General features: G+C 74.3%; 46 protein-coding genes and 4 pseudogenes (1 of these 50 running past the window's edge). 21 read left to right on the top strand and 29 right to left on the bottom strand.

From position 1 onward, the window contains the following. Positions 1-190: the 3' portion of an antibiotic biosynthesis monooxygenase family protein gene (locus ACYVMZ_RS26750; RefSeq protein WP_461083961.1), read on the top strand. The gene continues 140 nt to the left of window position 1, outside the view; only the last 190 of its 330 coding nucleotides appear in the window; its start codon lies off the left edge, out of view; its stop codon occupies positions 188-190. A gap of 116 nt (positions 191-306) precedes the next feature. On the opposite strand, the gene ACYVMZ_RS26745 is transcribed toward ACYVMZ_RS26750, so the two are convergent. After that, the gene (locus ACYVMZ_RS26745) at positions 307-3123 is read right to left on the bottom strand and encodes a hypothetical protein (RefSeq protein WP_461083959.1); all 2817 of its coding nucleotides are present in this window, start codon (positions 3121-3123) and stop codon (positions 307-309) included. A gap of 312 nt (positions 3124-3435) precedes the next feature. On the opposite strand from ACYVMZ_RS26745, the pseudogene ACYVMZ_RS26740 reads away from it, so the two are divergent. Continuing rightward, positions 3436-3813, top strand: a pseudogene (locus tag ACYVMZ_RS26740) (LbetaH domain-containing protein); the annotation flags it as partial. 189 nt (positions 3814-4002) lie between these two features. On the opposite strand, the gene ACYVMZ_RS26735 reads toward ACYVMZ_RS26740, so the two are convergent. Then, complete coding sequence (locus ACYVMZ_RS26735) at positions 4003-4506, bottom strand: SRPBCC family protein (RefSeq protein WP_461083957.1); 504 nt, start codon at positions 4504-4506, stop codon at positions 4003-4005. A 186-nt stretch (positions 4507-4692) separates the two neighbouring features. On the opposite strand from ACYVMZ_RS26735, the gene ACYVMZ_RS26730 reads away from it, so the two are divergent. After that, positions 4693-5433 carry a class I SAM-dependent DNA methyltransferase gene (locus tag ACYVMZ_RS26730; RefSeq protein ID WP_461083955.1) on the top strand — a complete coding sequence of 247 codons (741 nt, stop codon included), beginning with the start codon at positions 4693-4695 and terminating at the stop codon, positions 5431-5433. Between the two features lie 181 nt (positions 5434-5614). Here ACYVMZ_RS26730 and ACYVMZ_RS26725 read toward each other — a convergent pair whose 3' ends face one another. Then, complete coding sequence (locus ACYVMZ_RS26725) at positions 5615-5815, bottom strand: hypothetical protein (RefSeq protein WP_461083953.1); 201 nt, start codon at positions 5813-5815, stop codon at positions 5615-5617. Between the two features lie 137 nt (positions 5816-5952). Here ACYVMZ_RS26725 and ACYVMZ_RS26720 point away from each other — a divergent pair, with 137 nt between their 5' ends. Continuing rightward, positions 5953-8226 (top strand): sensor histidine kinase, encoded by a 2274-nt coding sequence (locus tag ACYVMZ_RS26720; protein WP_461083951.1) that lies wholly within the window; start codon positions 5953-5955, stop codon positions 8224-8226. Between the two features lie 104 nt (positions 8227-8330). Beyond that, on the top strand, positions 8331-9023 hold the full coding sequence (locus tag ACYVMZ_RS26715; protein WP_461083949.1) for a response regulator: 693 nt from the start codon (positions 8331-8333) through the stop codon (positions 9021-9023). A 268-nt stretch (positions 9024-9291) separates the two neighbouring features. Here the strand turns inward: ACYVMZ_RS26715 and ACYVMZ_RS26710 are convergent, their stop codons facing one another. Next, the gene (locus tag ACYVMZ_RS26710) at positions 9292-9882 is read right to left on the bottom strand and encodes an AMIN-like domain-containing (lipo)protein (RefSeq protein WP_461083947.1); all 591 of its coding nucleotides are present in this window, start codon (positions 9880-9882) and stop codon (positions 9292-9294) included. A 250-nt stretch (positions 9883-10132) separates the two neighbouring features. On the opposite strand from ACYVMZ_RS26710, the gene ACYVMZ_RS26705 reads away from it, so the two are divergent. Then, a complete protein-coding gene (locus tag ACYVMZ_RS26705; protein WP_461083945.1) occupies positions 10133-12736 on the top strand; it encodes a SpoIIE family protein phosphatase in 2604 nt (867 codons plus the stop codon). 16 nt (positions 12737-12752) lie between these two features. Here ACYVMZ_RS26705 and ACYVMZ_RS26700 read toward each other — a convergent pair whose 3' ends face one another. Then, positions 12753-12953 (bottom strand): hypothetical protein, encoded by a 201-nt coding sequence (locus tag ACYVMZ_RS26700; RefSeq protein ID WP_461083943.1) that lies wholly within the window; start codon positions 12951-12953, stop codon positions 12753-12755. A 363-nt stretch (positions 12954-13316) separates the two neighbouring features. On the opposite strand from ACYVMZ_RS26700, the pseudogene ACYVMZ_RS26695 reads away from it, so the two are divergent. After that, positions 13317-14362: pseudogene (locus ACYVMZ_RS26695) on the top strand (DMT family transporter). Positions 14363-14496: 134 nt separating this feature from the next. Here the strand turns inward: ACYVMZ_RS26695 and ACYVMZ_RS26690 are convergent. The 4 genes and pseudogenes from ACYVMZ_RS26690 to ACYVMZ_RS26675 form a co-directional block, all read right to left on the bottom strand. Further along, a pseudogene (locus ACYVMZ_RS26690) lies at positions 14497-15079 on the bottom strand (TSUP family transporter). A 200-nt stretch (positions 15080-15279) separates the two neighbouring features. Further along, a complete protein-coding gene (locus ACYVMZ_RS26685) occupies positions 15280-17271 on the bottom strand; it encodes a DUF1996 domain-containing protein (RefSeq protein WP_461084105.1) in 1992 nt (663 codons plus the stop codon). Between the two features lie 266 nt (positions 17272-17537). After that, the gene (locus tag ACYVMZ_RS26680) at positions 17538-18209 is read right to left on the bottom strand and encodes a lytic polysaccharide monooxygenase auxiliary activity family 9 protein (protein ID WP_461083941.1); all 672 of its coding nucleotides are present in this window, start codon (positions 18207-18209) and stop codon (positions 17538-17540) included. A gap of 266 nt (positions 18210-18475) precedes the next feature. After that, the gene (locus ACYVMZ_RS26675) at positions 18476-19120 is read right to left on the bottom strand and encodes a GNAT family N-acetyltransferase (protein ID WP_461083939.1); all 645 of its coding nucleotides are present in this window, start codon (positions 19118-19120) and stop codon (positions 18476-18478) included. 191 nt (positions 19121-19311) lie between these two features. Between ACYVMZ_RS26675 and ACYVMZ_RS26670 the strand changes: the two genes are divergently transcribed. Continuing rightward, positions 19312-19587, top strand: a complete 276-nt coding sequence (locus ACYVMZ_RS26670; protein WP_461083937.1) for a helix-hairpin-helix domain-containing protein — start codon at positions 19312-19314, stop codon at positions 19585-19587. 94 nt (positions 19588-19681) lie between these two features. Here the strand turns inward: ACYVMZ_RS26670 and ACYVMZ_RS26665 are convergent, their stop codons facing one another. The 4 genes from ACYVMZ_RS26665 to ACYVMZ_RS26650 all read right to left on the bottom strand — a co-directional run bounded on the left by ACYVMZ_RS26665 (position 19682) and on the right by ACYVMZ_RS26650 (position 26941). Continuing rightward, on the bottom strand, positions 19682-20134 hold the full coding sequence (locus tag ACYVMZ_RS26665) for a flavodoxin family protein (RefSeq protein ID WP_461083935.1): 453 nt from the start codon (positions 20132-20134) through the stop codon (positions 19682-19684). 141 nt (positions 20135-20275) lie between these two features. After that, complete coding sequence (locus ACYVMZ_RS26660; protein ID WP_461083933.1) at positions 20276-24613, bottom strand: HAD-IC family P-type ATPase; 4338 nt, start codon at positions 24611-24613, stop codon at positions 20276-20278. 25 nt (positions 24614-24638) lie between these two features. Beyond that, positions 24639-25250: a hypothetical protein gene (locus ACYVMZ_RS26655; protein ID WP_461083931.1), complete on the bottom strand. Its 612-nt coding sequence runs from the start codon at positions 25248-25250 to the stop codon at positions 24639-24641. Positions 25251-25636: 386 nt separating this feature from the next. Further along, positions 25637-26941: a phytase gene (locus ACYVMZ_RS26650; protein ID WP_461083929.1), complete on the bottom strand. Its 1305-nt coding sequence runs from the start codon at positions 26939-26941 to the stop codon at positions 25637-25639. 118 nt (positions 26942-27059) lie between these two features. Here ACYVMZ_RS26650 and ACYVMZ_RS26645 point away from each other — a divergent pair. From ACYVMZ_RS26645 to ACYVMZ_RS26620, 6 genes and pseudogenes are all read left to right on the top strand, one after another. Then, a pseudogene (locus tag ACYVMZ_RS26645) lies at positions 27060-27224 on the top strand (protein-arginine deiminase family protein); the annotation flags it as partial. A 605-nt stretch (positions 27225-27829) separates the two neighbouring features. Further along, complete coding sequence (locus ACYVMZ_RS26640) at positions 27830-28525, top strand: nucleotidyltransferase family protein (protein WP_461083927.1); 696 nt, start codon at positions 27830-27832, stop codon at positions 28523-28525. Further along, positions 28522-28809, top strand: coding sequence for a BON domain-containing protein (locus ACYVMZ_RS26635; protein ID WP_461083925.1), 288 nt, complete (start codon positions 28522-28524; stop codon positions 28807-28809). Before ACYVMZ_RS26640 ends, ACYVMZ_RS26635 begins: the two co-directional genes overlap by 4 nt. Further along, complete coding sequence (locus ACYVMZ_RS26630) at positions 28806-29576, top strand: metallophosphoesterase family protein (protein ID WP_461083923.1); 771 nt, start codon at positions 28806-28808, stop codon at positions 29574-29576. The genes ACYVMZ_RS26635 and ACYVMZ_RS26630 overlap by 4 nt, the downstream gene beginning before the upstream one ends. Positions 29577-29904: 328 nt before the next feature. After that, positions 29905-31278 (top strand): carbohydrate-binding protein, encoded by a 1374-nt coding sequence (locus tag ACYVMZ_RS26625; RefSeq protein ID WP_461083921.1) that lies wholly within the window; start codon positions 29905-29907, stop codon positions 31276-31278. A 269-nt stretch (positions 31279-31547) separates the two neighbouring features. Further along, a complete protein-coding gene (locus tag ACYVMZ_RS26620) occupies positions 31548-31940 on the top strand; it encodes a DUF2267 domain-containing protein (protein ID WP_461083919.1) in 393 nt (130 codons plus the stop codon). 64 nt (positions 31941-32004) lie between these two features. Here the strand turns inward: ACYVMZ_RS26620 and ACYVMZ_RS26615 are convergent, their stop codons facing one another. Further along, positions 32005-33468: an aminotransferase class I/II-fold pyridoxal phosphate-dependent enzyme gene (locus tag ACYVMZ_RS26615; RefSeq protein WP_461083917.1), complete on the bottom strand. Its 1464-nt coding sequence runs from the start codon at positions 33466-33468 to the stop codon at positions 32005-32007. Positions 33469-33624: 156 nt separating this feature from the next. On the opposite strand from ACYVMZ_RS26615, the gene ACYVMZ_RS26610 reads away from it, so the two are divergent. From ACYVMZ_RS26610 to ACYVMZ_RS26590, 5 genes are all read left to right on the top strand, one after another. Beyond that, positions 33625-34821 (top strand): amidohydrolase, encoded by a 1197-nt coding sequence (locus tag ACYVMZ_RS26610; protein ID WP_461083915.1) that lies wholly within the window; start codon positions 33625-33627, stop codon positions 34819-34821. 75 nt (positions 34822-34896) lie between these two features. Beyond that, a complete protein-coding gene (locus ACYVMZ_RS26605; protein WP_461083913.1) occupies positions 34897-35400 on the top strand; it encodes a DUF1360 domain-containing protein in 504 nt (167 codons plus the stop codon). 5 nt (positions 35401-35405) lie between these two features. Next, positions 35406-35978 carry an AAA family ATPase gene (locus ACYVMZ_RS26600; RefSeq protein ID WP_461083911.1) on the top strand — a complete coding sequence of 191 codons (573 nt, stop codon included), beginning with the start codon at positions 35406-35408 and terminating at the stop codon, positions 35976-35978. Then, the gene (locus ACYVMZ_RS26595; RefSeq protein ID WP_461083909.1) at positions 35975-36508 is read left to right on the top strand and encodes a DoxX family protein; all 534 of its coding nucleotides are present in this window, start codon (positions 35975-35977) and stop codon (positions 36506-36508) included. The genes ACYVMZ_RS26600 and ACYVMZ_RS26595 overlap by 4 nt, the downstream gene beginning before the upstream one ends. A gap of 93 nt (positions 36509-36601) precedes the next feature. Beyond that, entirely contained in the window at positions 36602-37165 is a 564-nt protein-coding gene (locus ACYVMZ_RS26590; protein WP_461083907.1) for a hemerythrin domain-containing protein, read from the top strand. Between the two features lie 110 nt (positions 37166-37275). Here ACYVMZ_RS26590 and ACYVMZ_RS26585 read toward each other — a convergent pair whose 3' ends face one another. Together ACYVMZ_RS26585 and ACYVMZ_RS26580 are read right to left on the bottom strand one after the other, a co-directional pair. Further along, a complete protein-coding gene (locus tag ACYVMZ_RS26585) occupies positions 37276-38286 on the bottom strand; it encodes a glycosyltransferase family 9 protein (protein ID WP_461083905.1) in 1011 nt (336 codons plus the stop codon). Then, the gene (locus tag ACYVMZ_RS26580; protein WP_461083903.1) at positions 38283-39323 is read right to left on the bottom strand and encodes an NAD-dependent epimerase/dehydratase family protein; all 1041 of its coding nucleotides are present in this window, start codon (positions 39321-39323) and stop codon (positions 38283-38285) included. Before ACYVMZ_RS26580 ends, ACYVMZ_RS26585 begins: the two co-directional genes overlap by 4 nt. A 540-nt stretch (positions 39324-39863) precedes the next feature. Here ACYVMZ_RS26580 and ACYVMZ_RS26575 point away from each other — a divergent pair. Next, positions 39864-41105: an MFS transporter gene (locus ACYVMZ_RS26575; RefSeq protein WP_461083901.1), complete on the top strand. Its 1242-nt coding sequence runs from the start codon at positions 39864-39866 to the stop codon at positions 41103-41105. A gap of 58 nt (positions 41106-41163) precedes the next feature. On the opposite strand, the gene rfaE2 is transcribed toward ACYVMZ_RS26575, so the two are convergent. The 11 genes from rfaE2 to ACYVMZ_RS26520 all read right to left on the bottom strand — a co-directional run bounded on the left by rfaE2 (position 41164) and on the right by ACYVMZ_RS26520 (position 52285). Next, positions 41164-42564, bottom strand: coding sequence for a D-glycero-beta-D-manno-heptose 1-phosphate adenylyltransferase (gene rfaE2 / locus ACYVMZ_RS26570; RefSeq protein WP_461083899.1), 1401 nt, complete (start codon positions 42562-42564; stop codon positions 41164-41166). Continuing rightward, entirely contained in the window at positions 42561-43196 is a 636-nt protein-coding gene (locus tag ACYVMZ_RS26565; protein WP_461083897.1) for a D-sedoheptulose-7-phosphate isomerase, read from the bottom strand. The genes rfaE2 and ACYVMZ_RS26565 overlap by 4 nt, the downstream gene beginning before the upstream one ends. A gap of 129 nt (positions 43197-43325) precedes the next feature. Then, positions 43326-44603: a glycosyltransferase gene (locus ACYVMZ_RS26560; RefSeq protein ID WP_461083895.1), complete on the bottom strand. Its 1278-nt coding sequence runs from the start codon at positions 44601-44603 to the stop codon at positions 43326-43328. Next, positions 44600-45565 (bottom strand): glycosyltransferase, encoded by a 966-nt coding sequence (locus ACYVMZ_RS26555; protein ID WP_461083893.1) that lies wholly within the window; start codon positions 45563-45565, stop codon positions 44600-44602. The genes ACYVMZ_RS26560 and ACYVMZ_RS26555 overlap by 4 nt, the downstream gene beginning before the upstream one ends. After that, positions 45562-46635 carry a glycosyltransferase family 9 protein gene (locus ACYVMZ_RS26550; protein ID WP_461083891.1) on the bottom strand — a complete coding sequence of 358 codons (1074 nt, stop codon included), beginning with the start codon at positions 46633-46635 and terminating at the stop codon, positions 45562-45564. The genes ACYVMZ_RS26555 and ACYVMZ_RS26550 overlap by 4 nt, the downstream gene beginning before the upstream one ends. Next, on the bottom strand, positions 46632-47285 hold the full coding sequence (locus ACYVMZ_RS26545; protein ID WP_461083889.1) for a D-glycero-alpha-D-manno-heptose-1,7-bisphosphate 7-phosphatase: 654 nt from the start codon (positions 47283-47285) through the stop codon (positions 46632-46634). Before ACYVMZ_RS26545 ends, ACYVMZ_RS26550 begins: the two co-directional genes overlap by 4 nt. Beyond that, complete coding sequence (locus ACYVMZ_RS26540; protein WP_461083887.1) at positions 47282-48349, bottom strand: glycosyltransferase family 2 protein; 1068 nt, start codon at positions 48347-48349, stop codon at positions 47282-47284. The genes ACYVMZ_RS26545 and ACYVMZ_RS26540 overlap by 4 nt, the downstream gene beginning before the upstream one ends. After that, positions 48346-50010: a carbamoyltransferase family protein gene (locus ACYVMZ_RS26535; RefSeq protein WP_461083885.1), complete on the bottom strand. Its 1665-nt coding sequence runs from the start codon at positions 50008-50010 to the stop codon at positions 48346-48348. Before ACYVMZ_RS26535 ends, ACYVMZ_RS26540 begins: the two co-directional genes overlap by 4 nt. Before the next feature lie 45 nt (positions 50011-50055). Further along, positions 50056-51018: a UDP-glucuronic acid decarboxylase family protein gene (locus tag ACYVMZ_RS26530; protein WP_461083883.1), complete on the bottom strand. Its 963-nt coding sequence runs from the start codon at positions 51016-51018 to the stop codon at positions 50056-50058. A 246-nt stretch (positions 51019-51264) separates the two neighbouring features. After that, positions 51265-51792 carry a hypothetical protein gene (locus tag ACYVMZ_RS26525; RefSeq protein ID WP_461083881.1) on the bottom strand — a complete coding sequence of 176 codons (528 nt, stop codon included), beginning with the start codon at positions 51790-51792 and terminating at the stop codon, positions 51265-51267. A 169-nt stretch (positions 51793-51961) separates the two neighbouring features. Further along, positions 51962-52285 (bottom strand): hypothetical protein, encoded by a 324-nt coding sequence (locus ACYVMZ_RS26520; protein WP_461083879.1) that lies wholly within the window; start codon positions 52283-52285, stop codon positions 51962-51964. A 278-nt stretch (positions 52286-52563) separates the two neighbouring features. Here ACYVMZ_RS26520 and ACYVMZ_RS26515 point away from each other — a divergent pair, with 278 nt between their 5' ends. Then, complete coding sequence (locus tag ACYVMZ_RS26515; RefSeq protein ID WP_461083877.1) at positions 52564-53445, top strand: fructosamine kinase family protein; 882 nt, start codon at positions 52564-52566, stop codon at positions 53443-53445. Between the two features lie 46 nt (positions 53446-53491). On the opposite strand, the gene ACYVMZ_RS26510 is transcribed toward ACYVMZ_RS26515, so the two are convergent. Both ACYVMZ_RS26510 and ACYVMZ_RS26505 read right to left on the bottom strand, forming a co-directional pair. Then, the gene (locus ACYVMZ_RS26510) at positions 53492-55150 is read right to left on the bottom strand and encodes a catalase (RefSeq protein ID WP_461083875.1); all 1659 of its coding nucleotides are present in this window, start codon (positions 55148-55150) and stop codon (positions 53492-53494) included. 144 nt (positions 55151-55294) lie between these two features. Then, positions 55295-56068: an alpha/beta fold hydrolase gene (locus ACYVMZ_RS26505; protein WP_461083873.1), complete on the bottom strand. Its 774-nt coding sequence runs from the start codon at positions 56066-56068 to the stop codon at positions 55295-55297. Between the last annotated feature and the right edge of the window lie 103 nt (positions 56069-56171).

Here is a 56171-nt window from a genome sequence, read left to right as displayed (position 1 = left end):
CACGGACAACTACCTCGTCTACACGCGGTGGCGGGACGAGGAGTCCTTCCAGGCGTGGATGGAGGGCCCCATGAAGGCGGCCCACCAGGGCGGCGGCGCGGAGGGCGGCGAGCGCCCCAAGCCGGCGGCGAGCGGGTCCACGCTGTGGTCGTTCGAGGTCGTGCAGCAGGCGGCGCCGACCAGCGCGTAGCGGCGCCTTCCCCGCATGCCGATGGGCGAACGGCGGTGGTGTGACCACCTCCGTTCGCCCATGGGGCACCGGAGCGGGCTCGCTGCGGCTGCCGTGTCGGCGCGCGTGCCGACGGGCTACGACGCGTCGAGGACCGTGCCGGTCAGGGCCGGGCCGTTCGGCTCGCCCTCGTCGTCGGTGGGCTGGAGCCGGATGTACTCCGTGGGCTCCGTGACCTGGTCACGGACGGTGGGCACCGTCGCCTCCGCGCTCAGCTTGCCGGGCGGGACCTGGACCCACAGGGAGAAGTAATCCAGGCCGGACAGCGGCACTTCCCCGTCGGGGATCTCCCCGGCCATGTCCCGGAGCCAGTCCTGATCGACGTCCTTGGTGGACAGCTCGGGCCGGCCGTCGACCGGCGCCACCGCCAGGGTCGCCCCGACGTCCACGTCGGCGGGCTCGGACAGCGAGACCTGCCAGCGCAGCGGCTGTCCCTCGGTGACCTGGCCGACGACCGGGGTCACGCTGATCCGGGGCATCGGATCGTCGTTCTCCACGGTGACACCGCCGCCGTAGGAGCCGATGACCGAGCCCCGGACCGCCTTGACGAGGACGTCGTGGGAGGTGTCCCAGGCGTAGCGCTTGTTGCCCTCCACCTTGACGGTCACGTCGATGCCGGGGCTGCCGGGGCGCACCGTCACCAGGCGGTCCTTGGTCTGACCGGTGGCCGGGTCGATGACGTACATGCGTACCGTGCCGCTGCCGTTGCCGCTGCCGTTGCCGTTGCCGTTGCCGTTGCCGGAGACGCGTACGGGCACCTGGTAGGTGCGCACGCCCGAGTCGCCTTCCTTGACCTTCAGGCGGCCGATGTCGACCCGGGTCAGCGGGGCCGCCTGCACGGCGGGCGTGCCCGCGCGCCAGGCGTAGGCGTCCATGAGCCATGCCTGGCCCGAGCGCGAGCGCGGGGTCAGCTCCAGCGAGGCGACGCGGCGCAGGTCGAGACCGGCGCGGGTGGCGGCGGTGAGCGGTACGCGCAGTTCCTGCGCCCAGTAGGAGGCGGTGCGCACACTGCCCGGCAGTCCGTCGGCGCGGACGCGGCCGAGGGTGGCGCGCTTGCCGCGGGCGTCGGTGACGGAGACGTCGAGCTGGGTGCCGCTGCTGTTGGGCGGCACGATGACGCGCAGCGCCAGGCTCTTGGCGTCCTTGAGGGAGATGGGCTTGTCGGGGCGTACCCGGGTCGCGGTGCCCGGTGCGGACCAGGTCAGCGCGACCGCGCGGCGCCCGGCCTCGCGCCGCGGCCACCAGTGCGCGAAGTGCGGGGACGAGCCGAGCGCGTCCTCGCCCAGGCAGGCGGCGCGCGGGTCGGGGTCGATCGCGGAGCACAGGCGTCCGCCGGTCACCTTCACCGCACCGTCCGGCAGGAAGCCGGCGCCGCGGCCCGCGCCCACCGCGTGGGTCAGCACCCGTGCCGGATCGGCCGACGGGGCCCGGCGGCCGGTGCCGTCGATCAGTTCGCGCACCCGGTCGTCACCGGCGACGAACAGCCGCGCGGCGGCCGCGATGTACGTGGCGCCGGCGCGGTGCTGCTGCTGCGCCGTCAGACGGGTGGCGCTGCCCGGGGAACACACCGGGTCCTTGTCCTCGGGGTCGTCCCAGAAGTCGTCGTTGGCGGGTGCCGTGGCCTGGCCGGGCGTCCACTCGCTGTTGAAGAAGTTGTGGTTGGCGCCGGTGATGTGGACGGCGCTGTGCAGGGCCCTGCCACGGCTGACACCGCGGGTGCCGTCGACGTACACCTGGCCCTGGAGGTCGGAGACGTCGCCGTCGCAGCCCGGCAGGATGGTCAGTGACGGCACGTCGGGGACCGGGTTCTGGCCGAAGATGGTGGGGCCGATCAGGACGGTGCCGCGGATGGTCCAGCGGGCCCGCCCGGGCCGGCCGTCCTGCGCGGCCGGAGGGGCGTAGAGGCTGTCCATGGCGGCCCTGTTGACGCCTTCACCGCCGCGTGAATGGCCGACGAGCAGGACGCGGGACAGGTCGGCCTTCGGGCCCTTGCGGACGGCCGCCGGTGCCGTGGACGGCTTGGCGGCCCAGTTCGCCCAGCGGGCCAGGTGCGACCGCACCAGTGAGGAGCGGGCCTGGGCACCGGCGTCCTCGATGTCGGCGTCCTGGCCGTTGATGCCGTTGGCGGAGACCGAGACGGTCACATAGCCCTGTGAGGCGAGCAGTTTCTGGTCCTGCAGATAACCGCGGTGACTGGGGATCGGCTGGGCTCCGGCGGCGCAGGGCCAGTCGATCGTGACGGCTGCCTCCCCCTTGCCCGGGACGTAGCAGGTGGCGTGGCGTCCGTGCAGGAAGAGCGCGAGGGGGCGTGTGCCGGTCGCTCCCTTGGGGGCGACGACCAGGGCGCGCATCTCGACCGGGGCCGGGAGGCCGGGCAGCCGGATCGGGTCGAGCGTGTACTCGCCGGTGGTGGTGGCGAACGTGCCCGGCCTGCCCGGGTCGACGGTGCCCGCGGGGAGTTTGGGCGGGAGCTTCGCGGCGGCACGTCGCTCGCGGTTCCCGGCGTCCGGTTCCTGGTCCAGGCGGCGGCCGCCCGCCAGTACTTGAAGGTCCGTCAGCTCGCGCGGATCGGCCGGGCCGGCGTCGTCCAGGGGCAGGCGGAAGGTGCGGCCGTCCTCGTCCGGCTTCGGCACGCCGACCAGCTTGCCGTCGGTGTGGAACTCCACGCGTGCGTCGCCCGGCGGGAGCCGGCGGGGCGAGCGCCACTCCAGTACGTTGCCGTCCTCGGTGGCGGTGATCCGCCAGCCGGGCGGCAGCTCACCGGTCCCGTCCGCCGGTGCCGTGACGGGAGGCGCTCCGGGCGGTTGCGGCCGGGCCTGCGCCACGGCCGGCGACACCCCCACCACGGTCAGCACCGCTGCTGCGGTGGCCCATATTCGTCGGGCACGTATCAACGATCCACTCCTCAACTCCTCGGGGAGGAAGCGCCGTTCGGTGCGGACGCCCCTCAGTGCAGGAGGACGGGGAGAAGATCCTTTGGGTTGCCTGTGCGTGGCGCACACCACGACGGGCGGACGCGGAGCCGCTCGCGGGCGATCGTGTCGCCCGGGGCCAGGGGCAGCACCTCTGAGGCCGGTTCCCGACGGCGTTCGTACGGTGGGGGCTGCCGCGCTGGACGAGGGCGTTCGTCGCGCAGGTGGGAGGTGAACGATTCGCCGCCGGCCGTACGACAGCTGCTGCGATCGGGGGACGGGACACCGACGCCGATGCTCAGGGCACTGGTGAAGACCCCGCTGATCGAGGTCGGGGAGTTCTCGTACTACGACTATCCGGACGACCCGACCGCGTTCGAGACGCGCAACGTGCTCTACCACTACGGGCCGGAGAAGCTTGCCATTGGCAGGTTCTGTGCGCTGGGCACCGGAGTGCGGTTCATCATGGACGGCGCCAACCACCGCACGGACGGCCCCTCGACCTTCCCCTTCCCCACCCTGGGCGGCTCGTGGGCCGACACTTCGACCTGCTCACCGGCCTGCCGAACCGCGGCGACACGGTCGTCGACAACGATGTCTGGTTCGGCCCTCGCACGACGGTCATGCCCAGCGTCCGGATCGGGCACGGGGCGATCATCGACGCCGGCGCACATGCGGACGATCATCTCGGGCGGCATCGCCGACCTGGAGGCCGCCCTCCCGGACACCGGCGGCGTCTGAGGAGCGCGCGGGAATCTTCACGCGACGGGCCTGGTCGGCTGTGCCGCTGGCCCGTCGCACAGCCGAACGCCCCGGCTGCCCGGGCAGCCGGGGCCAAGGCCCGATGTCAGATGTCAGATGTCAGAGGGAAGGACCGGTGGTACCGGTCGTACCGGTCGTACCGGTGTCCCCCGGCCGGATGCGTCCGCGCCAGGCGCCGGACTCGCTGCCGCGCTCCTCGATGAACTGCTTGAAGCGCTTCATGTCGCCCTTGACGCGCCGGTCGATCGTGCCGAGCACGTCAGCGGCCTTCTCCGCGGCTCCGCTGGGCTCGATGTCCATCACGAGCTCCACCCGGGTGTGGGCGTCGTCCAGGCGCTCGAAGCGGACCGTGCCCTTCTGCTTGGTGTCACCGGTGGTGGTGCGCCATGTGATGCGCTCGTCGGGCAGCTGGTCGACGATCTCGGTGTCGAACTCCCGGCGCACTCCGCCGATCTTGGTGGTCCAGTGGTTGTGGCGGTCGTCCAGTTGCCTGACCTCTTCCACTCCCTCCATGAAGTTCGGGAAGTCCTCGAACTGCGTCCACTGGTTGTACGCGGTGTGGACGGGGACGTCGACTTCTACCGTTTCCTTGACCGTGCTCATCTGTATGCCTCCGTTTTCACTGATCGACTGCGGGAGGCCCGTCGGCCCATTCGCAGCTCAGGGCCCGTGGCGACGAGTACCCGAGGAGCTCGGGTTACCACCTCCGAGTTCCGATCACCCGCCAGGCGCCCGCTCCGAGGGAAAAACCATGCGCGTCCGCAGGGCCGTAGGCGCTACCGTCCGGGCATGGTCGATGAAGACGGCTACTTCTCGGAGGCCATCGCGGCCGACTACGACGACTCCGCGGCCGACATGTTCCGGCCGGACGTGGTGACCCCGGCCGTCGATGTGCTGGCCCGGCTCGCGGACGGCGGGCGGGCGCTGGAACTCGGCATCGGCACCGGCCGGATCGCGCTGCCGCTGGCCCAGCGCGGGGTCGCGGTGCACGGCATCGACATGTCCCGCGCCATGGTGGCCCGGCTGCGCGCCAAACCCGGCGGTGACGCCCTCGGCGTGACGATCGGCGACTTCGCGACGACGCGGGTGGAGGGCACGTTCGCGGTCGTCTACCTGGTCTTCAACACGATCAACAACCTGACGTCCCAGGACGCCCAGGTGGCCTGCTTCCGCAACGCGGCGGCCCATCTGGAGCCGGGTGGCTGTTTCGTCGTCGAGGTGGGGGTGCCGGATCTGCGCCGGCTGCCGCCGGGGCAGAACGCCGTGCCGTTCCACATCAGCCCGACGCGGTGGGCCTTCGACACGTACGACACCGCGACCCAGGCCATGACTTCGAACTACGTCACGATCGTCGACGGGCGTGCCGAGCACTGGTCCATCCCGTTCCGGTACGTGTGGCCCGCCGAGCTCGACCTGATGGCGCGGCTCGCCGGGTTGCGGCTGCGCGACCGGTGGGAGGACTGGAATCGGGAGCCGTTCACCGGCGAGAGCCGCCGGCATGTCTCCGTCTGGGAGAAACCCGCCGACTGAGCCGCGTCGCGCTGCCCGGCGAGGAGTGGTGCGGCCTTCTTCGGCCGCGTAGGAGCCGCCGAACTCGCCCACCGTCCGGAAGCGTTGGCACGCCCCCGCAGGACCTCACCGACGTGGATGTGCCGCCGGACCAGGCCGAGCAATACCTCGGTGCCCTCTCGCCCGACGGCCGGCCGACCGCCTACCTCTTCAGGTGCCGGTCCTGCGGAGTCGACCTCGCGCCTGTCGGTCCGAGCGCGGAGACGGCCAGGGAACCGAGCGGACACGCCACCACGCACAGGGCGATGCCCAGCCAGAACGGCGTCGGGCGGGTGCCGTCCCACAGCAGCGCGGCCACGGCGGCGAGGGCGGTCCGTAGCACGGCGATGTCGTTCGGTGGCATGCCGTCAGCATCGGAGGGAGGAGGGGCCGGCGTCGTCGCCTCGGGGCAGGAACGTGATCTCCATCCCGGGGTGGACAGGGGCGTGCGTCCTGCGGAGGACGTCCCGCGCCGCCCGCAGCGCCTATGCTCCTGACCTCGTGGAATCCTTACGGAACTGGCTGGTGCCGCTGATCGTCGCGGCTGTTCAGGTGCTGGCCTGGCCCGGCGCCGCGGTGTGGTCGGGGCAGGTGGTCTCCCGTGCGGACATGGCGGTGGCCCTCGTCGCGGGGGCGGTGGCCACCGTCGCGCTGGGGATGCGGCGGCACAGGCCGCTCGTGGCACTGGGCGGGGTCACCGGTGTGTCCCAACTCGCTCTGTTCGTGGTGCCGTCGGACGCCGTCGTGGTGTCCGGTGGGGTGGGTGAGGTCGTGGCGGTGTACTCGGTGGCGGCCCGCACGAGCCTGCCGGTGACGCTGAAGGCCGTCGCCGTGGTGGTCGCCGGTGAGACGCTGGTGAGTCTCGTCGTCGATGGCGTGGCTCTGACGCACCGCGCCGACCTGGCCCTGACCGTCGTACTCCTGCTCTGCTGCGCCGGACTCGGCCGTGGCCGGGCGCGGTGGCAGGCCGGGCGGCAGGAGGCCGCCGACCGGCTGGCCCGGGCCCAGGCGGAGCGGGAGGAGGCCGCGGCGGGCGAACGGCGCAGGCTCGCCCGGGAGTTGCACGACGTCAGCGCCCACCACCTCACCTCCGTCGTCGTCACGGCCAACGCGGCCCGGCACCTTGCCGCCGACCGGCCCGAACTCGCCGCCGAGGCCCTGGACTTCGCCGCCCGGACCGGCCGCGAGACGCTGGAGACCCTGCACCGGCTGGTCGCCGCCCTGCGCACCGCGCAGGAGGGCGACGACGCCTCGCTCACCGAGCGCATCGGGGAGCTGGCGTCGGGCTTCGTCCGGCTCGGGCAGCGCATCGTGGTCGACGTCGACGAGGGTGTCGCCGTGGTCGGCCGGGCGACGGGCGAGGCCGTCTTCGGTATCGCCCGGGAGGCGCTCACCAACGCGTTGCGGTACGCGCCCGGGTCCCGCGTCCGGGTCGCGGTGCGGGACCTGGGCGACGGGCGGCTGGCCCTGACCGTCGACAACGACGGCGCGCCCGGCGACGGCGGTCCGGGCGCCGGCCGCGGGCTGGGGTCGGGGCGCGGGGTGACCGGCATGCGGGAGCGCGCGGCGGCCGTCGGCGGCACGGTCACCGCCGGTCCGCGGCGGGACGGCGGCTGGTCGGTGCGGGCGGAGCTTCCCACCCACCCGGGCGGTCCGCGCGGCTCCCTGCCCGGCAGTGCCGCCGACTGGCGGTTCGCGGAGCACGCCGCGCTGATCGGAGTCCTCGCCGTCCCTGCGGCGCTGCTCTTCGACGGGCCCGGGACCGCGGCCGCCCGGCCGCTGCTGGCGACGCTGCTGGTGTTCCAGATGCTGCCGCTGCTGTGGCGGCGGCGGGCGCCCTGGCCGGCTCTGGTCGCGGTGCTCGCCGGATGCTGGCTGTGGCCCTGGGCGCCTGGTCCGGCGGACTCCACCTGGACGCTGGTCGCGGGCGGCTGCGCGCTGCTGGCCGCGGTGTACGCGGTGGGCGCGTACGGCCGTGATCCCTGGGCGAGTTGGGCCGCGATACCGCTGGCCGACGTGGTGCTGGGCGGCGCGGTGACAGCGGCGGCGGCCCGCGACGGGGTGCTCGTCGGGGACCCTGTGGGGGTGATCTCCGTCAGCTTCGTCGTGGTGGCCACCACGGTGACGTCGTTGCCGGTGCTGGGTGGTGCGTGGCTGGCCGGGTTCGCCGTACGGTCCCGGCGTGTGCGGATCGCTCGCCGGGACGACACCGAGCTGGGTGCCGTGGTCCGCGAGGCCCTCGCCGCCGCCCACGCCGAACGGCAGCGCGTGGCCGCCGGGCTGCGTGCCGCCGTCCTCGACCGGGCCGCCGACGTGGTGCGCGTCGCCGAGGAGGGCCGCCTCGACGGCGTGGCGCCGGCCGCCCGTGAGGCGCTGGCCGCGATGCGCGAGCTGCTCGGCAGCCTCCGCGACGGCACCCCCGCCGACAGTCCCCGCGCCCCGCAGCCCACCGCGACCGACCTGGCGCGCCTGTGCCACGACCGGGGCGCCGTCCTGCACGCCCCCGCGGACCTGCCCGGCCTCCCGGAACACGTGGGCCTGACGGTTCACCGCCTGGTCGACACCGCCCTGGGCGCGGGTTCCGCCGGTGCCCAGGTGCGCCTGGTCCGGACCTCCGACGGCCTCACCCTCGCCCTGACCGGTGTCCCCGACACCACGGCGAAGGCCCTGCGCCCTCGCACCACCGCCGCCGAGGGCCGGCTCACGGTCGATCCCGCGACCGGCACGATCCATATACGGCTGCCGGTCACGGCACCGTCCACACCGGTCACCTGACCGACCCGCCGATCGTGACTGCCGGGCCGCCCCGGGCAGCACGGCCGAAGGGACAAGAGCTTTTGCAGCACGGCACGTTGCGGCCCTCGGTAGAGTGACGGATCATGCCTCCCCACACGCCCCACGACCCCGTTCGTGTCCTCGTCGTCGACGACCAGCCCGTGGTCCGCGCCGGTTTCGCGGCCATCGTCGACGCCGAACCGGATCTGCAGGTGGTCGGGGAGGCCGGCGACGGTGCCTCTGCGGTCGTCCTCGCGGGACAGCTCGCCCCGGACGTCGTCCTGATGGACATCCGTATGCCCGACATGGACGGCCTGACCGCGACGAGCCTCCTGACGAAGACCGAGCACCCGCCGCGCGTTCTCGTCCTGACCACGTTCGACCTGGACTCCTACGTCTACGAGTCGCTGCGCGCCGGTGCGTCCGGGTTCCTCCTCAAGGACGCCCAGCCCGGCGAACTGCTCGCCGCCATCCGGGTCGTGGCCGCCGGCGAGGCCATGCTGGCCCCTGCCGTCACCCGCCGCCTCATCGACACCTTCGCGGGCGGGGCGCCTGCTCCCCCGGCGGTCTCCGGCGCTCTCGACGCCCTGACCCCACGCGAACGCGAAGTGCTCTCCCTGGTCGCGGCCGGGCTGGCCAACGCCGAGATCGCCGAGCGGCTCGGTGTCACCACGGGCACCGTCAAGACCCATGTCAACGCCCTGCTCGGCAAGATCGGGGCCCGTGACCGGGTCCAGGCCACGATCTTCGCCTACGACGCGGGCCTGGTCAGGCCGAGGCCGCTGCGCACAGAGTGAAAAAAGGACCCCGTCCCTGGCATCCCAGGGACGGGGTCCTCGATCTGAGCGCCGGGCAGGCCTTGCACCTGCATCTCCCCGCAGGAAGCGGGGCGTCTTTCCTTGGACCACCAACGCGCGGCGCACCACCGGCAGTTCCGTGGCGAGCTCGGGGTCGAGCCTAGCAGACGATCGCGCCCGCCACAGGTCGAGCCCTCGCGTCCCACGGTCCCGTCCTGCGTGCCACCGCCCTGGGGGAGAAGACGGTGGCACCCGGTGAGCACCTCCCTCAGCGCGTGCCGCTCCAGGTGTGGGCGACGTCCACGACGATGCGGTCGGGCAGCTGCTGCACCCGGAACGGCAACCGGGCGCGGACTCCGAGTCCGACCTGGGTCTCCCCCTCGAAACTGCCGGCGAACCGGGTGTCCCGGAAGGTGCGGTACCCCGTCAGGTCGACGCCCGGCAGGGGGCGGCCCACGCGGGCGGGATAGGTGGGTGCGCCGGTCTCGGGGTCGTAGGCGGGCGCGGCCACCCGCACCTCCAGGACGGCTCCACCGGCGACGGGTATGTGGCGCCCCGACCCGTCCTGGTACAGGCGGTCGACGTACCCGACCCAGTAGCCGAGATCGCCGCGGCCCGCTCCGGGGATGTCGACGACCATCCGGTCGAAGCAGGTGTGGCGGCCGGTCCTGATGTTCTTCACCGGCGTCGCCGTGGCGGTGCCGCCCGCTTTCGCTGTGCTGCCCCAACCGGTGGGGCAGGCCGTGGTCTGCGCGGTGGTGGCCGGGGCGGCGCCGGCCGGGATCGCGGCCGCCGCCAGTGTGGCGCCCATGAGGGCGATCGTCGCGCACACTGTCCGCGTTTTCCTGTTTCGTAGCATTGTCCACCCCGAGATCTGCATGCTGTTGGTATCGGGTGAGACGACCGAGTTGACCCAAAGGTTGCGCTCATTCCGGCAGCGGTCGCGCAGGCCGCGCGGGCCGGGGGCGAGGCTTGTCGGGTGAGCTGCGCCGGGCACTGCCCGTGGCGGTCCGGAAGCCGTGCGCTCCCACCGCGCCGGACCGCCGCCCATGGCACATCCTGGTGGGGAGCAAATGGTGTCCGGTGCGTCCGTACCGGGAGGACGCGAGATGGATGAGGCAGCCGCCGGACCGGATGAGGCACGGCCACCCGGTGGGCGGAGCCGGGGCAGCGCTGACGAGCGGGCCCGGGCCGGGGACACCGCCCGGCTCGAGGACGCCCTGGCGAGCCCGCTGATCGCGGCCGTGCGGGCCGCCCGGGGATACGGCGGACTGGTCTATCTGCGCTCCCGCGACCGGCGATCGCTGGTGCTCACCGTGGTGACGGGGGTGCCGCGGTCGCTGCTCAAGCCGTGGTGGCGGGTGCCGGTGGGGGGTGCCCTGCCCATGGCGGAGGCCTACCGGCGGGGCGAGAAGCTGTGGCTGCCGGACGAGCGGGCGACGATGGTGCGCTTCCCGCAGTTCACCGCCGGCCTGCCCTACTCCTTCGCCTCCGCCCACCAGCCCGTCCGGGTCGGCGACGAGACCGTGGGCGTCCTGGTCGTGCTGTGCTCGGCCGCCCGGGGGCCGGTCGACGCCCAGGCCGCGGACACCGCGCTGCGTGCCGCCTTGCGGGACCTGGAGGAGTGCCTGGACCGCCGGCCGGGCCCGGACGCCGACGCGTCCGCCCTCGCGTACGACGACGAGCCGGTCAGCGTACGGCTGCCCACCCCGGCCGCGCGTGCCGTCCGGGTCGGGCTGTTCGACTGGGACCTGGACAGCGACCGGTGCTCCGTCGACGACGAGGCGCTCGCCGTCCTCGGTGTCCGCCGGGCGGACTTCGGCGGGACGCTGGCGGACATCGAGGCGCGGGTGAGCCCCGACGACCGGCACGAGCTGCGGGCGAGCCGGCGGGACGCGACGGAGCACGGGCGGGTGCGATGCCGGCACTTCAGGGTGCTGGACGAGTCCGCGGGCCGCGAGGAGGTCCGCTACCGGCCGGTCGAGCTGTGGGGCCACCTGGTGCGCGGCGGCGCGGGATCGTCGCGGCTCCTGGTGGGTGCCCTAGTCGACGCGGCGGGCGGCATCACGGCGGCCGAGGCCGCCGAGCGGCTGCCCGACGGGTTGTTCTCCCTCGACCAGGACGGCCGCCTCACCTACGCCAACCACCGCTGCGAGGAACTGCTGGGCTGCGGGCGGGAAGAGCTCCTCGGCCGCTATCCGTGGCAGGTCGTCACCTGGCTCCGTGATCCGGCGTACGAGGACCGCTACCGGGCGGCGATGCTGTCGCAGGAGCCGGTGTCGTTCCTGGTGCGGCATCCCGCCGACGGCTGGCTGGGGTTCGTGCTCTATCCCGGTGTGCATGGGCTGACCGGCCGAGTCTTCCCGACCGGGCCGCCCACCGGCACCGAGCCGGTGCCCACGGCCGGGGCGGACACCGGCGTCGTGGCCGGTACGGCTGTCGGAGCACCACCGCCCGAGTCGGTCTCCGCGCCTCGCGCGGGAGCGCTGTACCACGTGGTGCAGATGGCGAGTGTGCTCACCGAGGCGGTCACCGTGCAGGATGTGTGCCGGGCGGTGTCCGAACAGCTGCTGCCCGCGTTCGGGGTGCAGGAGCTCGCCCTGTACACCGTCCGCGAGGGCCGCATGTACCTGCTGTGGGAGTGCGGCTATCCGGAGGGATTCCTGCTGCCCTTCGAGGGCGTCAGCCTCGACACCCGGCTGCCGGGCGTGCACGCGCTGACGACGCGGCTGCCGTTGTTCTTCGAGTCGCCCGACGCGCTGCGCGGCGCCTACCCGGGCATCGCCATGGACCGCATGAACGCCTGGTCGTTCCTGCCGCTGATCGCCTCCGGCCACCCCGTCGGTTCCTGCATCCTCGGCTGGGACGCGCCGCGCCGGTTCACCCCCGACGAGCGTTCCGCGCTGACCGCGCTGAGCGGGCTGGCCGCGCAGGCACTGGAGCGGGCCCGGCTGTACGACGCGGAGTCCGCCGTCGCGCGCGGTCTTCAGGAGGGGCTGCTGCCGCACCGGCTGCCCGTCATCGAGGGGCTGCGCACCACCGGCCGCTATCTGCCCGGCACCCAGGGCATGGCCATCGGCGGCGACTGGTACGACGTGATCCGCACGGGCCGCGGCGTGGCCCTGGTCATCGGTGACGTCGAAGGGCACAGTGTGGGTGCCGCCGCCGTCATGGGGCAGCTGCGCAGCGCCGTGCACGCCTTCGCCGCCAGCGAGCGCCCGCCGCAGGAGGTCATCACCCACACCAACCGGCATCTGGCCGAGCTGGAGGCGGACGCCTTCGCGACCTGCTGCTACGTCGAGCTGGACCCGCGTACCGGGCGGGCCCTGGCCGTGCGGGCGGGCCATCCGCCGCCGCTGCTGCGCCACCCCGACGGGCACGCCGAGACGCTGGACCTCGCGGGCGGGGTCATGCTCGGCGTCCAGCCCGACGCCGTCTACCCCGTCACGGCGCTCACCCTGGAGCCCGGCAGCGTCCTCGTCCTCTACACGGACGGGCTGGTCGAGCAGCCCGGCAGCGACATCGAGGCGGGGATCCAGGAGGTTCGCCACTGTCTGACCCGTACGCCCACGGACTCGGTGGAGCACCTCGCGGACCAGCTCATCAAGACGGCCCGCCGGGCCCCGGACCGGCCGGACGACGTGGCCCTGCTGCTGACGGCGTACGGCCGGGCCGCCGCCCCGGAGGGAGCGGGCGGGACCCCGCGCGGCTGAACGGGTGTCCCGTCGCTCAGGCCGGGCGGGTGCGCAGCAGGAGAAGCGTGATGCCGTCGACGTGCCGGCCGGTGAGTGCCGCGGCGCGAACGAGGCTGTCGGCGCGGCACTCCGGGTCGGCGTCGTCGGTGGCGGCCAGGCACGCGGCGAGGTCGGTCGTGGCGCGCGCGGCGTCGGTGCCGGGCACGTCCACGAGGCCGTCGGTGTGCAGCGCCACACGGCGCCCGGGGGCAGCGGGGCGGTGGTGACCGTGTACCGGGTGGCGGTGTCGATGCCCAGCGGCGGCCCGGGTTCGATGCCCAGGACGCCGGCCCGGTGCGGTGCGTGCCGCAGCAGCGGGGGCACGTGCCCGCGCTGGCGAGGGTCGCCTCGTGGCGGGCCAGGTCGAGACCGGAAGGTCTACGGCGACCGCTACCAGATCGGCTCACCGCCGCCGTGCGGCTGCCCGGTCATCGGGCCGGGGCCGGCGTGCCGAGGAAGGGCGGCAGCGCGTCCCGGCCCTCATCGCCGCGATTGGTCCGCCATGGCGTCAGGGAAGTGGACCTCGAACAGGACCGCCGCGCTTCCTAGCGTCAGTGCCATGAACGCCACCACCACGCGCGGGGCCCTGCTCGCCGCGCTCGCCTGTGTGCTCGTCGGAGCGTCCTTCACCGCCAACAGTGTGCTCGGGGACTATCCGTACGCGGGCGGCCAGTTCCTGCGCTACGCCCTGGCCTGTCTGCTGCTGCTCCCGCTGGCCGGGAAGGGCGCGGCGGCCCGGCTGCGGGCGCTGGGGCGCCGTGGGTGGGTCCGCCTCGCGCTGCTCGCGGCCGTCGGCATGGTCGGCTTCAACCTGGCCGTCCTCGCCGCGGAGCGGACCGCGGAACCGGCGGTCCCCGGCGTGTTCGTGGGCTGCGCGCCCGTGGTCGTCGCCGTGGTCGTCCCCCTGCTGGAGGGGCGCCGGCCCCGACGGGCCGTCCTGTACGGGGCGTTGCTCGTGGCCGTCGGTGCCTGCACCGTGCAGGGCTGGGGGCGCACGGACGGCGCCGGCATCGCGTTCTCGGTGTGCGCCCTCGTCGGCGAGTCGGTTTCGCCGTTCTCGCCGTACCCGTACTGCGCCCCCTGGGGCCCAGGCTGCTGTCCGCCACGGTGTGCGGTGTGGCCGCGCTGGAGTCGGCGGCGGCCGGAGTGCTCCTCGACGGTGCCGGCTGGCTGCGGAGGCCGGACGCGGTCGAAGCCTCGGCGCTGTTGTGGCAGGCGGTGGTCGTCACCGTCATCGGGTTCGTGTGCTGGTACATGGGCATGCAGCGGATCGGCGCGGAGCGGGCCACCCTGTTCTCCGGCCTCATCCCGGTCGCGGCCGCCTGCACGGCGCCGCTCGTCGGCACCGGCGCCTACGGCCTCGCCCAGGCCGCGGGCAGCGCCCTGGTCGGCGCCGGAGTCGCCCTGGGGTCGGGCGCGTTGTCGGCAGCCGGGCGACCGCGCCGGGCGGGCCCGGGGGACGGTCTGCGCGGCTCGGACGACGTGCCGGGACGCGAGCGGCCGACCGCTCCGGAGGATGGTCCGCGCGGCAGCGGCCCGGATGCCCTGCCGGGGCGCGAGCAGCCGATCGCCGGCGTCCCGGGCCCCGGCGGCGCCCCTCGGTGACCGGACGGTCCGGTCGGCCCGGGGGTGCGGGAGGCCCCGGCTGGGCGGGCTTCTGCCGCACATGGACGCCGAGGGCGACGGTGCGGGGCCGGCCTGCGGGCCGTTGGAGCGGGTGGTGGTGTCGCGCGGCGGCGTCAGGTGCGCAGCAGGTGGACGAGCGAGACGGTACCGACCGTCACGATGAGGGTCCGAAGGACCGCAGGGCTGAAGCGGCGGCCGACGCCGGGCTCGATGTGGCCGCCGGACGCGGAACCGGCGGCGATGAGCACGACGGCCGTCCAGTCGAAGTCCGCGACGACGAGGAAGAGGAGCGCGGCGACGGCGTTGACGACGGCGACGAGCACGTTCTTCACGGCGTTGAGGCGCTGCGGCGGTTCGTCCAGGAGCACCCCCACCAGGGACATGTAGAGGATCCCCTGCGCGGCGGAGAAGTAGCCGCCGTAGACGCCGGCGAGCGTCAGACCGGTGAAGAGCAGCGGGCCGCCGTCGCGGCGGGCGGAATCACCTGCCGGTGCCCTGCGGCGACGCACCCACGTGCGGATCACGGGCTGGAGTGCGACGAGGACGCCCGGGCACCACACCGAGTGCGTTGGAGACCGTGGCGGTGACCGGTGGCAGGTCGGTGGCGAGCAGGACGGGAAAGGTGATCAGCGTTCCGGATCCGACGACGGCGTTGACGGCCCCGGCACCGACACCGGCCGCGAACACGGCGAGCATCTCCCCCGGCGTCACGCTGCGGCTCCCCTCGGGACATCCCTGCAGACGCTCATGGACGGACGCTGGACGGCGAAGGCTTCGGTGCCCGCCGAAGCATGCCGGAACTGCGCAGGGCGGCAGGAGCCCCACCTGGGGTTCCTGCCGCCCTGCGAACGCCGTCCGACGGCGGTGTCACGTCATGTCACTCATGCCACGTCACGTCACGCCGAACCGCGCCTGATACGGCGCAGCAGGACACAGCCGGCCAGGACCAGGAGCCCGCCCGCCGCGGCCGGCCACAACTGCGCGCCGGTGTCGGCCAGTCCGCCGTTGACGGCCTGCGGCTCGGTCTGTCCGGAGGCCGACGGGGCGTCTTCGCGGGCGGTCGGTGTCCCGACCGCGGTCGGCGTCCCCTCGGGGCCGGCGGCCGCGTCGGCGCCGTTGGCGCCGTTGGCGTCCGAGTCGCGCTCGTCCGCGGCGGCCGCCGTGCTGCGGGCGGTCGGGGCCGTCGTCCGGGCCTTGGGTTCCGCCGTGCGCGGCGGGGTGGCCGAGCCGCCGCCCGCCGCCGGTGCCGTACCCGGCGTACCCGGCGTACCCGGCGTACCGGCCGGAGGCTCCGGGGTCTCGGCTCCGGCGTTGTCACCGGGCTCTCCCCCGGCGTTGCCGTCCTGCGGAGCCTCGGGGGTCCGCGTCGGCTGCTCCTGCGGCGCCTGCGGGGTGCGCGTCGGCTTCTCCTGCGGCTCCTCGGGAGTACGGGTCGGCTGTTCCTGCGGCTCCTCCCCCTCCCCGGCACCGGAGTCGGCCCCTGCGTCGCACGTGCGGCCCTCGTTGATGCAGTCGGTCATCTCCCGCATCAGGTCCTCGTCGAAGACGTTGATGAAGTCGCCGTGGTCGGTGACCGGCTTGTGCAGCTGCTCCGGGAAGGAGTCCACGGCGAACAGCGGGGTCGTCCGGCCGCCGTCCTTCAGGCTCGGCGCGTCGACGTCGTAGACGAGGCGCTGCACCAGCTGCGGAATGGGCCGGAAGCCGGCCGGGCAGGTGCCGTCGGCCGCCGTGAATGCCACGTGGGTGCGGTGGTTGGCGCTGTCGATGTTGCGGCCGTCCCAGCAGCTCTGGAACCGGAAGGTACGCACGACGTCACTGCCCTGCGGGCACAGCGGGTACTTGTCCTTCAGCTGCCGGTCCTCGAAGCCGGTGCAGCTCCAGGACGCGTTGGCGTTGGCGGGGCCGTTGACGAACGCCTTGGCGTCGCCGGTGATGATGCGCAGCAGCCGCGGCATCGCCGTGACCTTGCCCCGCGGGTTGCCCACGAACGTCAGCGTGACCTGCTTCGGCGTGACGATCTCGCCGGCGTTGCCCTCGATGCCGCCGCCGGGGGAGTTGGCGTCCTGCTCCTGGGTGCCGTTCTGCAGGCGCAGCACGGGCCAGAAGTAGGACGACTTGTCGCCCTGGTTCTCGCAGCTCGTCTCGGCGTTCGCCAGGTCCTCGTCGCTGGCGAAGGCGTCGTTCGCCTGGTTGCCGACGTAGTCGTGGAAGTGGTGGGCGCCGTTGCTGACGCCCGGGGCGACGATCACGTTGTCGGAGTTGAACAGGCCGTTGTCGTTGACACCGCAGCTGGTGGTGAAGGAGCCGCGTGAGGCGTCCCCGGTCAGGGGCGGCTTGGGCACGTTGGGCTGGACGGCGGTGATGTCCGCGTAGTCGGCGGCGACGGGCCCGTTGCCCGCCTGCCCGCCGTTTCCGCCCTGCTGGCCCGCCTGGTCCTGGCCGCCGTCCTGCTCCTGTCCGGCGTTCCCGTCCTGGCCGTCCTGTTGACCGGTGGTCTCGTCGCCGGTGGGCCGCACCGTGCAGGCCGCGAGGGCCTCGAGTCCCTCCGGGCGGTCTCCCACCCGGTCGATGGCCACGGCGATGCGCTCGACGGTCGCGGCCCGCTTCTCCTTCAGGGGGTTCGTGATCGCGTTCTCGGCGAAGGCGGGGTCCTGCTGTACGGCCTGTGCGGACTCCCGCAGTTGCTGGTACGCCTTGGCGATCTGCTCGTCCAGCAGGGCGAGTTCCCTGTCGACCTCCGGCCGCGCCTGCTCGGGCACCGACGTGAGCCTGCTGCCGATGTCCGGGCAGTCGATCGTGGCGGCGCCCGGCGCGCCGCTGTTCGTCCGCTGGGCGGGGTCACCGCCCCATCCGTCCTCGGTCGCCGAGGCGTAGACGTTCGCCGCCACCAACCCCCCTCCACCCAGGATCAGCGCGACCGCGGCGAACGTCGCGCGCTGTGCACCTCTGGGGCGTCTACGCGTGTTGCGTCTCAAGGAAGTACTCCTACGCTTCGTGACGGGGGACCCGGCATGGCAGTCCCCCGCCCCATACGTAAGCGAGCACCGGTGTGTTCAAGCGCCCCAGGAATTCTTCGAGAACTCTCACGAAGCTCCGGCCTCTCGGCCGCTGAGCCCCCGCCGGGCCCGGGGCGTCCGGCGGGGGTTCCGCCCGGTCAGCGGAAGGTGACGTCACTGCACAGGAAGTACGTCTGGTCCATGTGCGAGGCCTGCCAGATCGTGTAGACGACGTGGCGGCCGCTCAGGCCCGACGTGCTCACCGGGATCGAGTAGTTCTGGCTCGGGGCGTACTTGCCGGTGCGGGCGACCAGTTGGAGGTCGTTCCAGGTCAGCGGCTGGGTGGTGGGGTCGAAGCCCTGCCGGGTGACGTAGACCAGGAAGTAGTCCGCGCCGTGGCTGGCCTGGTCGTACAGCCGCACCGTGAAGTTGCCGCTGACGTCCGTGGTCTTCCAGGGGCCCACGGCGTCCAGGGAGTTGTAGCGGCCGCCCTCGGTCCGGCCGCCGCTGCACAGCTGCCCGTCGGGGACGACGGCCTGGAAGTTGCCGGCGGAGCCGTTGCGGTACAGGCCGTTCCAGTTCCACATGGCGTTCGGGTTGTCCTGCCACGCCTGCCAGCACATGGGGTCTTGCTGGGCCATGGCCGGGTTCTGGAAGTCGTTCCCCCAGCGCAGCCAGCAGCCGTAGTTGCGGGAGGCCGGGTCGACGACCGAGCCGTGGGCGCTGGCGGTGCCGCTCCAGGGGATCAGGCAGAGCAGGGCGGCGGCGAAAACGCTCAGGGCGAGCTTCAGCCGCGACCGGATACTGAGGACATGATCATGACAAACCATGATCTCCTTCTTTCGGGTGTGGGGGATGTCCGTTCCGTGCGGGGGATGTGCGTTTCCTCTTCGGGAGGTACGGGCGCTCCGCCTGTGCGGCACGAGCGTGGGAGCGCTCCCGCAGTGCACAGGCTGCGCCTCGCGCACGAGAGCGGCAACACTCGATTGCGCCACTTCTGCGCCCCCTGGCGCATTCGATGCGTTCGATGCCTTGGACGCGTTCGATGCCTTCGACGCGTTCGATGCCTTCGACGCGTTCGGCCCGGCGGCGGCCGTCAGAGCCGGCCGCGATCCTTCGTCGTGCGACCGAGGTAGGTGACGTGGCCGTCCCGCGGAACCGCCTCGATCTCGTGGAAGCCCACGCGGTCGTAGAAGGCCCTGGCCCGGGTGTTGGCGGTCCCCATGGCCAGGTGGACGGCCGGCACTCCCCTGTCGTCCAGGGCTTGGAGGAACGCGCGCATCAGTGCGCGGCCGTGGCCGCGGCCCTGCCACTCGGGCAGCAGGTCGATGTGCAGATGGGCCGGATAGGCGGCCAGTTCCGGCAGGACCATCCGCTCGGGGTGGTGCAGCAGCCGGACCAGCGCCTCCTCGGGGGTGCCCGGCGGCCCGGACGGCTCCGGGTAGCGGTCGGCGACCAGCGGCAGCCAGGCGGTACGGAACGCCTCGGCGAAACGGGCGGTGTCGGCGGTACCGAGGATGTAGCCGACCGCCTGCCCTCGCCCGTCGTCCAGGACGAAGGCCGACTCGGGCTCCAGATGGACGTACGGAGCCGCGAAGATCACCGGGAAGATGCCGGGGTCCGCGTAGAAGGGGCGGCTGTCCTGGCCGTTGTGCGCGGTGCGCACGCAGATGTCGTCGAGGGCCGGGCGGTCCTCGGCGCGGTACGGGCGGATGAAGGCAGGCGAGGCAGGCGTCGTCACCGCAGCATGGTGCGGGTCCGGGGGCGCACCCACAACCCGTTTCGAAGCACTTCGGCTGCCGCCGGAGGCGATGCGGCCGTGGCCGCGCATCCGAGCGGCGCGCGTCCGGTCCGGACAGGCAGGACGATCGGTTTCGGTGTGCCGCCGGCCGGCATCGACGGCGAAGACCTCAACGTCCTGGTCCGGGCGTCGTGGTTCAGCCGGGCGCCGAAGCGGCTCGCGGCGCGTCTCTGGCCACGGCGGAGGCGGCCGCCGACGCGCCCGGCGGCGATCTGCCCGACGGCGATCTGCCCGCCGACATCGGCAGGCCGACCGCCCGGGCCCTGTTCGGCGCGGGTCTGACGACGCTGGAGCAGGTGGCCCGGCGTTCGGAGGCCGGACTCCTCGCCCTGCACGGGGTCGGTCCGACGGCCGCGCGGATCCTGCCGGGGGCGCTGGAGCGGCGCGGGCTCTCCCTGCGGAGGTGACAGCCGACCAGGCCTCGGGTGTCTCACGGGAGTCCGGCCTCCGGTGGAGCGCCTGGGAGGCCTTGCGGAGCACGTTGTTCCTGTCGGCCGGCGCTCAGCCCATCAGTCCCGCGGCGACGGTCGCGCCGAGTTCCCAGCAGCGTTCGACGGCGGCCTTGTCCGGGTCGCCGGTCACGGTCACGGCGTCCGCCGTGCGGCGCCAGCCGAGGCCGGTGGTGATCGACTCGATGCCGCGTACCGCGCCCGTGACGTCGTTTCCGCCGTGCACCCAGTAGCCGAAGGGGCGGCCCCGGGTCGCGTCCAGGCAGGGGTAGTAGATCTGGTCGAAGAAGTGCTTGAGGGCGCCGGACATGTAGCCGAGGTTCGCCGGGGTGCCGAGGAGGTAGCCGTCGGCGGCGAGCACGTCGGAGGCGGTGGCGGACAGGGCCGGCCGCCGTACGACCCGGACGCCCTCGATCTCCGGCGCCGTGGCACCGGAGACGACGGCTTCGAACATCGCCTGGCAGTTCGGCGACGGCGTGTGATGCACGATCAGCAAAGTGGACACGGCCCGACACTGCCGTCCCGGGCCGTGTGACCGCAACCGGCCCCGCCGGCCCGGTGCAGGGCCGGCGGGGCCAGGGGCGACGTCCTGCCCCACGAGGACGACCGGCTGCGGGCGGTGCTGGAGGGTGGCGTGACGGGGACGTCACGCCACCGGCTGCGCGATACCGCTGTGCAGCACGTCCCGGGCCTGACGCAGCAGGTCGTTCAGGCGCAGGGCGAGGCGTGCCGCGCCGTCGTAGAGGTGCCGTACCGACTCCAGGCGCTCCAGCCGCGGGGCCAGGGCCGACAGGGCGATGGCCAAGGCCACGCCCGCCCAGGCGAGAGGGCCGAGCGGGGTGCAGCCGAAGAAGTGGCTGACGCCGGGGGTCTGGACGAGGGCGGCGAGGACGGCCGCGGAGCCCAGGGCCGTCGCCCACACCAGCGGGCTGTGGCGGCGGCCGGAAAGGGTCTGCACCAGCTGGGCGCCGACCACCCCGCACAGCGCCATGGTGGTCGAGCGGCGCTCGGTGCCGGGCGTGAGCCGGCCGAACAAGTACGCCGTGACCGCGCCCAGGCAGGTGGTCACGCCCCGGCGCCGGATCGCGCGCAGCAGGGGGACGCCGAGGACGTCCAGGCCCATCGGACCGGTCGCGGCGTGCCGGGCGGTCGCCGGGTCGTCGCTCGGGGTCACCGCCACCGCCATGGCCGGGAACATGTCGGTGAGCAGGTTGACCAGCAGCAGCTGACGGGTCGACAGCGGGGAGGCGCCGGCCAGCAGGGTGCCGAGCACGCTGAAGCCGACCTCGCCGGCGTTGCCGCCGATGAGGATGCTCACCGCGTCGGCGACGCTGCGCCACAGGGCGCGGCCCTCGACGACCGCGTCCACCAGTACGGACAGGTCGCCGGTGGTGAGCACCAGGTCGGCGGCGTTGCGGGCGGCCGCGGAGCCGCGGGACTCGACGCCGACGCCGACGTCGGCGGCGCGGATGGCGGCGGCGTCGTTGGCGCCGTCACCGGCCATCGCCACGACCCGGCCGGCCTGTTGCAGGGCCTCCACGACGTGCAGCTTCTGGTCGGGCGCGACCCGGGCGACGACAGCGGCGCCCCGCAGGGCACGGACGCGGTCGCGGCGGTCCATGGCGACCAGTTCGTCACCGGTGACGACTTCGGTCTCCTCCGGCCAGCCGAGCTCCAGGGCGATCGCACGCGCGGTCTCCGGGTGGTCGCCCGTGAGCATCACGGGCAGGATGCCGGAGCGGCGCAGCTCCGCGAGCAGGGCGTGCGAGGTGTCGCGCGGCACGTCCGCGAGGGCGACGAATCCGCGGAACTCCAGGTCGGCCAGCGGCGCGTCGAGTTCGGCGTCGACGTCCCGCTCCCGGCACGGCCGCTGGGCCACGGCCAGGACGCGCAGTCCCTGTCCGGCCAGCTCGTGGGCCGTCTCCGTCGCGTCGTCGGGCAGGTCCCGGCAGGCCGGGAGGATCGTCTCGGGGGCGCCCTTGACGACCAGGAGCTCGCCCGTGTCCCCGTCGCCGTCGCGGCCGACGGCCGCGGCGTAACCGCGGCGGGCCTCGAAGGGCAGCTCGCCGACCGGCGTCCAGGTCTCGTCGGGCGGTGCGCCGTCGAGGACCGCCTCGTCGGTGGCGTGCGCGACGCGGCGTCCCTCCCCCGTCTCCTCCTGCGGGCAGGCCCGTGCGGCCAGGCGCAGGAGCGGGACGGCCGGCTCGGCGTCCGGGGCGAGGACGGTGCCGTCGGCCGTGGCGACCCGGACCAGACGCAGTTTGTTCTCGGTGAGCGTGCCGGTCTTGTCGAAGCAGACGGTGTCGACCCGGCCGAGCGCCTCCAGGGTGCGCGGGGTGCGGACCAGGACACCGCGCCGGGAGAGCCGACGGGCGGCCGCCATCTGCGCGACCGTCGCGACGAGCGGCAGGCCTTCCGGCACCGCGGCGACGGCCACCGCGACACCGCCGCTGACGGCCCGTCGCACGGGGCTGCCGCGCAGCAGGGACAGGCCGGTCACCGCCGCGCCGCCGGTGAAGGTGACCGGCAGGGCCTTGCGGGTCAGCTCCTGCAGCCGGGCCTGCACGCCGGCGGGCGGCGGGGTGCGGGCGGCGAGTGTGACGGCACGGCCCGCCTCGGTGCGTTCACCGGTGTCCACCACGAGTGCGGTGGCCCGGCCCGCCACGACGGTGGTGCCCTCGAACACCATGCAGGTGCGCTGCGCCACCGGTACGCCGGGCGTCGCCTCGAGCGACTTGCTCACCGGCAGGGACTCGCCGGTGAGGGCCGACTCGTCGACCTCCAGCCCGTCCACGTCCAGCAGCCGTGCGTCGGCGGGGACGACGTCGCCGGCGCCGAGGCTGATCTCGTCGCCGGGCCGCAGGCGGGCCGCGTCGACGGTGACCGTACGGCGGTGACCGTTCTGTTTGCGTGCCTTCGGCTGCTGCCGGGCGGCCAGCCGGGCGAGCGCCTGCTCCGCGCGCAGCCGTTGCAGGCCGCCCGCCACGGCGTTGAGGTCCATGGCGCCGACGACGAGCAGGGCGTCGACGAGCGAGCCGAGCAACGCGGAGGCGACCGCGCCCGTGGCGAGGACCGGGGTGAGGGGATCGTCGAGCTCCCGGCGGACGGCACCGGCCGCCTGCCAGGTCCAGCGCGCGGGGGCCGCGACGGGGTTGCGGGCCAGCTGTGCCGCCCGCTGCCGCGAACGGTCGGCGAGCAGGGCGAGCCCGCTCAGCTCCTCGTCGATGCTGGTACGGCTCAGCCGGGCGCGTGCCTCGTCGGGTTCCAGCGCGTGCCAGGGGATGTGCAGCCGCGGCGGGGGCGGCGTGGCCCGGGCCACGCGGGCGGCCTCGAACAAGCCGGTGAGCAGGGCGTTGGCGGCGGCGAGGTTCACCGGCGCGTGCCGCGTGAAGGGCAGCCATCGGGGCGTGCGGGGCGGGCCGCCGCCGCGGGCGACCATGAGCCCGGACAGCGCGGCGCCCGCGCGGGCGAGCGTCTGCGAGCGGCGGCCGACGCGCCGGGCCGCCGGGATGGCGGTCAGCAGCCGCCATACGTCGGCCAGTCCGCCGGGGGCCAGTGCGTCGGCGCCCCAGGCGACGGCGGCCCGCGCGTCGGTGAGCGCGATGGCCACGTCACCGGCGGGCAGCCCGTCCGCCACGTCGTCGCCGCGGGTTGCGTCCAGGCGGGCCACGGTCACCACGCAGTGCCCGTCGTCCTGCAGGGCCCGTACGACGTCGCCGAACCGCCGACCGGCCGGGACGACCTCGTCGGCCAGCCGGGTGATGTCCTTCAGGTCGGAGCCGCCGGTGATCACGACGTGGAGTCCGGCCCTGCGGGCCGCGTCGAGGACGGCCTCGGCGAACGGGTCGACCGGGTCGTCGGTCGGGTCGCCGGGGGTGCAGTCGTCCGGCCTGTCCCGGTTGCGCAGGGCGTCGGCGTGCAGGACGAGCGAGTCGGCGATCTCCAGTTGCCGCAGCCGCTCCGCGCTGCGGACCAGGATGCCGGAGCGGGCGAGGAAGGTGCCGAGGGCGGCGCTGAAGGCGGCCGGGCCGTAGCGGGCGGCCTTGGGGGATCCGGCCAGGACGGCCTCGGCCGCCTCGTTCGGGTCGTGCATGACCAGCAGGGTGGCGAGGGCGCCCGCGAGGCTGCCGGTGCTCGCGTGGGCGGCGTACTCCTTGGCGGGGGTGACCCGCAGCGGCGGCCGGGTGTGCGGCGGGCAGGGCAGGCTGGTGCGGTCCTCGAGGCAGACGTCGTCGTGCAGCGCCTCGAAGGCGGCGGCCCTGGCGACCGCTTCGGTCAGCTGACCGGTGCGCAGCAGTCCGTCGAGGACCAGCGACACCGGCGACTGTCCCGCCCCGTGCACCGCGGCGTTGGTGGCGGCGAGGATCAGTTCCCGGCCGGTACGGCCGAACCGCCGCCTGAGCAGCGCGCGGAAGCGCGGGTTCTCGCGCAGCAGGGTCACCGTCGCGGTGACCATCCGCGGGGAGGGCGGAAGGCGCAGGGACCGGCCGACCAGGGCGCCGGCCGCTCCGGCGGCGTCCAGCACCAGTGCCGCGCCGGCGACTCGCACCTCACGCGGGTCGCCCGGGTGGACGGCCTCTTCCTCGGCCTCCGGTTCGGCGCCCTCGCTCAGCCCGAGACGGGCGGCGAGTTCACCGGCCCGCTCGGTCACGCGGTCGGTGGCCGCCTCCTCCACGGCGGTTATCACCAGACGGGACAGCCCCTCGTCCCAGTAGGCCGCCAGTACGTCCGGATGGTCGAGCAGTTCGGTGGCCACCTTGCGGGCCAGGGCGGCCACGTCGCCACCGGGGCGCCGCAGCGCCACGTGGACGCGGTGCCCGGCCCGCCAGTGGGTGTCGGCGCCCAGGGCGTTGCGGGCGACGTGCCGGACGCGGCGCGTGGTGTCGTAGGCCGACGTCACCCCCTGGGCGGTGGTGCGGGCGGCGCCTGCGGCCGCCCCTGCCACGGCCCCGACCAGCGGGGCCACCTCGAAGCGTGTGAGCATCTCCTCTTGTCCCGACTCAGCCGGTCTACCGGTCGCTGCCGGCGGGCCGGCCGTTGTTGTGCCCGTGCCGATGGGCCGTGTCCGGGCCCGGGTGTTCGGCGTGTGTTCCGTGGTGTGCCGTGGCCTCCGCGACCTGCTTCAGCGCCGACGCGGTCGCGGTGTCGCCGACCTTGGCGGGCTGTTCGTGGACGTGGTGGTGTTCGGGCCGGTCGTGGCGGAAGTGGGCGGACTCGAGCTTGTCGCCGGCGCCGTAGCGCGTCGACCGCTCGGCGCCGGGGCCCTCGCCCGTACCGCCGGCCGCTGCGGCCGAGGCACGCTCCTGCTCGGTCGCGGTGGGCTGCGTACCGCCCTGTGGTGACCGGTCGTCCGGCCGCTGCCCGGGCCGCGGCTGGGTCAGCCAGGCGACGGCCGCGCCGGTGAGGGCCACCGGCCACTCCACCACACCGGCCACACCGAGTACGCCGGCCCCGGCGTAGACAGCCATCCGGCGGCCGCGCGGGGAGACCGCTCCGATGCGGTCCAGGGCGTCACCGGCCGCCTTGCCCACCTGTTCCGCTCCGGGCACGTGTCGCAGGCCGGAGGCGACGGCTCGCAACGGCTGGGGAAGATCCGACGAACGTTCCTTCACCTGGTTCATGTCGACCTCCACGAGCGCGTCACCTGAGGGCATAATTCGCTTTCCCCGCTTTATGCCCCATATTCGGCCTTTGGCGGGCGGAGCGCTTCTCTTCTTCCCGGCATCCCGCCCACAGGCGAGTGCGGAGTACCCCCTTCTCGTCACCTAATCCGCCGAACACGCCGCCGTCATCGATTCGCCCCTCAGACGACCGTCTGACCGTCGTGCACACCGCCCATGCGGCGCATGGTGGACGGGGCCGAGCCGTCACCCGTGGCCTCGACGACGACCACGCCGCCGCCCGCGACGCACTCGCTCGCGGTGACGTCCGCCGGGGCGGCCGCGGGCGCCCGTGCCGTTCCCGCGGGTGCACGGGGAATCCCCGTGCACCCGTCCGCTGCCTGCCCCTAGTCGCCCAGGGCGTCCAGCACGTCGCCGAGGTCGACGAACTTGAAGCCGGTGGCGGCCCGGTCGCCGTCGCCGGGCGTGTCGTGGCCGTCCTGTACGACTACGACGAGGAGGCCGTTCGGGAACCTGCTGCCGAGGGGCTGGTTCAGCGCGGCCGCGCCGTCGCACTCCTCGGAGCCGTCGAGCGTCGCCGACGCCGCGGTGACCCGGAAGCCGCCCTCGTACTCGTTGTCGTCCGCGCGCTCCCGGTCGTAGGCGGCGAAGGTGTCGTCGCCCTGGCTGGAGGCCAGCAGGTAGCCGTCGCCGCCTGGCTCGGTGACGAGCGTCAGCCCCTCCACGTCGGCGGACAGGCGGGTCCCGCCGTAGCCGGGGTCCGTGCCCGCCACGCACTCCTCGGTCGCCTCGTCGTAGGTGCCCGGCACGCCGTACTCGCGGACCTTGTCGACCAGCTGCGGAGCGGTCGTGAGGTCGGCGCGCAGGCGCCAGATGCCGACGTCCTCCTGCCCGGCGTAGAGGGTGCCGCTCTCCGGGTCGACGACCATGCCCTCGACCTGGGGCAGTTCGCCGGGTTCCGCGCAGGGCGACCAGGACGTGCCGTCCGGCAGGCGGAAGGAGGCGGGCAGGTCCAGGGTGCGGAGCTTGCGGTAGCCGACCGTGCCGTGCGCGGTGGGGGTGAGTTGGAGCAGGGCGATCGAGGTGCGTTCGCGCCGGCTGACCAGGGCGTAGGAGCGGCCGGTCGCCCGGTCGGTCCAGGTGGCCAGGCCGTAGGCGGTGCGCTGGTCGTTGATCTCGGCCTGGTCGGCGGAGAACACCGGCGCGGCGGCGGGGTCGGTGACGTCCGTGAGGGGGCGGCCGGGGGCGTGCGGGTCGATGCGGTAGATGCGCAGGCGGTCGTTGCCGCGGTCGGTGGTGACCGCGACGTCGGCCCGGCCGGTGCCGAGCTTCAGGCCGCTGACGAGGTCGACGTTGTTGAAGCGGCCGGGGGCGTCGTCGGCGCCGGGTCCGGGCGGGGCGGGGATCGACTGGACCAGGCGGGCGTCGAGGTCGTAGACGCGCAGGCCGCCCTCCTTGGCGGTGGCGACGACCAGGCTGCGGCCGGGGTCGGCGGCGTTGCGCCAGACGGCGGGGTCGTCGGCGTCGGCGTTGCCGCCCGCCGCGTCGTCGTACAGGGTGGCGGTCTCCGCGCGGGGCGGCACGGCCGGAAGGGCCGCGTCGCCGGCCGCCGCGGCCGGTACGGCGGACAGGACGGTGAGTGCCGTGCCGAGGGCGAGGGCCCTGACGCGGCCCGTGCGATGTCTGGTCACGCGGAAGCTCCTTGAGTCGGTGACATGACAAAACAGCGGCTGATCCTGGTGGGGTCGGCAGACGCCGGGCGGGCGTCGGTGTGAAGAGCGTGCGCCGTGCCGGCGAACATTCCGCGCGGCCACCGAGGAGGCGCTCGCCGCCGGCGGGGTGCGCGTGCACTGGGTGGAGAACTTCGCCTGGTCGCACCTGGCGGGCGGCGAGGTGCACTGCGCGACGAACGCCCTGCGGGACACGTCCGGTGGGGTGCCGTGGTGGGTGACGGGCGGCCCGGGCCGGCCCTGACCCGAAGGGGGGCAGGGCCGCCGTGCGGTCCCGCAGGGCGGCCTCGCGCGGTGGGAGCGGGGGCGTACGGGGCCGACGGCAGGCCCTTGGCGGCCACTGGTGGCAGGCGCCGGTGCCGGAGCTCGCGCCGGTGCCGGAGCTCGCGTCGGTGTCGGAGCTCGCGTCGGTGACCGGGTGCGGGCCTGCCACGGGACCACGGGCCTCGGGTGACGGGTGGTATGCGGGGAAGGCGACCGCGGCGCCGGTGCCGGCGGCGAGTTCGCGCAGCACGTGGTCCGGGGTGTCGGCGCTGGCGAAGACCGGGCCCGCGCGGGTCGGACCTGCCGCCGGCACCGGCCAGGTCCGGACCCGCGTCGTCCACCCGGTCCAAGTCACCGGATCTCTCCTGGTGATCCTCTCTCTGCACGGCCGAGGCCGGAGAGGCAGAGCGGGTTCGCGGTTGCCTCGGTGCGGGCCTGCGCACACATTGCTGACATCGAGAGCCCTCGATCGGCGTGATGACCCGTGTCGGAGCGGGCGCGCCGGGTACTCAAAGCTCGCACACAGCCCGTCCCGGGCCCGGAAGCCCCAGGCAGAGGACCGTATCGGTCGGCGAAGGAGTGGTCATGACGCAGAACGGCGATGACGCGGCGCTCGCCCCGCGCCTCGGAATCCCCGACCTCCGCCTGGCCCAGGACACACCCGGTAACACGCCGGCGCAGGATCCGTCCGAGGAGCCGGAAGAGCTCCTGCCCCGCGACCGCAACCAGGCGATCCTCGAGGCGGCCAAGCAGGTCGGCGCCCTGCTCAAGCGCAAGGGGCACCTGTTCGCGCTGGCCGGGAGCGTGGCCGCGTACGCGCACGGCGGCGAGAAGAACCTGCAGCACGACGTCGACTTCTGCATCAGGCCCGAGGACGCGGAGGCGGTGGCCGCCACGCTCCGGGAGGCCGGCCTGACGGTGTACACGCCGCCGGAGGACTGGCTGCTGAAGGCCACCTGCTTCGGGCAGCCCGTCGACATCATCTTCGAGCTGGCCCACCGGCCCGTCAGCACGGAGATGCTCGACCGCACGGAGGAGCTGTCGGTCGAGTCGGTGCGCATGCCCGTGCTGGCCCCGACCGACCTGCTGTGGAGCCTGATCGCCGCGTTCTCCGAGCACCACTGCGACTTCGGCGCGGTGCTGCCCATCGCACGGGCGCTGCGCGAGAAGGTCGACTGGGAGCAGGTGCGGAGCGACTGCGGGGACGAGCCCATGCCGGCTGCCTTCTTCTTCCTCCTGGAACGCCTGAACGTCATCGCCCCGCAGAAGGAGCACCCATGAGCAACCACGGCGCACAGCACGCAGGCGGCACCGCGGCGGGCCCGACCCTGGACTATCGCGTCGCCCACCTGCAGGACCACCTCGCGAGCGGGGACCTCGGTGAGCTGGGCGTGCGGGTCGAGGTGCGCGGCGATGCCGTCCTGCTGACCGGCACCGTCCCCTCGGCACAGTGCCGCGACGAGGTGCTGCGCCTCGCCCGGGAGGAGCTGGTCGGGCACCCGGTGCACTGCGACATCGTGGTCACCGACTCGTCCTCACCCGACCACGCGGAGGAACTCGCATGATCCGGATCGCCGCCGTCGGAGACATCCACATGGGCCCCGACAACCAGGGCCTGCTCCGTCCCGCCTTCGAGACGCTGCCCGAGTGTGCCGACGTCCTGCTGCTGGCCGGGGACCTCACCCGGCACGGCACGGTGGAGGAGGCCCGGGTGGTGGCCCGGGAGATCGAGGGTCTCGGGGTGCCGGTGGTCGCGGTCCTCGGCAACCACGACCACCACGACGACCGGGGGGATGAGGTCACGGCCATCCTCGAGGACGCCGACGCCCGGGTCCTGGAGGGGCGCGGAACGACGGTCGTGGTCAACGGGGAGACACGGATCGGCGTGGCCGGCACCAAGGGGTTCGGCGGCGGCTTCGTCGGCCGCTGCGCCGGGGAGTTCGGCGAGCCGGTCATGAAGGAGTTCGTCCGGCACTCGCGGCGGTGCGCCGACGGCCTGCGCGAGGCCCTGGAGCAGCTGGACGCGGACGGCTGCGACGCGCGGATCGCCCTCACCCACTACTCCCCCGTCCCGGAGACGCTGGCCGGCGAACCGCTGGAGATCTACCCCTTCCTGGGCAGCTATCTGCTGGCCGAGGCCATCGACACGGCCGGCGCCGACCTCGCGGTGCACGGGCACGCGCACGCCGGCACGGAGCACGGCATGACGAGCGGCGGGGTGAAGGTGCGCAACGTCGCCCAGCCGGTCATCGGCCGGGCCTTCCACGTCTACCACCTGCCGGTGCGCGAACCCGTGACGACAGGAGCGTCCCCCGGAGCGGCCACCGGCTGACACGCCGTACCGCACCCGACCCGTCCGCCGCCGGCTTACGCCGGCGGCTTCTTCTTGCCCTGAGGCCGACGTGATGCCCCAGCAGGTGTGCTGCTCCCCGCGCGAGTTCGACCTCACCGAGCCGGCCGGGGTCTGCATGAATCCCGCGTGCCCCACCTGAGGCACCCGGCCCCGTCGTACGCCGCCTGCCACGTCCCGGTACTGCACATGGCGTCCCTTCGCGGCACCAAAGCGCGAATGACGGGCGCCGGGGACATCGTGCCGGGCGCCCCGGGCAAGACCTACGGCCTTGCGGCAGCTTCATCCGTGATCGAAGGAGACAGAACGTATGGTGCACAGACATGCCGTGCCCGGTCGCCGTGCCGCCGTGACCGCCCTCGGCGCGCTCCTGGTCACCCAGCTCCCCTCCACCGTGGCGGCCGGGCCGGCGTCCGCGTCGGGGCCCGCCCCCAGCGCCGCCCAGACCCTCGGCGCGGACAAGCCGTCGGCCGCGGTGCTGCGCGCGCTGGAGCGCGACCTGAAGCTGACACCGGCGCAGGCGACCGAACGGCTGGTCAACGAGGCGGAGGCCGGGACCCGTGCGGGCCGCCTCCGCATCGCCCTGGGCAACCGTTTCGCCGGGGCCTGGGTGCGCGGCACGACTTCCCAGGAGCTCACCGTCGCGACCACCACCTCCGCCGACGTGGCCGCCATCGAGGCGCAGGGCGCGAAGGCCGCGGTCGTCACGAAGTCCCTCGCCGACCTCAAGGCCGTCAAGGAGAAGCTGGACGCGGCGGCCAAGCACCACGGCACCCGCGACACGCCGCTGTGGTACGTCGACATCCCCGCGAACCGGGTGGAGGTGCAGGCCGTCAGCGACTCCGCCGCGGCCGCGTTCGTGAGGGCCGCCGGTGTGGAGGGGCAGGGCGTGGGCGTCCAGGTGTCGGCGAGCCGGCCCCGCCTGATGGCGGACATCATCGGAGGCGACGCCTACTACATCGACGGCACCGCCCGCTGCTCCGTCGGCTTCTCCGTCACCAAGGACCAGGAGCAGGGCTTCGCCACCGCGGGCCACTGCGGCATGCCCGGCGCCAGGACGACCGGCTTCGACCAGACCGAGCAGGGCGAGTTCAGGGCCTCCACCTTCCCCGGGAAGGACATGGCGTGGGTGGGCGTCAACGACCAGTGGACGGCCACCGCCGACGTCAAGGGGCAGGGCGACGAGAAGGTGCAGGTGACCGGCTCGGTCCAGGGACTCGTCGGGGCCTCGGTGTGCCGTTCCGGGTCGACCACCGGCTGGCACTGCGGGACGATCGAGCAGCACGACACGAGCGTCAGTTACGCCGAGGGCACGGTCGACGGACTGACGCAGACGACGGTGTGCGCCGAGCCGGGCGACTCCGGTGGGCCCTACGTCGCGGGCGCCCAGGCGCAGGGCGTCACCTCCGGCGGCTCGGGCGACTGCACGAGCGGCGGCACGACCTTCTACCAGCCGGTCAATCAGCTCCTCGGTGCCTTCGGCCTCACCCTGAAGACCACTGCCACCCAGGCCCAGACGCCCCCGCAGAACAACGGCGCCGCCGACGCGTGGGTCGTGGGCCGCGTCTACGAGGCGGGGGCCACGGTGACCCAGGACGGGGTCCGCTACCAGTGCCTGCAGACGCACCAGGCCCAGGGCGCGTGGACACCCGCCGGCACGCCGGCCCTGTGGCAGCGCGTGTGACATCCCGTACGGGCCGTCCGGCGCCTGACGGCCCCACCCGTGCCACTCACTCTCAGCACGACGACGGCCGTGCCGGTGTCGGGCCGGAAGCCCAGGGACGCCTGCTGGCCGTCGCCCCAACGCCGACGGGTGCCGGGCCGGTGGCGCAGCAAGGCGGCGTACAGGTTCAACATCTCAGGCGTGAGCCATGCGGGTTGCCGCGTGAGACCGGCGGCAGGCCGGGCACCCGGGCGCAAAGGCATGACCGGTACGACGGAAAGGTGCGTCTCATGCGGTACGACGAGTTCCTCGCACAGGTCAGGGACCGCGGCGAGTACGCGGATCAGGACGAGGCCGCGAAGGTCGCCGAAGCGGTGCTGGAAGTCCTCGCGGGGCGTATCACCTCAGCGGAGACCAAGGATCTGGCCGCCCAGCTCCCGGCGCCGCTGGACGCGAAGCTGACGGCCGCGGCGAGCGAACAGCCCGAGTCCTACGGGGTGGAGGAGTTCTGCCGGCGGGTGGCCGAGCGCACCGGGGCGCGCGAGCGGACGGCGCAGTGGGATGCCAGCGCGGTGCTGTCCACGGTGGCCGAGACGGTCTCCCCCGGTGAGCTGAACCAGCTCATCAGTCAACTGCCCACCGGCTACGCGGCGTTGTTCGGCAAGAACGACCTCGCCGACTGAAGGCCGGTCTCGTCCCGGCGGCCCGCCCGGAGTTCCGGGCGGGCCGTCTGCTGGGTAGGGCCGCTCAGGGCCGGGCCACCACCCGCAGCGTCCGCACCGAGGAGTCGGCCGCGTCCGGGATCAGGACGCCGTGTTCGACGCCGCTGCGCAGGTAGTCGAGCACCTCGTCGGTGATCACCTCGCCGGGGGCCACCACGGGCACCCCCGGCGGGTACGGGCTGATCATCTCCGCGGCGATGCGTCCCGCGGCGTGCTCGGCGGGCACGTGCTCGACCGGCGCGAAGAAGGCGTCGCGGGGCAGCATGGCCTGCTCCAGTTCGAGCGCGGAGGGCTCGGGCAGGCGGACCGGCGGGCGGCGTTCGATGGAGTCCGCGTGGTCCACGAGGGCGCGCAGGGCGTCCGGCAGGACCCGCTCGGTGGTGTCGTCGTCGGCGTGGGTGATCGAGGCGCTGATGCGGCAGGTGTCCGAGCCGCCGACGTCCACGTGGCGGTGGGTGCGCAGCCATTCGGCCGCCTGCATGCCGCTGATGCCGAGTTCGCGGACGTCGATGACGAGCTTGAGGGGGTCGAGGTCGGCGGCGAGCCCCTCGTCGACGATCTCGTGGCCCATGGGCTTGAGGCCGGGCAGGTCCGCGACCGCCGCGCGGATCCGTTCGGCGCGGCGCAGCGCGGCCTCCAGGAGTTCGTGCCCGTGTTCGACCATCTGGCGGCGCCAGCCGTCGAGGGTGGCGTACACCAGGGAGGACGCGCTGGTGGTGCCCAGCAGGTCCTCCCGCTGTTTGAGGGCCTCGGGCGAGATCCGGTCGTACTGGAGGTGGAAGACGGAGCTCTGCTCGATGGCGCCGCCCATCTTGTGGACGCTGGTGACGACCAGGTCGGCCTCGGCGTCCATGCCCCAGGCGGGCAGCCCGGGGTGGAACGGCAGGTGGGCGCCCCAGGCCTCGTCGACGATGACGGGGACGTCGAACTCGTGGCACACCCGGGCCACTCCCCCGATGTCCGCGCAGGATCCCCAGTCGGTGGGGGTGATCAGCAACATGCCCTTGGCGTCCGGGTGTTCCTTGAGCCGGCGTCGTACGTCCTCGGGCTCCGGCGGGTGGGCGAGGTGCCGTTCGGCGTCGAACTTGGGGTGGACCCAGATGGGTTCGACGCCGTTGACGACGACGGCCGCGATCACGGACTTGTGGGCGTTGCGGGACAGCAGCAGTTTCTCGCCGGGGCCGGCCGCGGCCAGCATGGCCGTCTTCACCGACAGGGAGCTGCCGCAGGTGGAGAAGAACGCGTGCTCGGCGCCGACGGCGTCCGCCATCAGCTCCTGGGCCTGGCTGAGCACGCCCTGCGACTGGCGGCGGTCGTCGAGCCCGTTGAGGGACAGCAGGTCGGCGCGGAACACGTCGAGCCCCACGATCTCGGCCACGCGCGGGTCCACTCCGCGGCCCTGCTTGTGGCCCGGCGGGCCGTAGGCGATGTCGCCGCGGCGCCGGAACTCCTGCAGCGCCTCCAGTACGGGCACACGCGAGTGGTCCATCGTTCCTCCCAAACACCGGCCCCGACCCGTGATTCCGGCCTCGGTGGGCACACCCCACGTGTTGCACCGGCGGGCCGCCCGAAACGCGGCGGGTGTCGTGGCACCCGGCGGTGAAACCCGGTCAGGGACACACACCCGGGTACCGAGGAGGCTTCCGTGGCCCGCGCGCTCGACGACATCCACCAGGACATCCGCGAGGAGGTGGCCGACCGGGCCGACGCGCTGTGGGAGGTCGCCCTGCGGCTGCACGGCGATCCCGAGTACGCCTTCGCCGAACACCGGGCGGCGGCCCTGCTGTCGGGCGAGCTGGAGCGGGCCGGTTTCGCGGTGGAGCGCGAAGTGGCCGGGCTGCCGACGGCGTTCACCGCGCGCTCGGGCCAGGGCGGCGGGCCCACGGTGGCGCTGCTGCTGGAGTACGACGCGCTGCCCGGGCTCGGGCACGCCTGCGGGCACAACCTCATCGCGGCCGCCGGCCTCGGCGCGGCGCTGGCGGTACGGGCCGCCGTACCGCAGGCCTCGGCCGGGACCGTGCTGGCGGTGGGCACGCCTGCCGAGGAGGGCGGTGGCGGCAAGGCCCTCGAGGTGGAGGCCGGGGTGTTCGACGGGGTCGACGCGGCGCTGATGTTCCACCCGGGGGTGTACAGCTGGGCGCGGGCGCCGCTGACCGCGCAGGTGCAGTACCGGGTGGCGTTCCACGGCCGGGCCGCGCATCCCACCGGCAATCCGACCGAGGGCATCGACGCGCTCGCGGCGCTCGTGGAGCTGTTCAACGTCCTGGCCGTGCTGGGGCGCCGCCTGCCGGAGGGCTCGCACGTGCAGGGCATCGTGACGCACGGCGGCACGGCCACGAACATCGTCCCGGAGTACGCCGAGGGCCTGTTCGGGCTGCGCGCGGCCACCACCGGGGCCCTGGAGGAGCTGACGGAGCGGCTGCGGGCGTGCGCGGAGGGCGTGGCGCGCGCCACGGGCACCACCACCGACGTCGAACGCGCCACCGTGCGCTACGAGCACTTCCGCGACAGCGAGGTGTTGTCGGAGCGGTTCGCCCGGCACCTGTCCCGGTCGGGGATCACGCTGACGCCGCCCGCCCCGGGCGTGTACCTCGGGTCCTCCGACATCGGCAACGTCAGTACACGGCTGCCCGCCATCCACCCCTTCGTCGCGATCATGGCCCCGGACGGCTCCGACCACACCCCCGAGTTCGCCGCGGCCGCCGCCTCCGCACGGGCCCGCGAGGTCCTGGTCACCGCGACGCAGGCCTTGGCGTGCACCGCGGCAGACGTCCTGCTGTGCCCGGAGCTGCGCGAGCGGGCCTGGGCACGGCACCGTGCGGCGGCCTCGGCGGGCCGCTGACGCGTGTGGTGGCGTGGTCCCGGGGCACTCGGACCTGCCGGTTCCCGGCACAAGGGGGACCTTGAGGGAGGTGCCATGACGGAGCAGGAATCCAGGTACGAATCGCAGTACGACGACCAGGGCGAGGTGCCGCTGAAGGGCTATGCCCTGCTCACCGGCACGTTCACGGCGGGCATCGCGCTGTTCGCCGTGACGGCGCGGCGGCGGGGGCTGCAACTGCCCGAGCGGGTTCCGCCGTGGGATCTCGCGCTGCTGGGGACGGCGACGTTCAAGGGGTCCCGGCTGCTGTCCAGGGACAAGGTCACCAGCTTCCTGCGGGCGCCGTTCACCCGCCGTGCGGAGGACGCCGAGGGCAGCGAGGTCAGCGACACCTCGCGCGGCGGCGAAGCACGACGCGCCGTCGGCGACCTGGTGACCTGCCCGTTCTGCACGTCCGCCTGGGTGGCGGGCGCCCTGACCGTCACCTACGCCTGCGCCCCGCGGGCCGCCCGGCTGCTGTGCGCCGGGCTGAGCGCGGTCACGGTGGCGGACTGGCTGCAGTACGCCTGGACCCGGACGCAGGCGAGCACCGAGGGCTGAGCGGCGTGCTCGACCTGGCCGTGCTCGTCGGACTCCAGGCGTCGGGCAAGTCCGCCTTCTACGCCCAGCGCCTGAAGGACCGCTATGCCCTGGTGAGCAAGGACGCCTTCCCGCGCGGTGCCCGCCGCAGGCAGGACCGGCAGATGCGGCTGATCGGGCAGGCGCTGGCCGCCGGGCGGTCGGTGGCGGTCGACAACACCAACCCCTCCCCCGAGGAGTGGCGCCCGCTGGTGGCCGCCGGGCACGCCCACGGCGCCACCGTCACCGCGTACTGGTTCCCGCCGGACCTGGCCGGGTCCCTGCTCCGCAACGCCGCGCGCACGGGCCGTGCCCGCGTGCCCGACGTCGGCATCCACGCCACGCACGCCCGGCTGCGCCGCCCCTCCCCCGCCGACGGCTTCGACGCCGTGTTCAGCGTGCGGTTCGACGGGCAGGGCGGCTTCGACGTACGGCCCGCCGACGAGGAGGCCACCGCTGCGGTGACCTCTCGGACGGCCCAGCCCGGTGTCGATTGCCTCCAGGCCCCGAGGGGAACCCGGCGACCGCTGCAACCACCGACATGCTGGAGAGGACCATGAGTCTGTTGCGCGTGCTCGGCCGTCCCATGCTGGCCTCGATGTTCATCGCGGGCGGCATGGAATCGGTCCGCAAACCGAAGGAACTCGCCCCGGTCGCCGAGCCCGTCGTGGAACCGGTCACCGAACGCGTCTCGGCCCTGCCGGACCGCACCGAGCAGGTGGTCCGGCTCAACGGCGCCGTGCAGGTCGCGGCGGGGCTGCTGCTGGCCACCGGCCGCATGCCACGGCCGGCCGCGCTCGCCATCGCGGGCACGCTCGTGCCCACCACGCTGGCGGGGCACCGCTTCTGGGAGGCGGAGGACCCCGACGAGCGCAGTCAGCAGCGCATCCACTTCCTCAAGAACCTCTCCATGCTAGGCGGCCTGCTGATCGCCGCCGACGACACGGGCGCCGCCCCCTCGCTGCTGTGGCGCGGCCGGCACGCCACGCGGAGCCTGAGCCGCGACGCCGCCCTGCTGAGCCGCTCCGTCCGCGCCACCGCGGGCCCGGCCGCCGCCGCCGGACGTCTCAGGGCCAAACTCCCCGTGTGAACGTCCGTCACGTTAGCCCCCTGGGGACAGGGGGACCCGGGGTCGTGGCGGGTCCGGCCCGGAACCGTCACGACCCGGCTGGAGGTGAAGGACATGGGCCACGGAGGAAACGTCATCGACGAACTGGTGACCGACCACCGCGAGGTCGAGGAGCTGTTCGGGAAGATCGAGGGGCTGCCGCCCGGTCATCAGGACCGCAAGATGTACGCCGACCAGGCCACGATGGAGCTCGTGCGGCACTCGGTGGCCGAGGAGGAGCACCTCTACCCGGCCGTACGCGAGCACCTGCCCGGCGGGGACGCCCTCGCCGACAGGGAACTCGAGGACCACGCCAGGGCCGAGCAGATCATGAAGGACCTGGAGGGCTGCGACGCGGGCGACGCCGACTTCGACCGGCTCATCGGCATGCTGATGAACGAGATCCGCTCGCACATCGCCGACGAGGAGGAGAACCTCTTCCCCAGGCTGCGCCAGGCCTGCCCCATGGACACGCTCAACGAGCTGGGCGACAAGGTCCGGCAGGCGAAGAAGATGGCGCCGACCCGGCCGCACCCGTCCGCCCCGGACAAGCCGCCGATGAACAAGCTGCTGGCACCGGGCGCCGGCATGGTCGACCGGGTGCGGGACGCGCTGAGCGGCCGCGGCAAGCACGGCTGACGCTCCTCGTCCGGCTCCGCCTGCGGTGAGGGGCCCGTCGCCTCGGCGACGGGCCCCTTTTCCTATGCTTTCGTACCCCTTTACCGGCCCATTCGCCTTTACCGGCCCGTTTACCGGCCCGCCTTCAGCAGCTTCTGCACGGCGCTCACCACGTCCTGGGGCGTGACCTCGTTCAGGCTTCCCCGGTCGCCGAGGAGGACGGCGGGCACGCCGTACGGCGCCCAGCGCTCGGCCGGCGCGGTCGTGGCGCACAGCGAGACGACCGGCGTGCCGACCGCGGCGGCCAGGTGGGCGGGGCCGGTGTGGCCGGTGACGAGCACGTCGGCGCAGCGCAGCACGCCGGCCAGGGTCCGCGCGGGCGTCCGGCCGCCGAGGTCGACGGCGGTGTCACCGCTGACGCGGCGCGTCAGGCCTTGCTCATCCGGCCCGCCGGTGACGACGACGCGGTGACCGGCGTCGGCGAGCAGGGCGACGGCCTCCGCGCAGCGCCCCGGGTCCCAGGCACGGGCGGGCGCACCGGCTCCGGGGTGGACGACCACGTACGGGCCGTTGCCGGTGAGGGTCGCGGTGTCGGGCGAGGGCAGCACGCGCAGGCGTCCGTCGTCCCCGGTCCTCAGGCCGAAGCCCAGGGCGGCGGCCGTGTCGAGGGCCGCCTCGGCCTCGTGCCCGTCCGGCAGCCGGCGGTGGTGAGCGTCGAGCAGGCCGCCGGGGTAGCCGGTGCCGCCCGCGCCGATGCGGCGCACACCGGCCCTGCGGAGCAGCCGCGCGGCGGGCAGCGGGCTCTGCCCGTACGGGGTGAGGACGAGCGCGACGTCGTAGGCGGCGTCCCGCAGGCGCCGGACCAGTCCGTCGGTGTCGTTGTCGTCGTTGTCGTCGTTGTCGTCGTTGTCGCCGGTGTCGGGGTGGGTGTCGTGCGCGGTCGGCGCATCGTGCGCGGTGAGCGTCTCGGCGCCCTCCCAGACCAGGACCTCGTCCACGTGCGGCAGCAGGCTCGCGGCGGGCGCGCCGCGGGGACCGCACAGCACCGTGACCCGGGTGGCCCGGGTGGCAACCGCCCGGACGGCCGGACCCGCGAGGAGCGCGCCGCCGAACCCCTCCGAGGGGACCACCAGCGCCTTCACGGAAGCCACTCCCCCCGGCCGGGCCCCGTGACCGCTGCCGGGACGTGGCCGGCGCCGCCCGTGAGGGCCGCCACGGTGCGTTCGAGGCCCTCCTCCCACGGCACCTTCGGCACCCAGCCGAACAGTTCCCGGGCGAACCCGGTCTCGGGCCGGTGCCGTTCGGTGTCCTCGGCCGGCGGGCCGACGAACTCCAGCGACGAGCCGGAGCCGGTCAGGTCGATCACCCGGCGGGCGATCTCGGCGACGGGGACCTCCTCGTCGGTTCCGATGTCGACCGGCCGCACGGACCGGCCGGCCGCGACCAGCAGCACGCCCTCGACCGCGTCGTCGACGTAGCACGGGGTGCACGTCCGGCTGCCGTCCCCGGCGACGGTGAGCGGCTCTCCGGCGAGGGCCTGCCGGACGAAGGTGGGGATCAACCGGCCGTCGTCGGTGCGCATCCGGGGGCCGTACGGGGCGAACAGCCGCACGATCCCGGCGTTGCTGCCATGGGCTCCGGCATGGGCCGCGACCAGGGCCTCGGAGAACCGGCGCCACTCGGCGTACACGCAGCGCGGGGCGAGCGGGTCCGTGTCGTCCTCCTGCTGCCCGGACCCCGGGCCCGGCAGGGGCTCGTCGTCGTGGCGGGGCGCGGAGGCGAGCAGGAACCGCGCGCCGTCCCGGTCGGCGACGGCCAGCGCGTTGCGGGTGCCGAGGCTGCCCGTGTCGAGGGTCTCCAGGGGCCGCTGCAGGCCGTCCGCCGGTGAGGCGGGACCGGCCAGGTGCAGCACGAGGTCGTAGGGACCGGGCAGCGCGTCCGGGCAGCCGGGGTCGGCGACGTCGTACTCCAGGAACCGGAAGCCGGCGCGGCCGGTGAGGGGTCCGATGTTGTCGGCGTGCCCGGTGGAGAGGTTGTCGAGACAGTCGACTTCGACTCCCGAATCGAGCAGGCGTTCGCACAGGTGTGAGCCGAGGAAGCCCGCGCCGCCGGTCACCAGGGCCCGCCTCCAGGGGGCCGGTACCGCAGGTACGCCGGTGAACGTCGTCGTCGGCTTCATGAGGACGCCCTTTCCTTCCCCGTCGAACCCCCCGTCGGCCCTTCCCGTCGGCGCTGTGTGACGGCGGCCTCACGGGTGCCCCACCCGAGTCGCTTTCATGCTCTGACATCTGGTGTCGCCCTTCCACACGAGCGGCTCCGCCGGGGTGCGGGTGCGGGCTGTGGCCGCGGTCACCTGCGCGGGGCCGCGGCGACGAGGTGGCCGGTCCCTGTGATCAACCACACTCGCGGCATCAAGTGGCGTGCGGCAGCGGGAATTTGATGTGCTTGCGCGCCGTGGTGCGCGGTGCGGCCGCGCCGACTCGGCGATCCCCTCTGCCACGATGGTCGGCGCCTCCCCGGCGACGAGGAGCCGCCGCGCAGCGCAGCCGGTGTTCCTCGCTCCCGTCGTCCCGCCTGCTGAGTCCTCCGACTCGTCTTCGAGTACCGCACTGTGTCTTCCTCACCTCCCCCTGCCCTGCCCGCCCCTGCGCCGGATCCGGCCTCCCCGCCCGCCAAGGCCGCCTCGCGCTCGCCCTGGCGGTCGCTGAGGCACCGCAGCATGCGCTGGTGGTCCGCCGCGAACTTCGTGTCGAACGCCGGTACGTGGATGCAGCTCACGGTGCAGAACCTGCTGGTCCTGCAGATCACCGGCTCCGCCGCGGCGACGGGGCTGTCCATGTCCGTGCAGGCCGCTCCCGCCCTGCTGATCAGCGTGCTGGGCGGCGCGGCCGTCGACCGGTGGCCGCGCAAGCTGACGGCGGCCGTCAGCCAGGCCCTCCTCGCCGCGATCGCGTTCACGACGGCCGTGCTGGTGGCGCTGGACCGGCTCGACATGACGTCCCTGATGGTGCTGGCCGCGCTCACCGGCGTCGTCGCCACCGTGGACGGGCCGGCCTGCGCCCTGCTCGGCAACGACCTCGTCCCTGCCGAGGACGTCCCCTCGGCGATCGGGGTGGGCGCGCTGGTGCACCAGGCGGGGCGGCTCGTGGGGGCCGCCCTGGCCGGTGTGACGGTCGGGTTCCTCGGCACGTCCGCCGCGTACTTCGCGAACGGGCTGTCGTTCCTGTTCGTCGCCTCGGTCGTCCCGTTCCTGCGTCCGGCGTACGGAGCGGTCGGGCAGGTCGCCCAGGAGCGGCGGCGCTGCGGTCCGGAGCTGACCGTCCGGGAGGGGCTGGCCTTCTTCGTGCGCCGGCCCCGGCTGGTCGCGCTCGCCGGTGTGACCGGGATCAGCGCGGTCTTCGGCCGGAACTACGGGCTCACCCTGGCGGTGCTCGTGACCGGGCCGCTCGCGGGCGGCGCCGGGGCGTTCGGCACGGTGTCCACCGTGCTGGCCGTCGGCGGCATCCTCGGCGCGGTGCTCGGCGCCCGGCTGCGCCGGCCGTCCGTGAAGCTGGTGGGCGCGCTCGCGGCCACGGGGGCGCTGCTGCAGGTGGTGGCGGGCATGTCGCCGTCGCTGGCCGTGCTGCTGGTGCTGGTGCTGCCGATGGCCGTGGTGGAGTCCGTCTCCGACACCGCCGGTACGGCCGTCCTGCAGACCGACCCGCCCGCCCATCTGCGGGGCCGGGTGCTCGGCGTGTGGGGCAGCATCGGCACGGTGTGGGGCCTGGGCGGGCCGCCCGCGCTCGGCCTCCTCATGGAGCTGGCCGGGGCGCGCGGGGCCCTCGTCACCGGGGGGCTGATCATCGCCGGGTCGATCGGTGCGGGCTTTCTCCTGCGTGAACGCCGCACCACCCCCGCGGTGGTCCTGCGCACGGAGGAGGACGACGTGCCGGACAAGGCAGCCCTGGGCACGGCCGCCTGAGCGGTCAGCCGCTCAGCTGCGGGCGGTCGTGGCGCCTGGGCGGCACGACCGCCCGCGGCTAGGGCGACTTCAAAGCCACCGCCGCCGCCTTCGCCGCCCGGCGGGCCAGCAGGGTCGTGGAGCGGCCGTCGAGGTACGGCAGGACCACCGCCTGCCCGCCCCAGCTGCGCAGCACCTCCGCCTCGGGCAGGTCCTGGACGGAGTAGTCGCCGCCCTTGACCCAGACGTCGGGCCGCAGCCGGGTGAGGACCGCCTCCGGGGTGTCCTCCTCGAAGACGACGACGGCGTCGACGCTGCCGAGCGCGGCGAGGACGCGGGCGCGGTCGGCCGCCGGGTTGAGCGGGCGGCCCGGGCCCTTGCGGCGGGTGACGGACGCGTCGGAGTTGAGGCACACGATGAGGCAGTCGCCGATGCGCCGGGCGCTCTCCAGCAGGCCGACGTGCCCGGCGTGCACCAGGTCGAAGCAGCCGCCGGTGGCGACCACGGTGCCGCCCCGGGCCCGGACCCGCTCGGCGAGCTCGAACGCGTCGGTCGCGGGGTCGTCCGCCGGGCCGTCGGCGGGCTCGGTCCGCCACAGCTCCGGGTTTCCGGCGCCGCCCGCCGCGACGAACGCGGCGGCCTCGGCGACGGCCCGTTGCAGCGCCTCCTCCGGGAGCAGGCCGTCGGCCAGTGCCGCGGCCGTCGTGGCGGCGAAGCAGTCGCCCGCGCCGCACGGGTCCCCGGTGGCCCGGAAGGGCGCCGGGACGAGCATCGGCGTACCGGATCCCGGCCGGGCCAGCAGCACACCGCGGTCGCCGAGCGTGACGGCGACGCCCACCGCCCGCCAGCGCTCGGCCAGCTGCGCCCCGCGTTCGGCGTAGGCGCCCAGTGAGGTGCCGCCGTCGCCGGGGCACAGGGCGAGCGCCTCGGCCGCGTTGGGGGTGACGAGCCGGGCGCCGGGCACGGGGTCCTCGCCCTTGGGGTGGGGGTCCCAGACCAGGGGCGTACGGCGGGCCACGGCCTCCAGGTGCGCGCGCAGCGCGCCGGCGGTGTGGCGGCCGTAGTCGGCGACGAGGACGGCGTGGGCGTTCGCCAGCGCGTCGCGCACCGCGCCGTCGGGTTCGCCGGGCTCTCCGCCGCCCCGGTCGATCCGCACGACGGGCCGGCCGCCCGCCAGGACGCGGGTCTTCACCGGCAGGGTGCCCTTCAGCGGGATCTCCAGCAGCCGGACCCGGCCGTGCAGGTCGCGGCGTACGGCCTCGCTGGCCTCGTCGTCGCCGAGCGCGGTCACCAGGACCACGTCCCGGCCGCCGCGGGCCGCCAGGGCGGCGGCCAGCCCGGCGCCTCCGGGGTGGCGTCGGTCGCCGGTGACGTCGACGACGGGGGCGGGGGCGTCGGGGGCCAGGCGGGTGGCGACGCCCTCGATGTCCTCGTCGAGCAGGACGTCCCCGACGACCGCGAGGGGCTTGGGCCCGGTCATGACGCGCTCCCGTGGGTCGTGGTCGTGCGCCGCGCCACGGGGGTGGAGACGACCGCGTCGAAGGACTCGCACAGCAGGTGCACGGCGACGAGGTGGGTCTCCTGCACGGTGGCGGTGCTGTCGGCGTCGATGTACAGGGCCTCGTGGGCGGCCTCGGCGAGGGGGTTGGGGCCGCGTCCGGTGAGCGCCCACACGCGCAGTCCGGCCTGCCGGGCGGTGACGGCCGCCGCGATGAGGTTGGCGCTGCGGCCGGAGGTGGACAGCAGCATCAGGACGTCGCCGGGCCGGCCGTGGGCGGTGACCTGGCGGGCGTAGACGTGGTCGAAGCCGTAGTCGTTGCCGATGGCGGTGACGCTGGAGGTCTCGGCGTGCAGGGAGATCGCCGAGTAGGCGCGGCGCTCCTGACGGTAGCGGCCGACCAGTTCGGCGGTGAGGTGCTGGGCCTGGGCGGCGCTGCCGCCGTTGCCCGCGGCGAGCAGCCGGCCGCCGCCGGTGAGGACGTCGGCGAGCCGTCCGCCCCAGTCCGCGATCCGGTCGAGGCCGTCGTGGCGGAACCGGCCGAGTGCCTCTTCCAGTGACCGGCAGTGCAGGCGCGCGGCATCGAGCGCGAGGTGTGCAGGGTGTTCGGTCATGCTGATCGGGCGTACCGCCTCGCAGGGGACGGCGGCGGGACCCGCACCTCCCTTCGGGACTTCTGACGTCGGCGGTCCGATCGGACCGGCGACATCGGCGGGTTGCGGCGGGCGAGGAGGGCCGGCGGGTCAGCCGGCTCCGGTCGCGGCGGTTTCGGCGTCGAGGACCTCGCAGTACGCCGTCTCGGTGGCCGCCGCGACCTGGCCCCAGCCGTAGCGGCTGAGGACCCTGCGGCGGCCGGCGACGCCGCACGCCTCGCGGGCGGCCGGGTCGGCGAGCAGCCCGGCGACGGCCCGGGCCAGCGCCTCGGGGTCGCGGGGCGGCACGAGCCGCCCGGTGCCGGGGTCGGCGACGGTGTCGAGCTGGCCGCCGACCGCGCTGGCCACGACGGGCACACCGCAGGCCATGGCCTCCAGCGGCACGATGCCGAACGGCTCGTAGTCGGCGGGGCACACCACCACGTCGGCGGAGCGCAGCAGCGGCGGCACCTGGTCGCTGGGCACGCCGCCGGTGAACCGCACCCGGTCGCCGACGCCGGCGTCCCGGGCGATGCCGCGCAGCCGCCGCACCTCCGGGTCGTCGCCGAGCCGGTCCTTCGGGGGGCCGCCGACCACGAGCAGTTCGGTGTCGGGCAGCCGGGCGAGCGCGGCGACGGCCACGGCGGCGCCCTTGCGGGGCACGAGCCGGCCGAGCTGGAGGATGCGGTGGCGGTACGGTCCGCGCGGCGCGGCCTGCCCCTTGGGGGTGAACAGGTCGGTGTCGACACCGCAGGGCACGATGACGGCCTTGTGCGCGGGGATGCCCATCCGGGCCAGTTCGACGACCTCGTCCCGGCAGGTGGCGACGATGCGGTCGCAGCCCAGCCCCACCTCGATCTCGCAGGGGATCCGCTCCGGCGGGCTGGTGTCGGCGAGCCGCTGGTGGCGTCGCTTGACCGTGCCGAGCGCGTGATACGTGTGCAGCAGGGGCAGTCCGCGTTCGCGGGCGGCGCGCAGGGAGGCCAGGCCCGACATCCAGAAGTGCGAGTGCACCAGGTCGGGTGCGCGTCTGCGCCAGATCCCGGCGAGGTAGTGCCCGAACTCGTCCATGTACGGCAGCAGTTCGTCCTTGGGCAGCGGCTCGGGCGGGCCGGCGGGCACCAGGTGCACCTCGACGCCGTCGCGCAGCGCCACCCGGCCGGGCGGGTCGGGCGAGTCCCGGCGGGTGTAGACGGTGACGCGGTGGCCCCGGTCGGCGAGCGCGCCCGCGAGGCAGGCGACGTGCACGTTCTGCCCGCCGGCGTCCACCCCGCCGAGCGCGGCGAGCGGGCTGGCGTGCTCCGAGACCAGCGCGATCGACAGCACGCCCGGGTCGAGGGGGTCGCCGCCGAGCGGGCCGGTGGGCAGGGGGCTGAGGGACGGGGTCATGAGCACACCTCCGTGAACAGGCGCTCCCAGTCGGCCAGGAAGCGTTTGAGCCCGTACCGTTCGAGGGCGGCCTGCCGGGCGCGCGCCCCGTCCTGGACCGCGGCCTCGGGTTCGTGGAGGTAGCGGCGGGCGGCACGGGCCAGGACGTCGGGGCGGTTGGACAGGACGCCGGCGCCGGGCGGTACGGCCTCGACGGCCTCGGTGGTGGCGAGCGCCAGGACGGGCAGGCCCAGGTGCATGGCCTCCAGCAGGGACAGGCCGAGGGAGGTCCAGCGCACCGGGTGCAGGTACATCCGCCGCTCGGCCATCGCCGTGTGCAGCTCGCGCTGCGGCAGGTCGGCGGTGCGGCATCGGTCCGGCGACAGACCGAGGTGCCCGGCCAGGCCGTCGGTGCCCATGCCGAACACGTCCAGCGGCACCGCCTCGGCCAGCCCGGGCAGCAGGTCCGTACCGGTGTACCTGCCGCGCCGGACGGGTTCGTTGACGACGACGGCGGCGCGGGCGAGCCGGCCGGTGTAGCGGTGGCCCGGGTCGACGACGCCGTGTTCGATCACTGCGGTGCGGGTGGTGCCGCAGTCCCAGAACAGCCGGTTGAAGTGGGTGACGTGCACGAGCGTCAGGTCGTGGCGGTCGGCGCACGGGTGCCGGGTGTTGGGTACGTCGCCGTCGGGCGCGTTGTGCTCCAGGTAGACGGCGGGCAGGTCCCGTCCGGGGCGCCGTCCGCCGAGCCAGCGCTCGGCCAGCTCCAGTTCGTGCGGCCGCTGCAGAAGCACCAGGTCGACCGGCGTGTCGCGCAGTTCCTCGGGGGTGGCCTCGCGCACCGAGGCCGGCCAGGTGAACGTGCGGGCCCGGCCGAGGCCGTCCGGGTCGCGGCCCGGGGTGACCGGAACGACGTAGGTGTGCGGGCCCTGCACGAACGCCGTCGTCCAGGAGCCGTGCACATGCCACAGCAGGATGTTCATACGGCAGCTCCTCGCTCCGTCTGCTCCCCTTGGTCCGCCCGGCCGTCTTCGAGTGCCGCGACGGCGGCGAGCACCTCGGCGTCACCGATCCCGTCGAGGCAGGGGTGGCCCGGCACCGGGCAGTGCCGTGCGCGGGTGTCCGCGCAGGCCGCGCGCTGGTCGCCGAGCAGGATGTGCGGCACGCCGTACGGGGCCCACCGCTCGGCGGGAACGACCGGGGCGAACAGGCTGACGACCGGGGTGCCGACCGCGGCGGCCAGATGCGCGGGGCCGGTGTTGCCGGCCACCACTACGCGTGCCCGGGCCAGCACGCCCGCCAGCTGCCGCAGGTCGGTGGCGCCGCCGAGGTCCACCCCGTGCCGAGCGGCGACCCGCGCGGTCAGCTCCCGCTCGGCCCGGCCTCCGGTGACCACGACCCGGTGGCCCTCGGCGGACAGCGCGGCCACCGCACGCGCGGCACGTGCGGCGCTCCAGGCCCGGGCGGGCACGGCGGCGCCGGGGTGGACGACGACGTACGGCTCGGGGCCGGTGAGGCGGATGGTGTCCGGCGGGGGCGTGACGCGCAGCCTGCCGTCGTCGCCGGGCGGCAGCGCGAAACCGGCGGCCCGGGCCAGGTCGAGCGCGGCCGTCACCTCGTGCCGGTGGGGCAGGCGGCGGTGCCGCAGGTCGAGCAGGGCGCCCGGGTAGTCCTCGCTGTCGGCGGCGGTCCAGCCGATGCCGGCCAGTTTCAGCAGCAGGGCGATCGGCAGGGGGCTCTGGTGGTACGACGCCAGCACCAGGGCCCGGTCGAACTTCCCGGTCGCCAGTGTCTCCATCAGGCGCCGGGTGGCCGCCCGCGTCACGGGCGGGGGCTCGAGTCCCACCCACGGGGCGTCGTAGGTCAGTACGTCGTCCACGCCGGGCAGGAGGCGTCCCGCCGCGGCGCCGTGCGGTCCGCACAGCAGCGCGGTGTACGAGGAACCGGCCGCCACGGCGCGGACGGCGGGCCCGGCCAGCAGGACGTCGCCCGCGCTGTCGAGACGGACGACGAGCGTGCGGGGCGGACGGCCGCGCAGGCGGGGCCGGGTCATCGGGCCTCCCGCGTCATCAGGGTCACGGAGCGCCGCAGAGCCGGGGGCAGCAGGAGGCGTACGGCGCCGAGCAGGTCGTAGGCCGTGGCGTCGGCCGTCGCGATTTCCTCGGGGCGGGTGAGGGACGTGGGTACCAGGACACCGCGGGCCCCGGCGGCGTGCGCGGCGTCCATGTCGGCGCCGATGTCGCCGATGACGACGGCCCGTTCGGCGGGGACGCCGAGGCGTCGGCAGGCGGCCAGTACCAGGCCGGGGGCTGGTTTGCGGCAGGCGCAGCCGTCCGCCGGGCCGTGCGGGCAGATCGCCCAGACGGCGAACGGCCCGAGCAGTTCCTCGATGCGCCGCCGCACGGCGAGGACCTGGCGGGGGGTCAGCAGGCCGCGGGCGATGCCCGACTGGTTGGTCACGACCCCGACGGGGATGCCCACCGCGCGCACGGCGGCCACCGCGTCCCTGGCCGTCGGCATGAGCACGACCCGCTCCGGGTCCCCGTTGTAGGGCACGTCCTTGACGAGGGTGCCGTCGCGGTCGAAGAGGACGGCCGCCGGGAGGGTGCCGTCCGGGTCGTACGGGGGCGGTGGCGCGTCCGTGGGCCGGGTGAGCAGCCAGGGGCCGGTCACCAGGGTCCTCGGGGCGGCGGGGCGGGTCATGACCGCAGCCGTTCCCCGACCGCCGGGCGCGGTGCCGCGGCGGCCGGCTCCGCGGCCTCGTGCGCAGCGTGCGGCGGTGTCGCGTGGTGCGTCACGTGCCCGCGCAGCCAGTGCCAGGTCGCGGCGGGCGGGACGAGCACGCTGGTGAGGAGCATGGCGACGATCTCGTCGCGGGTGCGCGGTCCGGGCAGGATCCGGGCCAGGGCGAACTCGGTCGTGCCCGCCAGCCAGGCGGCGGCGCAGGTCGCGGCGGCGCGGGGTCTGCGGATCAGGGCGCAGGCCACGGCGGCCGCTCCCGCGCCGCCCGTCACGGCCAGGTGGGCCGGCAGACGCCCGCGGGGCGCGCCCGCCCGGCGCCACCAGTCGTGGCCGTGCAGGCGGGTCATCAGGACGTCGTCGGCGTTGCGCGCCTGGAGGCGGACGGAGATCCAGCGTCCGGCGGGCCGTACGGGGTGGGTGGTGGTGCGGCGGCCCTCGGTCAGCGTCCAGCCGGCGTCGAGCAGCCGCAGGGCGAGGTCGGCGTCCTCCCGGAAGGCCCGCCGGAAGCGTTCGTCGAAGCCGCCGACGGCCTCCAGGGCTTGGCGGCGGCAGGCCATGTCGGCGGTGATCCAGCGGGCGGTGGCGAGCCCGGCGGTGTTGCGTTCCCAGTCGGTGGGCCGGCGGTCGGCGGGCAGCGGCACCTCGATGCGGGCGGTGATGCCGGCGGTCCGGCCGCTCGCCGCGGCGAGGTCGAGGGCGAGGTCGTCGCCCCAGGTGGGGCCGGGGATTACGTCGTCGTCGAGGAAGACGATCCACGGGACGTCGCCGGCCGCCCGCCATCCGGTGTTCCGCGCGGCCGCGGGCCCGCGGGCCCCGCCGCGCACGACGAGGGTGCGCGAGCGCAGGGAGGGCGGCACGTGGGCCGCGAGCGTACCGGCGGGGCCGGGGCGGTCGTCGACGAGGACGACCCGCGCCGGGCCCGGCCCGCTCGCCTCGGCCAGCGCGTGCAGGCAGGCGCCCAGGCTGGGCCGTCCGAGCGTGGGGATCACCACGGCGTACGCGGTCATGTCGTCGGGCTCGGTCATCGCGGGCCCCCCTCGTCGCCGGTGCGGAAGAAGTCGCCGCGGCGGATCGCGTACGGGCCGATGGCCAGCAGGTCGACGGGTGAGGAGCCGAAGCACTCCAGGGCGTCGCGCGGGTCGTCCACCATGGGCCGGCCCGCCGTGTTGAGGCTGGTGTTGACGACCACGGGCAGCCCGGTGAGCTTCTCGAACTCGCCGAGCATCCGGGCCACCAGGGGTTCGCGCGCCGGGTCGACGGTCTGGATGCGGGCGGTGCCGTCGACATGCACGACGGCCGGGATGCGGTCCTTCCACGCTTCGGCCACGTCGTGCACGAACAGCATGTAGGGGCTGGGCAGCGGGCCGTCGAAGATCTCGGCGGCGCGGTCGGCGAGGACCATCGGCGCGACGGGCCGGAACTGCTCGCGGCCCTTGACGTCGTTGAGGCGTTCCAGGTTGCCGGCGTGCCCGGGGTGGGCCAGCAGCGAGCGGTGGCCGAGGGCCCGGGGGCCGTATTCGGAGCGGCCCTGGAACCAGGCGACGATCGCGTTGTCCGCGAGGGCGCGGGCGACGGTCGCGGCGATGTCCGGGGGCCGCTCGAACGGTACGGCCGCGGTCTTCAGCCAGGCGCCCAGCTCCGCGTCGGACCAGTCCCGGCCGAGGTCGGCGCCCGTCATGGGCTCGGGTTGGTCGCCTTCGGCGGCGGACAGCAGCAGGGCGCCGCCCAGGGCCGTACCGGCGTCACCGGCGGCGGGCTGCACCCACACCCGGGAGAAGGGGCCCTCGCGGGCGATGCGGGAGTTGGCGACGCAGTTGAGGGCGACGCCCCCGGCGAGAGTGAGCACGCTGTCGTGGGTGCGGCCGTGCAGCCAGCGCACCAGGTCGAGGAGGGTCTCCTCCAGGACGGCCTGGGCGCTGGCGGCGACATCGGCGTGGTCCTGGGTCCAGGGCTCGTCGGGGGCGCGCGGCGCGCACAGTTCGTGCCAGGGCACGCCGGTGGCGTGGAAGCCGCCGTCGCCGGTGGGGTACACGTGGCGGCGCAGTTCGGCGAGCATGCGCGGCCGGCCGTGGGAGGCGAGCGCCATCACCTTGAACTCGTCGGAGGAGCGCAGGAATCCGAGGTGCCCGGTGAGTTCCTCGTAGACCAGTCCGAGGGAGTGCGGCAGCTCCTGCGCGTGCAGCGGCTCCAGTTTGTCGCGCAGGCGTCGCGCGGCCAGGTGGGAGGCGCGTTCGCCGCGGCCGTCCAGGACCAGCACGGAGGAGTCCTCGGCGTCGGGTGCGGCGAAGGCGCTGGAGGCGGCGTGGGCCATGTGGTGCGGTACGAAGCGGACGAGGGCGGGGTCCAGGCCGGGCAGCGCGGTCGCCAGGAAGCCGGGGGCCTCGCGGGCGTAGGTCAGCCGCAGGTGGTCCCAGGGGTCGTCCAGGCCCATGTCCTCGGCGGGGCGTGTGATCGCCGGGTCGAAGGAGTAGGTGACCGCGTCGAGGTCCCGCGGGCGCAGCCCGGCCCGCTTCAGGCACCAGGCGGCGGCCTTCTCGGGCAGTTCCCAGGCGGAGAACGGCACCGGCCGCTTCCCGTGCTTGCGCCGGGAGAACCGCTCCTCCTCCGCGGCGGCGACGGTCCGTCCGTCGATCACCAGGGCGGCGGCGGGGTCGTGGAAGAGGGCGTTGATTCCGAGGATGCGCATGGGGTGGCAGGCCTTTCGGGAATCGGGGCGGGTCCGGTGCGGCGGTCAGCCGTCGGTCTCCTCGCGGAACCAGGCGATCGTGCGGCGCAGCCCTTCCTCGGTGCGCACCCGTGGTTCCCAGCCGAGCTTGTCGCGGGCCAGCGTGATGTCCGGGCAGCGCACGGCCGGATCGTCCACCGGGCGTTCGATGAAGCGGATCTCCGAGTCGGACCCGGCGAGTTCGATGACGAGCCGGGCCAGGTCGAGCATGGTGATCTCGGCCGGGTTGCCGATGTTGACCGGGCCGCGCATGCCGTGGGCGGCCGCGGCGAGGATGCCGCTGACCGTGTCGTCGACGTAGCACAGCGACCGGGTCTGGCGGCCGTCCCCGGTCACGGTGAGGGGTTCGCCGGCCAGAGCCTGGCGGACGAAGGTCGGGACGGCGCGTCCGTCGTGGCCGCGCATCCGCGGGCCGTAGGTGTTGAACAGCCGCACGATGCAGGTGTCGGTGCCGTGCGTCTCGGCGTGGGCGGTGGTGAGCGCCTCGCCGAAGCGCTTGGCCTCGTCGTACACGCTGCGCGGGCCGACCGGGTTGACGTTGCCCCAGTAGCGCTCGTCCTGCGGGTTCTGCTGGGGGTCGCCGTACACCTCGGACGTCGAGGCCAGGACGAAGCGGGCCTGGGAGGCGTGGGCGAGTTCCAGGGCGTTGCGCGTGCCGAGGCTGCCGGTCTCCATCGTGTGCAGCGGCAGCCGCAGGTAGTCCGCGGGGGATGCCGGGGAGGCGAAGTGCAGCACGAGGTCGGGTGGCCGTTTGACGGGGAGTCCCTCGGTCACGTCGGCCTGCACCAGCGTGAAGCCGGGGTGGTCGAGCAGCGGCGTGATGTTCTCGGGCCGGCCGGTGCTGAAGTCGTCCACGCAGGTGACGGCCGCGCCCGTGTCCAGCAGGGCGGCGCACAGATGGGAGCCGACGAAGCCCGCGCCGCCGGTGACGACGGCGTGTTCCCAGCTCCGGGTGAGGGTGGTGGTCATCTCGGTCTCTCCTCCGTCAGCGGCGTCGGGCCGGCACGACGGTCGCGCCTCGGGCCGCCGAGGGTGGCCGGAGGCCGTCGAGCCCACGATCAGCCTCCGCCGAGCGGGGAGCCGGGGCACGGTCGCGTACGGCAAACCGGTGAAACACGGAGCGTGAGGGAGAGGGTGCGGATGCCTGTCAGCGCAGGTCAACGGCGCATAGGACGCCTGGGCGGGCCGTCCAGCCGACGGGCGCCCGGCGCGGCCTCAGGCGATGAGCCTGCGGTCCGGCTTCAGGAGGTCAAGGAGCTGGGAGTGGTGCAGTTCGGCGACGGGGGCGAGCAGGTCGGGGTGGCGCAGCAGTGCCGCCGCCCGCCGGTCGCTGTCGTCGGGCGCGAGCAGCCGCCGGAACTCGACGGGTGTGCCGGTGGTGTGGCTGCCCTCGGCGAGCGCGGTCACCGCCAGGGCGGCCAGTTCCGGGTCGGTGAGCAGGCAGGCCGCCCAGCTCGCCACGACCTCGTCGACCCAGGTGCGCCAGGCGTGGGCGTCCGTGTCGTCGGTCGCGGCCGTGTCGGCGCCGGTGACCCAGTCGAGCCGGGCGGAGCCGCCGGGGCCCGCCATGCCCAGCAGGGCGGCGTCCATGGCCGTCGGGTACCTGAGCCACGCCGCGACCGTCACGGCCTGCCGGGCCTGCACCTCGCACAGGGCACAGGCCAGGGCGCCGCCGGAGGCGGGGAAGGCACACGTGAGCCACTGGGCGGTCGCCGCGATGACCGGGGAGAGATCTGCTTGCACTGCCGGGCCGTCCGAGCTGCTGGTGAGGGAAGAGGGAACTGCACGGAAACGGTAGCCGCCGGTTCGTGCGGAGGGACATGGCCCGGACCTGGTTCCGGGACGTGGTTTCGGCCACACCGTGCCCGAGCGGTCCCCCGCCGCTCACCGTGGTTCGGCAGCTGGAGGTGATTCACCAGAGTCTGTCGGTGAGGGCGGGCTGGTGGGCGGCCTGGACGGTGTCGCGCAGGCGCAGGGCGACGCTGATGGTGGCGCGCAGGGCCGAGGGGCGTACGGTCTGGGCGGTCTCGGTGGCCAGGACCAGCAGGCAGGCGGCGGCCTGTTCGACGACGGAGACGGGGAACGCGTAGTCGCTGTCGGCGGCCGCGCGGAACGCCTTCAGGGGGATCGCGGCGCCGTCGATGGCCCGCTGCGCGGCCTGCTCCAGGTGTTGTGCGGCCTCTTCGCAGAGGGGGGCGGGCAGGGTGATGGTCCGCTGGAACGGTGAGGTCGTCATGCCTCGACTGATCCCCGCATCCCCGGGTGTCCGAGCGGTGGCGGACGGGTTTTCACCGTCCCGCGTGACCGGCCGTGGCACGGGCACGGGCACGAAAGCACGCTCCCTCGCATGTCCGGGAGCCGGGCGGGCCGGTCCGGGGGTCGTCGGCCTCTGGGCCGAGCGCGCCACGGTTCGTACGCTGGGGCCGTGCACTTCTCGTTGATCACCGGCGACCTCGACAGGATCGATGTGACCGTGGCCGTCCCGCACGCGCGCGTGGGCGCGGAGGCCCGCCCATGACCGCCCGCCCCGCCGACGCACGCGCTGAGGGGCCCGGAGCCGCCGCGGCCCGGCTGACCGGGTGGGCGGTGACCAGGGAGCGCGTGCTGTCCGGCTCGCTCGCCGAGGTCACCCTCGACGGCGGCCGGGTCGTGATGGTGAAGCGCGGTGACGGTCCGGGGACGACGCGGGCCGAGGCGGCGGGGCTGCGCTGGCTGGCCGACGCGGGCACGGTCCGGATACCGGCCGTGCACGGCCAGGACGACAGCTGGCTGATCACCGACCGGGTCCCGCAGGGACGGCCGAACGGCGAGGCGGCGGTCCGGTTCGGGCGTGACCTGGCCGCGCTGCACGCCGCCGGAGCGCCCGCCTTCGGTGCCCCGCCGCCCGGCGGGCCGACGGACGCGTACATCGGGCTGGCCCCGATGCGCAACGTCACCGGCACCGACTGGCCGCGGTGGTACGCCGAGCACCGGGTCCTGCCGTATCTGCGGCGCGCGGTGGACCGGGGCACCGTCCGGTCCGGCGAGGCGTCCGTGATCGAGCGGGTCTGCGAGCGGCTGCCCGAGCTGGCGGGGCCCGCCGAGTCGCCCGCCCGGCTGCACGGCGACCTGTGGAACGGCAACGTGCTGTGGGGGTCCGACGGGCATGTGTGGCTGATCGATCCGGCCGCGCACGGCGGGCACCGGGAGACCGACCTCGCGATGCTGCACCTCTTCGGCTGCCCGCACCTGGAGCAGGTGCTGGAGGGCTACCAGGAGGCGGCGCCGCTCGCGGACGGCTGGGCGGAACGCGTCGGCGTGCACCAGCTCTTCCCGCTGCTGGTGCACGCCGTGCTGTTCGGCCGCGGTTACGCCGAGCAGGCCTTGACCGTGGCCCGTACGGCCCTGGCCCGGTGACCGGATCACCGGGTCACCGGGTCACCGGGTCACCGGGTCACGGGATTCACCGCGTCACGACGTGCCGCTCGTCGGGGACGCAGTGGGTCATGGTGAGTCCCTCGACGTCACGGGGCGGGTTCTTGCCGAGGTTGGCCAGCCGCTCCCGGTCCTCGTCGGTGAGGTCCTGGCCGGCGAGCGGCTGGAGACCGGCGACGTCCTGGGGACCGATCCCGAGCCCGTCGCCGACCCGCAGGCCGAGATCGTTCTCGGCCAGCAGGAAGTGCCACACCATGCGTTCCTGCACGTCCCGGTCGCACTGGGAGAGCTGGTCGACGAAGTTCTTCACCAAGTCGTCGCGCTCCCAGTCCTCCATCAGCAGATAGCGCTGGCCCGCCTGCAGGTAGTCGTTGGTGCGGGGGATGCGCTTGCGGGTGAGGCGGCCGCGGATCTCCGGGCCCTGCTCGTCGTGGGACGGGTACTCCGACTCCCGCAGCCCGCCCCGGATCGAGGGCTCGTAGTTGACGTCGGGGTTCTCGCCCGCGCCGTCCACGTGGTACGTCATCAGGCCGTCGCGCTGGTTGGTGCGCACGTCGGCGTTCTTGGCCCGGTTGACGGGCAGTTGCAGGTAGTTCGGGCCGACCCGGTAGCGCTGGGTGTCGCTGTAGGAGAAGGTGCGGCCGACGAGCATCTTGTCGTCGGAGAAGTCCAGGCCGTCGACGAGGACGCCGGTGCCGAAGGAGATCTGCTCGTTCTCGGCGAAGAAGTTCTCCGGCATCCGGTCGAGCACCATCCGGCCGACCGGCTTGGGCGGGAACTCCTGCTCCGGCCAGGTCTTGGTGTCGTCCAGCGGGTCGAAGTCGAGCTCCGGGTGGTCGTGGTCGTCCATCATCTGGACGAGCAGCTCCCACTCCGGGTAGTCGCCGCGCGCGACCGCTTCGTACAGGTCCTTGGTGGCGTGGCCGAGGGACTCCGCCTGGACGTTGGCGGCGTCCTCGGCGGTCATGCTGCGCACGCCCTGCTTGGGCATCCAGTGGTACTTGACGAGCTTGGTGTCGCCGTCGGCGTTGACCCATTTGTAGGTGTTGACGCCGAAGCCCTGCATGTGACGGTAGTCCGAGGGGATGCCGCGCGGGCTGAACAGGTTGACCAGCATGTGCATCGCCTCGGGCGTCTGCGACATGAAGTCGAAGATGCGGCGCGGCTGCTGCTCGAAGGTCACCGGGTCCGGTTTGAGGGCGTGGATGACGTCCGGGAACTTGATGGCGTCCCGGATGAAGAAGACGCCCAGGTTGTTGCCGACGAGGTCCCAGTTGCCGTCCTCGGTGTAGAACTTCACCGCGAAACCGCGCGGGTCGCGGGCTGCCTCGGAGGAGTCGCGTCCGCCGATGACGGTGGAGAAGCGGACGGCCACGTCCGTGCGTTTGCCCTGCTCCTGGAAGAGCTTGGCCCGGGTGTAGCGGCTGATCGGCTCGTCGCCCCAGGTGCCGTACGCCTCGAAGTAGCCGTAGGCGGTGACGCCGCGGGCGTGCACGACGCGCTCGGGGATGCGTTCGCGGTCGAAGTGGCTGATCTTCTCCAGGAACTGGTAGTTCTCCAGCGTGGCGGGGCCGCGAGCGCCGACCGTGCGCTGGTTCTGGTTGTCGTAGACCGGGTGGCCCTGCCGGTTGGTGAGCACCTTGCGGTCGTCGCCCGGGGCGGGGCCGGTGCCGGATACGTCCGTCATGTTCGTAGGGCTCCTTCGGCTCGTGGCCGGTGGCCGGCCCGAACCCAGCGGTGGGCGGCCTCGGCCGGTGACGGCGGACGGCCCGGGTACCCGGCCCTGCGCGGTCACTCACGCACCACCTCACCCTCCGGGCGGCGGGAGCCGTCAGCGGGACAGGAACCAGTCGATGGTCGCGGTCAGTTCCGCGGGTTTCTCCACCGGGAGTTCGTGGCCGGCGTCCAGGATGCGGATCACCGCGTCCGGGTAGCCCTTCGCCATCCGCAGCATCTGCTTCACCGGCAGCTGGATGTCGTGGTAGCCGTGCACCATCAGGGTGGGCACGCGGATCTCGCCGACCCGGTCGAGGACGTCGAAGGCCCGCATCGCGGAGTACAGCGTCATGACGACCTCGCGGGGCGTGGCGGCGGAGGCGCGGATGTACTCCCGGATCTCCGCGCGCGGGTAGCCGGGGGCGAAGGCCCGCTGGATGTTGGCGGCGACGAACAGTTTGAAGGGGACGAGGGTGGAGGCCGCCATGAGCAGGCCCCGCCCCCGGCTGTAGGCCATGCGGCTGATGGAGTTCACCAGCACCATGCGCTCGACCCGCTCGGGGTGGGCGAGGGCGATGGTCTGGGAGATCATCCCGCCCATCGAGTGGCCGACGAGGACGAACCGGTCGATCCCGAGGTGGTCGAGGAGGGCGATGACGTCCTTCGCCAGCTCCTCGATCGTGCGTGCCCCCACCCCGGTGCTCTCGCCGTGCCCGCGCAGGTCGAGCCGGATCACCCGCCGCTTGTGGCCGAAGTGCTCCATCTGGTGGTCCCAGCGGTGCCGGTTCGCCGTCCAGCCGTGCACGAACACCAGGGGCACGCCGTCGCCGTCCCGGGGGCCCTCGTCGTCGTACGTCAGTCTCGCGCCGTCGACTTCGAGCTGCGGCATGGGGCCCTCCGTAAGTTGTTGGGTGGCCCGGGAGGGCCGGATGTGGCTGATGGGGTCTTGCCTTCAGTGGCTCCGCAGGAGTGGCCGTCCGGCTCTCCGGGGC

It is taken from the genome of Streptomyces deserti, assembly GCF_054782695.1.
The sequence above is the reverse complement of the archived record's forward strand: the minus strand, read 5'-3'. Positions and strand labels throughout refer to the sequence as shown.

What these genes read in the sequence shown, in the direction of transcription:
- rfaE2 (WP_461083899.1), bottom strand. Translation starts at nt 42,564, where the DNA reads ATGACCGGGCCCAAGCCCCTCGCGGTCGTCGGGGACGTCCTGCTCGAC.
- ACYVMZ_RS26520 (WP_461083879.1), bottom strand. Translation starts at nt 52,285, where the DNA reads ATGACGACCTCACCGTTCCAGCGGACCATCACCCTGCCCGCCCCCCTC.
- ACYVMZ_RS26545 (WP_461083889.1), bottom strand. Translation starts at nt 47,285, where the DNA reads ATGACCCGCCCCGCCGCCCCGAGGACCCTGGTGACCGGCCCCTGGCTG.
- ACYVMZ_RS26705 (WP_461083945.1), top strand. Translation starts at nt 10,133, where the DNA reads ATGGATGAGGCAGCCGCCGGACCGGATGAGGCACGGCCACCCGGTGGG.
- ACYVMZ_RS26535 (WP_461083885.1), bottom strand. Translation starts at nt 50,010, where the DNA reads ATGCGCATCCTCGGAATCAACGCCCTCTTCCACGACCCCGCCGCCGCC.
- ACYVMZ_RS26620 (WP_461083919.1), top strand. Translation starts at nt 31,548, where the DNA reads ATGCGGTACGACGAGTTCCTCGCACAGGTCAGGGACCGCGGCGAGTAC.
- ACYVMZ_RS26560 (WP_461083895.1), bottom strand. Translation starts at nt 44,603, where the DNA reads ATGACCCCGTCCCTCAGCCCCCTGCCCACCGGCCCGCTCGGCGGCGAC.
- ACYVMZ_RS26555 (WP_461083893.1), bottom strand. Translation starts at nt 45,565, where the DNA reads ATGAACATCCTGCTGTGGCATGTGCACGGCTCCTGGACGACGGCGTTC.
- ACYVMZ_RS26710 (WP_461083947.1), bottom strand. Translation starts at nt 9,882, where the DNA reads ATGCTACGAAACAGGAAAACGCGGACAGTGTGCGCGACGATCGCCCTC.
- ACYVMZ_RS26580 (WP_461083903.1), bottom strand. Translation starts at nt 39,323, where the DNA reads ATGAAGCCGACGACGACGTTCACCGGCGTACCTGCGGTACCGGCCCCC.
- ACYVMZ_RS26510 (WP_461083875.1), bottom strand. Translation starts at nt 55,150, where the DNA reads ATGACGGACGTATCCGGCACCGGCCCCGCCCCGGGCGACGACCGCAAG.
- ACYVMZ_RS26505 (WP_461083873.1), bottom strand. Translation starts at nt 56,068, where the DNA reads ATGCCGCAGCTCGAAGTCGACGGCGCGAGACTGACGTACGACGACGAG.
- ACYVMZ_RS26640 (WP_461083927.1), top strand. Translation starts at nt 27,830, where the DNA reads ATGACGCAGAACGGCGATGACGCGGCGCTCGCCCCGCGCCTCGGAATC.
- ACYVMZ_RS26615 (WP_461083917.1), bottom strand. Translation starts at nt 33,468, where the DNA reads ATGGACCACTCGCGTGTGCCCGTACTGGAGGCGCTGCAGGAGTTCCGG.
- ACYVMZ_RS26715 (WP_461083949.1), top strand. Translation starts at nt 8,331, where the DNA reads ATGCCTCCCCACACGCCCCACGACCCCGTTCGTGTCCTCGTCGTCGAC.
- ACYVMZ_RS26590 (WP_461083907.1), top strand. Translation starts at nt 36,602, where the DNA reads ATGGGCCACGGAGGAAACGTCATCGACGAACTGGTGACCGACCACCGC.
- ACYVMZ_RS26565 (WP_461083897.1), bottom strand. Translation starts at nt 43,196, where the DNA reads ATGACCGAACACCCTGCACACCTCGCGCTCGATGCCGCGCGCCTGCAC.
- ACYVMZ_RS26605 (WP_461083913.1), top strand. Translation starts at nt 34,897, where the DNA reads ATGACGGAGCAGGAATCCAGGTACGAATCGCAGTACGACGACCAGGGC.
- ACYVMZ_RS26635 (WP_461083925.1), top strand. Translation starts at nt 28,522, where the DNA reads ATGAGCAACCACGGCGCACAGCACGCAGGCGGCACCGCGGCGGGCCCG.
- ACYVMZ_RS26575 (WP_461083901.1), top strand. Translation starts at nt 39,864, where the DNA reads ATGCGCTGGTGGTCCGCCGCGAACTTCGTGTCGAACGCCGGTACGTGG.
- ACYVMZ_RS26655 (WP_461083931.1), bottom strand. Translation starts at nt 25,250, where the DNA reads ATGAACCAGGTGAAGGAACGTTCGTCGGATCTTCCCCAGCCGTTGCGA.
- ACYVMZ_RS26725 (WP_461083953.1), bottom strand. Translation starts at nt 5,815, where the DNA reads ATGCCACCGAACGACATCGCCGTGCTACGGACCGCCCTCGCCGCCGTG.
- ACYVMZ_RS26550 (WP_461083891.1), bottom strand. Translation starts at nt 46,635, where the DNA reads ATGACCCGGCCCCGCCTGCGCGGCCGTCCGCCCCGCACGCTCGTCGTC.
- ACYVMZ_RS26660 (WP_461083933.1), bottom strand. Translation starts at nt 24,613, where the DNA reads ATGCTCACACGCTTCGAGGTGGCCCCGCTGGTCGGGGCCGTGGCAGGG.
- ACYVMZ_RS26595 (WP_461083909.1), top strand. Translation starts at nt 35,975, where the DNA reads ATGAGTCTGTTGCGCGTGCTCGGCCGTCCCATGCTGGCCTCGATGTTC.
- ACYVMZ_RS26680 (WP_461083941.1), bottom strand. Translation starts at nt 18,209, where the DNA reads ATGGTTTGTCATGATCATGTCCTCAGTATCCGGTCGCGGCTGAAGCTC.
- ACYVMZ_RS26735 (WP_461083957.1), bottom strand. Translation starts at nt 4,506, where the DNA reads ATGAGCACGGTCAAGGAAACGGTAGAAGTCGACGTCCCCGTCCACACC.
- ACYVMZ_RS26530 (WP_461083883.1), bottom strand. Translation starts at nt 51,018, where the DNA reads ATGACCACCACCCTCACCCGGAGCTGGGAACACGCCGTCGTCACCGGC.
- ACYVMZ_RS26515 (WP_461083877.1), top strand. Translation starts at nt 52,564, where the DNA reads ATGACCGCCCGCCCCGCCGACGCACGCGCTGAGGGGCCCGGAGCCGCC.
- ACYVMZ_RS26540 (WP_461083887.1), bottom strand. Translation starts at nt 48,349, where the DNA reads ATGACCGAGCCCGACGACATGACCGCGTACGCCGTGGTGATCCCCACG.
- ACYVMZ_RS26625 (WP_461083921.1), top strand. Translation starts at nt 29,905, where the DNA reads ATGGTGCACAGACATGCCGTGCCCGGTCGCCGTGCCGCCGTGACCGCC.
- ACYVMZ_RS26730 (WP_461083955.1), top strand. Translation starts at nt 4,693, where the DNA reads ATGGTCGATGAAGACGGCTACTTCTCGGAGGCCATCGCGGCCGACTAC.
- ACYVMZ_RS26630 (WP_461083923.1), top strand. Translation starts at nt 28,806, where the DNA reads ATGATCCGGATCGCCGCCGTCGGAGACATCCACATGGGCCCCGACAAC.